The sequence below is a fragment of the Cryobacterium sp. M25 genome, assembly GCF_002929635.1.
Lineage (GTDB): Bacteria > Actinomycetota > Actinomycetes > Actinomycetales > Microbacteriaceae > Cryobacterium > Cryobacterium sandaracinum.
In genome coordinates this window covers 1-57,671 of record NZ_PJJU01000043.1, presented here as the reverse complement: position 1 = coordinate 57,671, position 57,671 = coordinate 1, and the positions used below count along the sequence as shown (strand labels likewise).

Genomic DNA, 57,671 nt, shown 5'->3' with positions numbered 1-57,671 from the left:
CTGAAACCGCCGAAGATGACCGAGTGCACGGCGCCGATGCGGGCCACGGCGAGCATCGAGATGACGGCCTCCGGGATCATCGGCAGGTAGATCGCGACGCGATCCCCGGCATTCACGCCGAGTTTTGTCAGCACATTCGCAGCACGCTTCACTTCGGCAGTGAGCTCGGCATATGTGATGTCGCGGGAGTCTCCCGGCTCACCCTCGAAGTGCAGCGCGACCCGGTCGCCGTTGCCGGCCAGCACGTGCCGGTCGAGGCAGTTCCAGGCCACGTTCAATTCGCCGTCTTCGAACCATTTGGCGAACGGTGGATTGGTCCAGTCCAGTGTTTTTGTGAACGGCTTGTGCCAGTGCAGAAGCTCGCGGGCTTGATCAGCCCAGAATTTCAAACGGTCGTCCGCGGCGTCCTGATAGATCTGCGGCTTCGCGATGGATTGTGCGGCAAATTCCGGTGTCGGCGGGAATCTGCGGGATTCATGGAGAAGGTTATCGATCTTGACGCTCATACGTATGTCGCTCCTTTGCGATGCGCTGCGTGTATCGGGCGCGTTAACCCAGCCCCCTCCTGAACCCTACACGGCGACATGTGTCGCCCAGGTTGCGCGGAATTGCGGTGAGTTCCCACCCCCAATTGTGGTCTCATCAGGCGCCCGGGTTCCGTGTCCTCATTTATGAGGACACGGGGGACTTGCGCATCCGTAATTCCCCTTGTACATTGAATATCGTCTGAACGAAAGTTTTGACCTGCGGTGTGTCTGGTTCCCCCCAATCAGCGCACTGCCGAGGCGGCACCTGTTCCCCCCAATAGGTGCCGCCCCCCCTTTTTTTAACCGGTGGCTTTTCGCGGTGGTGCGTCCCGGTCCTCCCCAGCCGGCGGTCGGCCCGGGTTCTCCTCGATCCGGCGCAGGGGCCGGATGCGCTTCCACCGCCGATCTAACGTCGGGGCATGCCCGAGCCGTTCGTCGCCGTCCCGTCGTATGGCAGGTCCGTGCCTGCCCGCCCTCCCGCCGGCGCTCCCGACCGCCGCACGGATGCCCGGCCGCCCGGTGCGCTCAGCCCCGGTGTGCTCAGCCCCGGTGTGCTTCCGGCGATCCGGCCCCTCGACGTGTCCGTGCTCGGCCCGCTCGCCGAGTTCGCCGCCGACGGCGAAGTCACCGATCTGTTCGTCAACGGCGCCGCCGGGCTGTGGGTGGATGCCGGCCACGGACTGCTGCACGCCCCGCAGTGGAGCTGCCCGGAACCGGCTGTGCGGGAACTGGCGGTGCGCCTGATCGCCCTCGGCGGGCGCCACATCGACGAGGCCAGCCCCTGCGTCGATGTGCGGCTGTCCGACGGCATCCGGGTGCATGCGGTGCTGCCGCCGGCGTCGAGCACGGGCACGCTGCTGTCCATCCGGCTACCTCGCGCCGAGCGGCTGAGCCTCGCCGCGCTCGCCGCCGGGGGTCTGTTCGGGGTGGGGGAGGCATCCGTCGCCGTCGCCGACCGGCTGCGCGCGGCCGTGCACCGGCGCGAGAACCTGCTCATCACGGGAGCCGCCGGCAGCGGCAAGACCACCCTGCTCGCGGCGCTGCTGGGCGAGGCACCGCCTGAGGAACGCATCGTGGCCATCGAGGACGTCGCCGAACTGCGTATCGACCACCCGCATGTCGTGGCGCTCGAGGCCCGGCAGCCGAACCTCGAGGGGGCCGGCCGAATCGGCCTGGAGAGTCTCCTGCGCGAGGCGTTACGGATGCGCCCCGACCGGCTGGTGCTCGGCGAATGCCGCGGTGCCGAGATCCGGGAGCTGCTGGCCGCGCTCAACACCGGCCACGACGGCGGCGCCGGCACCCTGCACGCGAACTCCCTGCGCGACGTTCCGGCCCGACTCGAGGCCCTCGGCGCTCTCGCCGGACTGAGTCCGGAAGCGGTGGCCCGGCAGGCGGTGAGCGCGATCGGGCTGGTGCTGCACCTCGAGCGCCGCGAGGGCCGCCGCCGGCTCGCCCCGCTCGGCCGGTTCGTGCTGGACGCCCGGGATCGCCTGCTGGTGATCGCCGCGACCCCGGGGAACCGCTGGGCTCTGGGGGAGTCCGGACCGCCCAGACCGGTCCGCACACACGGGCGGCGGGCCGCCGCGCCCGCCGAGACTGGAGAGTCGGAATGAGAGTCGGCACGAGACTCGGCAGGAGAGTCGGCAGGAGACTCGGCACGTGGCTCGGCGTGAAACGGCGGCACGGTCCGGCCAGCCCGGCCATCGAGGAGGTGGCGCAGGTGACCCAACGCATCGCGGTTCTCCTCGCCGCCGGCGTCTCCCCGGCATCCGCGTGGGCCTACCTCGAACCCGTCGCTTCGCACCCCGTCGGCGAAAAGTCCCTGTCGCCGACACCGCCCTCTTCGGGGGCACAGATCATCCGGGTGGCGGCCGACGCCGGGCGCCGCGGCGACAACATCGCCGACGCCGTGGCCGCCGAGGCCCGCGCACTTGGCGGCCAGATCGGCGCCGCCTGGCTGGGCCTCGCCGCGGCCTGGCAGGTGGCCACCCAGGCCGGAGCGCCGCTGGCCTCCTGCCTGCGGCAACTGGCGTCATCCTTCCGAGACCTCGGCCAGTTGCACGCCGACCTCGCCGTGGCGCTCGCCGGCCCGAGCGCCACGGCACGGATGGTCGCGTTCCTGCCGGTCGTCGGTGTGCTGTTCGGCAGCCTTCTGGGCTTCAACACGCTGCAGACGCTGTTCCTCACCGCACCCGGCTGGGCCTGCCTCGCCGGCGGCGGCGCCCTCATGCTGGCGGCGGACCTCTGGAACCGGCGGCTCGTGCACTCCGCCCGGGCACGGGACCCGACCCCCGGGCTCGAACTGGACCTCACCGCCATCGCCATGACCGGCGGCGGCTCCGTCGACCGCGCCCGGACCCTGGTCGACGCGGCGGCAGAGCGGTTCGCCCTGCACCGCGCGGACTCGGCGGCCAGCATCGACCGGGTGCTCGCTCTGTCGGTGCGCGCCGGCGTTCCCGCCGCGGAGCTGTTGCGAAGCGAGGCCGACCAGCTGCGTCGGCAGGCCCGCAGCGACGGCCAGCACCGGGCCGCCACCCTCGCGGTCACGCTCATGATCCCGCTCGGGGTGTGCGTGCTGCCCGCATTCATGCTGATCGGAGTTCTGCCGCTGTTGATGACCGTCCTCTCGTCCACAGTGCTCGTTTTCTGAAGTTCTGCACCGAAGCGAGCGGCTGTCGGTGTTCCGCCCTCGCCCGCGCCAGTCTGAGACCACTCGTGCCGCCCACACACCGCGTCGCCCGACGCGAGAAGGAGACGAACGAATGCCCACCATCGAACCGACCACCGGCCTCGGCCTCGGCCTCGGCCACGATTCTCTGCGCAAGGCGGCACCGGCACCCCGGCTTCCGCGCCCCGACCGGTTCCGGCTGCCGCGCGGCCTGCACGCCGAGACGGGTGCAGCCACCGCCGAATACGCCGTCGCCACGATGGCGGCGGTCGGATTCGCCGGCCTGCTGATCGTCATCCTGCGCGGCGACGAGGTGCGCGGCATCCTGACCGATCTGGTGCGCAATGCGCTTTCCGTGGGGTAGCCGCCGGCCGGAAGGGCACTCCGAAGGGCACTCCGACGGGCACTCCGACGACGCCCCGAGCGCCCGAAGCCGCGCCCGGCGCCGCCCCGGCCCCAGGGACCGCCCCCGCGACCGCGGCAGCGTCACCGCCGAGTTCGCGACGGTCGTTCCGGCTGTACTGCTCGTGCTCGCCTGCTGCCTGGGCGCCCTACAGGTGATCGGCCAGCAGGTGCGCCTCACGGATGCCGCGGCCGACGCCGCCCGGTCCCTCTCGCGCGGCGACAGCGTCGACCGGGCCTCTGGGCTGGTGCAGCGGGCGGTGCAGGGGGCCTCGATGACCCCGGAGCGCCGGGGTGAGTTCGTCTGCGTAAACCTGCGCGCACCGAGCTCGTTCGGCGCTTTCGCGGCCTTCGGCCTCACGCTCCGGGCCGGGTCCTGCGCGCTCGGCGGTGGCCGGTGAGGCCCCGCCGGGGGAGGTCCCGGACCCTGACTTCCCGGGCTGTGCGGCGGCGGACCGTGACTCGCCGGGCTCTGCGGCGGCGGCACTGGTCAGCACCCGAGCGCGGCTCGGGCACGGTGCTTGCTGTCGGGGTGCTGGGCGCCGTCATGCTCCTGACGGCGGTGCTGCTGCCGCTGTTCGCCGCGCTGGTGGTCGGCCAGGCGGTGCAGGGGGCAGCGGATGCCGCGGCGCTTGCCGCCGCCGACACCGCCTCGGGCGCCGTGGCCGGCGTTCCCTGCGCGGCGGCGGCCGAAGCCGCGAGGCTGAATGGGGCATCCGTCACCGTCTGCACGGTGGAGGGGCTGATCGCATCGGTGACCGCGGTGCGCGGCTACCTCGGGTTCGAGCTGGGCGCGCAGGCACGGGCCGGGCCGCCCGATTCGCCCGGCGGCCCCGCCGGCTGACCACGTCTCAGCGGGCGCGAAAGCCACGGGCGGCTCAGTCGAAGAGGGCCTCGATGTAGCGGTAGTCCACGGCGGTGGGTCGATCCGGGAATTTGCTGGAGTCGAATTCGAGGCCGGAGCCGCGTAGATAGAGGTAGCGCTTGTTGCCGTCGGCAGGAATCTCGAGTCGCGGCCGCGGATCGCCGGATTCCAGGAACTGGGTGGTGACTGTCTTGCCTTGGAGGGGGCCGTCCGTGAGCTTCGCGGTGTACGTGCCCGTCGCTGAATTCGCCATGCTCCAATTGTCTCCGCCAGCGCAGGCCTGGCAACCCCCAATGGTCTCGCGCGGCGTGGTCGATTAGGCAGGCACCATATTGAAGTGTGTATGGTGTGCCATGGCCCACTTGGACCCGTACCTATAAAGAGGAGTCTGGTGCCAGGCACTAAGAAGCTGGTCATTGTCGAATCGCCGACGAAGATGAAATCGATCGCCGCGTATCTGGGCGACGGCTACGAGGTCTTGTCCTCGGTCGGCCATATTCGCGACTTGATCGAGCCCAAGAACCTGCCACCCGAACTGAAAAAGGGTCCGCTCGGCAAGTTCTCGGTCGACGTGGAAAACGGTTTCGAGCCGTACTACGTCGTGTCCGACGCGAAGAAGAAGACCGTGGCCGAACTCAAACGGGCCATGAAGAACGCCGATGAACTCCTGCTCGCAACTGATGAGGACCGCGAAGGCGAGGCCATCGCCTGGCACCTGCTGCAGGTCCTGCAGCCCAAGGTGCCGGTCAAGCGCATGGTCTTCCACGAAATCACCAAGGAAGCCATCCTTCAGGCGAAGGACAACACCCGCGACCTCGACACCGCCCTCGTCGACGCGCAGGAGACCCGGCGCATCCTCGACCGTATCTACGGCTACGAGATTTCCCCCGTGCTTTGGCGCAAGGTCGGCCCGGGCCTGTCCGCCGGCCGCGTGCAGTCCGCGGCCACCCGCCTCGTCGTCGAACGCGAACGCGAGCGCCTCGCGTTCGTGTCGGCCGGCTACTGGGACCTCATCGCCCAGCTCGCTACCGGCGCGTCCCGGGCGGATTCCGCGTTCCAGTCGAAGCTCGTGCGCTTGGGCGGAGAGCGCATCGCCTCCGGCGGCGACTTCGACGACCTCGGCCGGCTGAAACCCAAGGTGACGGCGGTCACGCTCGACGAGGCATCCGCCCTCGCCCTGGCCACCGCCCTCAAGGAACCATCGGTCGCCCTGACCGTGACGAAGGTGACCGCCAAGCCCTACCGTCGTAGCCCGGCCGCGCCCTTCACCACCTCGACCCTGCAGCAGGAGGCGGCCCGCAAGCTGCGCTTCACCGCCCGCCAGACCATGAGCGTGGCCCAGTCGCTCTACGAAAACGGGTACATCACCTATATGCGAACCGACTCGCCGTCGCTGTCGCAGCAGGCGATCACGGCCGCGCGCACCCAGGCGGCGGCGCTCTACGGCCCCGAAACGGTGCCCGACAAGCCCCGCCTGTACAAGGGCAAGAGCAAGAACGCTCAGGAGGCGCACGAGGCGATCCGTCCGTCCGGCGACACGTTCCGCACCCCTTCGGCGCTCGCATCCACTCTGCGCGGCAACGACTTCAAGCTCTATGACCTGATCTGGAAACGCACCGTCGCCTCGCAGATGGCGGATGCGACCGGCTCGACCGCGTCGGTGACCATCGCGGCCGGGCCGACCGGCACGTCCACGCACCCCGCGACATCCGGGGTGCTTGCGGAATTCGCCGCCAGCGGCACCGTGATCACGTTCCGCGGCTTCATGCTGGCCTACGAGGAATCCCGTGACGAGGAGCGCAACGCACCCACCGACGCCACCGAGTCCAAGCTGCCGCCGCTCGAAGAGGGCCAGAAGCTGACCCTGCTCGACGTGGAAGCCAAGGGCCACGAGACCACCCCGGCCGCCCGCTACACCGAGGCGAGCCTGGTGAAGAAGCTCGAGGAGCTCGGCATCGGCCGCCCTTCGACGTACGCGTCGATCATCTCCACGATCACCGAGCGCGGCTACGTCACCCCCCGCGGTCAGTCGCTGGTGCCCAACTGGATCGCCTTCTCCGTCGTTCGCCTGCTCGAGGAGTACTTCTCCGACCTGGTCGAATACGACTTCACCGCCGAGATGGAAGACGACCTCGACCGCATCGCCGACGGCAAAGCCGACCGGGTGGACTGGCTGACCAGCTTCTACTTCGGTTCCGACAAGCACCGCGGCCTGCGCCAGGTCATCGACAACCTCGGCGAGATCGATGCGCGCTCGATCAACTCGATGCCCATCGGCGACGACATCACCCTGCGCATCGGCAAGTACGGACCCTACCTCGAGGTCATCGACCCGGGCGCGGCACCGGATGCCCCGCCGCGCCGGGTGAACATCCCGCCGAACCTGGCCCCCGACGAGCTGACCCCGGCGAAAGCCCGCGAACTCATCGACGCGCCGGTCATCACCGACCGCGTGATCGGCGAGAACCCGGAGAACGGCAAGCGGATCGTGGCGAAGGACGGCCGGTTCGGCCCCTACGTCACCGAGCTGGAGCCCGAGGTCGAGGTCGTCGAACCCGGCGAGACCATCGACCCGGTCACCGGCGAGGTGACCCTGCTTGCCGATTCGGCCGCCGCCGAGGCTGCCTCCACGACCAAAACGACGGCCGCGGCCGCAAAGCCCAAGCGCAAGCCTTCGGCGAAGAAGGTCGCCGCGATGAAACCGCGCACGGCCTCGTTGTTTAAGACCATGGACCTCGCCACGATCGACCTCGACACGGCCCTGCATTTGCTCGCCCTTCCGCGCGTGGTCGGCCTCGACCCGGAGACGGGCGCGGAGATCACGGCCCAGAACGGCAAGTTCGGCCCGTATCTCAAGAAGGGCGTGGACACCCGGTCACTGACCAGCGAGGACCAGATCTTCGAGATCGATCTGGCCGGTGCGGTCGACCTGTACGCCCAGCCCAAGTACGGCGCCCGGCGGGCGTCGAGCGCGCTCAAGGAGTTCGAGGCTCCCGACCCCGAGAGCGGCAAGGCGGTCAAGATCAAGGACGGCCGGTTCGGCGCCTACGTCACCGACGGCATCACCAACGCCACCATCCCGAAAGCCGAGACGGTGGAGGAGGTCGACTTCGACCGCGCCGTGCAGCTGCTCGCCGACAAGCGCGCCAAGGGCCCGGCCGTCAAGAAGGCGCCGGCGAAGAAGGCCCCGGCCAAGAAGACGGCGGTCAAGAAGGCCCCGGCGAAGAAGGCGGCGGTCAGGAAGGCCCCGGCTCGGAAGTCGGCCGTCAAAAAGCCGACTCCGTCGGGTGCCACCACGACGGTGCGCGCTCTGCGCACCCCGGCTCAGAAGGCCGCGACGGCGGCCAAGGCTGCGGCGACCCGGGCGGCCACTGCGGCCGCGAAGGCCGCGAAGGCCGCGACCCAGGCGTCGTCGCTGTCGTGACCCGAGAAGCTCCGGAAGCCGTGACCGGTCCCGCCGCTGCCGGGCTGTTCATCACCCTCGAGGGTGGTGACGGGTGCGGCAAGACGACCCAGTCGGAGCTTCTCACCGACTGGCTCCGGCAGAGCGGGCGCACCGTGCTGCGCACCCGCGAGCCCGGCGGAACGGATGTCGGCGGCGCCATCCGTGAGATCGTGCTGCACCACCGCGGTGAGATCGCACCGCGGGCCGAGGCGCTCCTCTACGCCGCCGACCGGGCCCAGCACATCGCGACCGCGGTGCGGCCGGCGCTCGCCCGAGGCGAAGTGGTGATCCAGGACCGCTACCTGGACTCATCCGTGGCCTACCAGGGTGCCGGACGGGTGCTCGACGCCACCCCGGTGCGTGATCTGTCGCTCTGGGCGGCGGAGGGACTGTTGCCCGCGCTGACCGTGCTGCTCGACCTCGACGAGACCGTGGCGCGCGGCCGCCTCGACGCTGAGAACAAGCCCTTCGACCGACTCGAGGCGGAGAAGAGCGACTTTCACCGCCGGGTGCGCGCCGCGTTCCTCGCCCTGGCCGACGCCGAGCCGGAGCGGTTTCTGGTCGTGGACGCCGGGCGCCCGGTGGCCGAGATCGCCGCCGTCATCCGCGACCGGGTCGCCGCGCTGCTCTAGGGATGGTGTGAACGGATGTCCGAGGCCGCCGCGGCCCGGCGGCCCGCCGCTGCGGCGGCATCCGTTTCACGCGCGGGCTCGCCGTGCGCCGTGCGCCGTGCGAATTCGACGGAGATTTTGGCCCTGGACCCCGTTTTCGGCCCCAAACCGGCCGTTTTCGGCAAAATCTCCGTCGAATTGGTTCGGCACCAGGCGCGGTGCTGCGCCGGCTGGTCGGAATGCGCCGACTGGACGGGCTCTGCCGGGGGCGCAACCAGCGGACGGCGCTGGCTAAACGAGCTCTAAGCCCTCTGTCACCGACGAAAGGTACTCTGGTCCGATGACTGTGTGGGATGGCCTGACGGGTCAGGCGAGAGCGATCGCGATCTTCCGCGCGGCGGCCGAACGTCCGAGTGGCGGAGACGCCGAGGCGCGCGCCGGGTCGGCCATGACGCACGCCTGGCTGATCACCGGGCCGCCCGGTTCGGGCCGCTCCAACCTTGCGTTCGCCTTCGCGACCGCGCTGCTCAGCCCCGGCACCGAGGCCGGCGACGAGAGCGCCCGCCGCCTGGTTGACGCCCGGACGCATCCCGACCTGACCGTGCTCTCCACCGAGGGCGTCATCATCAAGATGGACTCGGTCAAAGAGGCCGTGAAGCGCTCGCAGTACTCACCGTCGGTGGGCCGCTACCGGGTGGTCGTGGTCGAAGACGCCGATCGCATGGTCGAGCGCACCTCCAACGTTCTGCTCAAGGCTTTGGAAGAGCCGCCGGAGCGCACCGTGTGGATCCTCTGCGCTCCCAGCGAGGCTGACCTGCTGCCCACGATCCGGTCCCGCGTGCGATCGGTGCGGTTGCGGGTGCCGAGCATCGACGACGTCGCCGAGCTGCTCGTGGCCCGGGACGGTGTCGACCGGGCCACCGCGGAACGGGCCGCTCGGGAGGCGCAGAGCCACATCGGCATGGCCCGCCGCCTGGCGACGAACCCCGAGGCGCGAGCGCGACGCGAGGAGACCCTGCGGGCGGCCCTCGGCATCCGCGGCGTGTCGGCGGCGGTGAATGCGGCGGCCCGGCTGCTCGCCATCGCCGGTGACGACGCGAAGGCGATCACGCTCGAGCGCGACGCCGCCGAGCGTGAGGGCGTGTTGCGCTCCCTGGGCGTCGAGCCGGGACAGTCGGTCCCGCCCGGCCTGCGCAGCCAGATCAAGGCCCTCGAAGATGACCAGAAGCGGAGGGCCACCCGCAGCCTCCGCGACGGGATCGACCGCATCCTGGTCGACCTCACCTCGCTGTACCGCGACGTGATCATGGTGCAGCTCGGCCGGGAGATCAGCGTCATCAACCGGGAACTCCTCACGGAGGTGCGGGCGGCGGGAGCCGTCTGTGCGCCCGCCGCCACGCTGTTCACCCTGGACGCGATCGCCCAAGCCCGGCAGCGGATCAAATCGAACGTGGCGCCTGCGCTGGCCCTCGAGGCCATGCTCGTATCGGCAATCCGCCGGTGACCGAGAACACGTCCCAGAAAAGGGGAATCCGTTGACCAGACGAACTCGCGTGCGCACCCTGTCGGCGCGTGCCAGGGCCACCGCCCTGGCACTGGTGCTCGCCATGGGCCTCAGCGGCTGCGTGCCGCTGTTCCTGCCGGAGCAGGCGCCGACCTCCTCGGTCCCGACCGGGGAGAAGGTCGACGCCGACCTCGAACCGTTCTATGACCAGGTGCTGAAGTGGGCGGACTGCGACTCCGGCCTGCAGTGCACCACGGCTTCGGCGCCGCTCGACTGGGCCGACCCGGGCAGCGGCGAGACGGTCGACCTGGCGCTGGTGCGGCATCCGGCCACGGGCACCCGGGTGGGTTCCCTGCTGGTCAATCCCGGAGGCCCCGGCGGCTCCGGTTACGACTTCGTGAAGGATTCCCTCGACTACGCAACGGATGCGAAGCTGCAGGCCGGTTTCGACGTCGTCGGTTTCGACCCGCGCGGGGTGGGCCGCTCCTCGGCGGTGAGCTGTTACGAACCGGCTGAGATGGACGAGTACCTCTACGGCCTGCCCGCCGCGGTGCGGGGGAGCGACGCCTGGATCCAGGAGCTGTCGACGGCCGCCGTCGACTTCGGGGCCGCCTGCCAGGAGAATACCGGCTCCCTGCTCGCACACGTGGACAGCCTCAGCGCAGCCCGCGACCTCGACCTGCTGCGCGCCGCGCTCGGTGACGAGAAGCTCAACTTCCTCGGCTACTCCTACGGCACCTTCCTCGGTGCGACCTACGCGGACCTCTACCCCGAGCGGGTCGGACGCCTCGCCCTCGACGGCGCCCTCGACCCGTCCACCGGCAACGCCGATGTGACCCGGGTGCAGGCCACCGGGTTCGAGAACGCGCTGCGCTCCTACCTGGCCGACTGCCTGGCCGGCGAGGAGTGCCCCTTCGACGGCACCGTCGACGAGGCCATGACTACCATCGGAGCACTGCTCGCCTCGGTCGACGTCAGCCCGATCACGGCCACCGACGGCCGTCGACTCGGCGCGAACACGCTGCTCACCGCCATCATCTACCCGCTCTACCAGGCCACCGCGTGGCCGAACCTGAGCGAGATGTTCGCGAGCGTACTGCAGGGCGACGCCGACATGGCCTTCCAGTTCGCGGACGGCTACAACGGCCGGTCCGCCGACGGCACCTACCGCGACAACGCGACCGAGGCCTTTCTGGCCATCAACTGCGTGGACTACAGCTACAACGACGATCCCGCCTCGATGCGCGCGCAGGCCGCCGAGATCGAACAGGCCGCCCCGACGATCGGCAAGTACATGGCGTTCGGCGACATCGGCTGCGCCAACTGGCCCTACCAGTTTGACGGGGAGCGGTCCGAGATCGCCGCCGAGGGGGCCGACCCGATCCTGGTCATCGGCACCACCAACGACCCGGCCACACCCTATGTGTGGGCCGAGAACCTGTCGGAGCAGCTCGCCAGCGGCCACCTCGTCACCTTCACCGGCGAGGGGCACACCGCCTACAACAAATCGAACGACTGTGTGAACTCGGCCGTCGACGACTACCTGCTGAAGGGCACGGTGCCGGCCGAAGACCCGATGTGCTGAGCATCCGCCTGGCTGCAGATTTGCGCGCTGTGTAAGAATTGAGGCATGTCGCTGCACCACGAGGAACCGGGCCTACGCGAACGTAAGCGGCTCGCAACGCGACGCGCCATCCAGCGCGCCGTGTTGACGCTCTCCTGCGAGCGGGGGCTCGAAAAGGTGACCGTACAGGACATCAGCCGGTTCGCCGACGTGTCGCCGCGCACCTTCTTCAACTACTTCCCCTCGAAGGATGCCGCGCTGGTCGGCGACGAACTCGACCTCGCGTCCGAAGAGCAGATCGAGGCCTTCGTGCACGGCGGCCGCGAGGGGGACATCCTGGCCCAGCTGGCCGCGCTGCTCTCGGTCAGCCTCAGGAACACCGAGGGTGACCGGGAGATCCACCAGCTGCGGCGTCAGGTCATGAAGGAGAATCCCTACCTGTTCGGGATGCGGATGGCCACCCTGCGCAACTTCGAGGGTCGACTGCAGGAGATCGTCACCCGGCGCTTCGTCGTCGACCACCCCGAGCTCGGCGCCGGCTCGGCGCAGCTTGAGCAGCGGGCGCTCCTGTTCACCCTGGTGGCCGTGGCTGCGCTCCGCCACGCCTGGCGGTGCTGGGCCGACTCCGACGCGGCCCGCCCCCTGGCCACGCACGTCGCGGCATCCTTCGCGGACCTGTACGAGATGACCCTGAAGACCAGCTAGACTTTGTAGCTGTGTCCGAGGTTTTCCGAGAGGAATAGTCGTGACGCCGCCTTAGCTCAGTCGGTAGAGCGTCTCACTCGTAATGAGAAGGTCATCAGTTCGATTCTGATAGGCGGCTCCATTTCAACTCAGGCAGCCGTGACTTTCGCTCGCGCCGCGCACACCCCGCACGCGAGTGCGCACCGCGAAGTCACCCGAATCGCGCAAATGGGCGTTGGGCTCGTGGCCGGGACGAAATCGACCGCCTCATCGACCGAAGTCGCCTCACCCGCGTGGTCGCCAACCGCGACCTCGCGGAAAGCCACTTAGTGCAGGCGCGCACGCACGCGGCGCGGCTCATCGAGCTGATACCGCCCTACTGAGCCCGCAACCTGAGGCTGACTGAGCCGACAGGGGCATCCGTCGTCACGTAAACACGGAGATTTTCGGGAAACGCCGGTTCTACGGCCCGGCCGAGCGGCGTGTTGCGAAAATCTCCGGAGTTACCGTGCTGTCCCCACGGATGCCCGGTGCCGGGCATCCGGGCCGGGTCGCCGGGTCGTGACGGGCTCGACCGCCGGCCGCACGCGATCGCTAGGCTGATCCCATGACCGACACAACCCGCACCGACACTATTCGCTGGGGAATCCTGGCCACGGGCGGGATCGCCCACGCATTCACGAACGACCTCCTCCGGAACGGTTTTCAGGTGCAGGCGGTCGGTTCCCGCTCGCAGGCGTCGGCGGATGCCTTCGCGGCCGAGTTCGGCATTCCCACGGCTCATCCGAGCTACGAGGCCCTGGCCGCGGACCCGGATGTCGACATCATCTACATTTCGACCCCGCATCCGTTTCACGCAGAGAACGCCAAGCTCGCCCTGAATGCCGGCAAGCATGTTCTGATCGAGAAGCCGATCACCCTGAACGGCGCCGAGGCCCGCGAGGTCGTCGACCTCGCCGCGACCCTGGGGCTGCTGGTGCTCGAGGGAATGTGGACCCGGTTCCTGCCGCACATGGTGCGCATCCGCGAGATCCTCGCCGAGGGCACCCTCGGCGACGTGCGCACCCTGATCGCCGATCACACCCAGGACCTGCCGGATGACCCGGCGCACCGGCTGAACGCCATGCACCTGGGCGGCGGGGCGCTCCTCGACCTCGGCATCTACCCGCTCACCTTCGCGTCCGAACTGTTCGGACGCCCCGAGACGATCCTCGCGACCGCCACCTTCAAGGCCACCGGCGCCGACGCGCAGATCGCCACGACCTTCCGCTACGCGGGCGGGCAGATCGCCCAGACCCTGTCGGCCAGCAACACCACCGGCCCGAACACGGCCACCATCCTCGGCACGCTGGGCCGCATCGACATCGACCGGGTCTGGTACTCGCCCACGGACTTCCGGGTGCTCAACAGCGCCAACGAGGTCATCGAGACCTTCACCGCCGAGATCAACGGGCGCGGCATGCACTACCAGGCGGCCGAAGCGGAGCAACTGATCCGGGCCGGCAAGATCTCGAGCGACATCCTGCCGGTCGAGGAAGTGGTGGCGATCATGGAGACGCTCGACCTGGTGCGCGCGCAAATCGGCCTGCGGTACCCCGGGGAGTAAGCGGGAGTTAGTGCGCTGTGCTCCGGTCGATAATCTGACCAGTAGAGCGGGAGGGGGGCAGAATGGCGCTGCGTGGATCCCGTGGTGGTGTCACGAACCGGCCTCACCGCCCCCACACGTGGCCGTTGCGGCTCCTCGGCGCGCTGGTCGTGTGCTCCGTCGTCGAGCCGCTCGAGTTCGTTCCGCCCGTCGGATGACACCACCCCCCGTTTTGGGGTGGTCTTACTCGGTGGCGTTGGTCCGTCGGCCCATCACGGCTCGGCTAGCGTGTACGCAACGGGAGCGGGGGATCCGATGCACGTCAACGCGCACGCGGATCGAATCGATGACCGCTCCCTTCGCCATGCGCGGCTCGGCCGCTGGATCCTGTGGCTGATGTGGGTGCTGCTGATCGGTTACGCGATCGGCCTGTTCGCCGCCTTCGGCCCGGTTTTCACCGGCTCGTTCTCGCTAATCACTGCGGGGCTCCCGGCCCTGCTCTGCTGGGCAGCCGCGCTCTGCGCGGAGCGCGGCCGCACGCAGCTGATTCTGGTGTCGGCCGCGATGACGGCCTTTACCCTCGGCAGCACCTACTACATGCTCGCGGGCGCGGCGACGCTCTCGTTTCCGTCTCCGGCCGACATCGGTTACACGCTTTTCTATCCGCTGATCCTGGCCGGACTGGCTGTCCTGGTCCACCGTCAGCGTGGTGAAATACCCCGGTCGGTCCTGGTGGACGGAGCCATCGGGTCGCTTGGCGCGGCATCCGTGCTGGCCGTGTTGCTCAGCCCGGTGATTGCATCCGCGGGTGTCTGGCCGCCCTCCCCGGCCGCCCTGGTGTCCGCCAGCTACCCTCTGCTCGATCTGTTGCTCGTGTCGGTCATCACGGGGATTGCCGCCGCCCGCGGACTCGACGTGGGCCGACGGTGGGCCCTGCTGGTGCTCGGGCTCCTGATCTTCGCGGCAACCGACGCCGTCTACGCCTTCCAGGTTTCCGCCGGAACGTACACCTTCGGGGAGCCGTTGGATGCGGGCTGGGCGCTCGGCCTCACCCTCATTGCGGTCTGGGCGTGGGACTTGGCTCGGCCCGGTGTCACCGCCCGGCGCCCCCTGAGCGGCGTGTGGACCCTCGCGGTGCCCGGGGCAGCCACGATCGCCGGGATGGCGGTGCTCGTCCTCGGCACGCAGGTGAAGATCTCCACAGGCGCAGTGCTCCTTGCAGGCGTGACCCTGGTGCTCGGGACCGTGCGCACCCAGCTCGCCTCCCGGCAGATCGGGCGGATGGCCGACCTTCACCGCCAGGCGAGCACCGACGACCTGACCGGGCTGCCGAACCGGCGCGCCCTCTACGCCGAGGCATCCGCTCACCTCGTGCCCGGGGACGGCCACCGGTGCGCCCTGCTGCTCCTGGATATCGACCGGTTCAAGGAAGTGAACGACAGTCTCGGCCACGACGTCGGCGATCTGCTGCTGGTGCAGGCCGGATCGCGCCTGTTCGATCAGCGACGACCGGGCGATCTTCTCGCCCGGCTCGGCGGCGACGAGTTCGCGCTTCTGATCCAGGACGCCGGCCACGACGAGGCCGTGGCGGCGGCCGTGCGGCTGCGGGCGGTCCTGGCCCGGCCGTTCACGCTGGAGGGCATCGCGATCGAGTCCAACGTCAGCATCGGCATCGCCCTATTCCCCGACCAGGGCGACACCCTCAAGGTGCTGCTGCGCAAAGCCGACATGGCCATGTACAAGGCCAAGACCTCCCGCAGCGGGCACCACGTCTTCGTCTGCTCCGACGACGATCACGGCGACTCCAGGCTGCGGATGATGGAAGACCTGCGCGGCGCCCTCGCCACCGACGAACTCGTGCTGCACTACCAGCCCAAGATCGAGCTGGCCACCGGGCACGTGCACGGTGTGGAGGCGCTGGTGCGCTGGCAGCACCCTAGCCGGGGTCTGCTGCCTCCCGACGCGTTCCTGACCCTGGCCGAAGACGTCGGGCTCATGCGCGACCTGACCCGGATCGTGCTGGGAAAGGCGCTCGACCAGGCCGCGGTCTGGCGTGCGCAGGGAACACCGCTGACCGTTGCGGTCAACATGTCTCCCAGCACCCTGATCGAGTCCGATCTGCCCGCACGCATCGCCGCCATGATCCAGGTGCGGGGGTTGTCGGCCGCCGACCTGATGCTGGAGATCACCGAAGAGTTCCTGATGGAAGACCGGGCCAGGGCCAGGGACATCCTGGTCCGCCTGCGGGAGAGCGGCATCCGCATCGCCGTGGATGATTTCGGCACCGGCTACAGCTCCCTCGCCTACCTCCGGGACCTGCCGATCGACGAGCTCAAACTCGACAAGTCCTTCGTGTTCCCGATGGCCGACGACGCCAGGGCCGCGGCCCTGGTGGCCTCGATCATCGCGCTCGCGCACAGCCTCGGCGTGCGCATGGTGGCGGAGGGCGTCGAGGACGCCGTCGCCTACGCCGAGCTGACCCGGTACGGCTGCGACGAGGCCCAGGGCTTCCACATGTCCCGCCCGCTTCCGGCCGCGGCACTGGATGCCTGGCTCGCCGCCCGGCACGCGCCGGCGGCCACGCGCTAGCCACGCGGGCGCCGTCGCAACGCCGTTGCAACGCCGCAGCAACGCCGCAGTAACGCCGTGGGCACGAGGCACAGGGTGACTCACAAGCCCGGCGGGTAGGGTTCACGGGTGGAAGAATCGAAGCCTCGCAAATGCCTCGCGGCCGTCCTCGTCGCCGTGGCGGTGCTGCTGGGCGCGGGTGCCGTCCTGATCGGGGCGTCGACCCGGGCTCCGGATGCCGCGGCCACCGCCTCCATCGCCGCCGCGAACACCGGTGCGAGCGTGATTGTGCCGGCCGCGGAATCCGTTTCGGAGCGCCCCGTGCCGGCCACCGCCTCCGATGCCAGAAACCTGCGTACGTGTTCGGTCTCAGCGCTGGCCGCCGACCCCCGGCTGGCTGATTTCCAGGCCCAGGTGGTCAACGCCAGCACCGGCGAGGTGCTCTTCGACCGCGGCGGCGATACCTCCTCACGCACGGCGAGCGTGCTCAAGGTGCTGACCAGCGCCGCCGCCCTTGAGGTGCTCGGACCGGACTACCGGGCCACGACCACCGTCGTCACCGGCAGCACACCGGGGTCTGTCGTGCTGGTCGGCGGGGGAGACCTCACCCTCACGCGCCTGCCCACCGGCACGGAATCCGTCTACCCCGGCGCAGCCCACGTCGATGAGCTCGCCCGCCAGACCCTCGCCGCTTGGCGGGCGAACCCGGCGAACCCGCCGATCACCTCCCTCGTGCTGGACGCCTCGTTCTTCGGCGGGCCCGGCTGGGAACCGAGCTGGGATGATCTGGAACGCAACGCCGGTTCCATGCCCGACGTGACCGCCCTGCAGGTCGACGGTGACCGCGACGACCCCTCGCGTCAGAGCTCTTCCCGCAGCGCCGACCCCGTCGGGCGCGCCGGCGCGGCCTTCGCCGCCGCGCTCGGCGGCGGCGTGAGCGTCAGCGTCGGCACCGCGCCGGCTGGGGCCGAACAGCTCGCCGCCGCTCGGTCCCAGCCCGTGTCCGTGCTGATCGGGCAGTCGCTGATCGTGTCGGACAACACCCTCGCCGAGATGCTCGCCCGGCTCGTCGCGGTGGAGTCCGGGGCCGGCAACACCTTCGGCGCCCTGCAGGAGTCCGTCGTCGCGGCGCTCGACGCCTATGGCATCGACACGACCGGCATCATCATCCGGGACGGCTCAGGCCTCAGCGACGACAACGCCGTACCGCCGTCGTATCTCACCCGGCTGTTCGTCAAGATCAACGCGCGCGACGGCGACCTCGGCGTCATCTTCGACGGCCTACCGATCGCCGGTGGACCCACCGGATCGCTGTCCTACAGCGACCGGTTCACGGGCGACAACGCCGTCGCCGACGGCGCCGTCTTCGCCAAGACAGGCTGGATCGACACCGGCTACACGCTCTCCGGCATTATCCGGGCGGCCGACGGCACGCCGCTCACCTTCGCCGTTTACGCGCTCGGGGATGTGAGCGATAATGCGAAGCAGGCGCTCGACACCATCACCGCCGGGTTCTTCCGCTGCGGCGACAACCTGTCGAACTCCTGACTTCAACCGGCGACAGAAGGAGCAATCCGTGACCAGGGCCCTGTTCATCATCGACGTTCAGAACGATTTCACCGAGGGCGGGGCCCTCGCCGTCGAGGGTGGGTCTGCGGTGGCCGCGGGCGTCAGCGCGCTGCTGGTGGAACATCCGGATGCCTATGACGTGATCTTCGCCTCCCGCGACTGGCACGACCCCGACAGCGACAACGGCGGACACTTCGCCCGGGCCGGCGAGCCAGGCTCCACGGACTCCTGGCCCGTGCACTGCGTGGCGGGCACCCCCGGCGCCGAGTACCACCCCTCGCTGCTGTTGCCGGACACGACCATCCACATTCGCAAGGGGCAGGGCCAAGCGGGCTACTCCATTTTCGACGGCATCTCGGTGGGCGGCGAGAAGACGGGCGAGCTGCTCATCGCGAACGGGGTGACCGACATCGACATCGTCGGCCTCGCCACCGACCACTGTGTGCGCGCGTCCGGCCTGGATGCGCGGGGCCACGGCCAGCATGTGCGGGTACTGACCGACCTCGTCGCCGGCGTCGCCCCGGACACGAGTGACGCGGCCCTGGGCGAGCTGGCCTATGCCGGTGCCGTGCTCGTCACCTCCGACGTGGTCGTCTGAGCGTGGGGGTGACCGACCGGGCGAGTCCGGCCGCGGCGGGACCGGCCGCGGCGGGCTCTGCTCCGGCGGGCTCTGCTCCGGCGGGCTCTGCACCGGCCGGCTCTGCACCGGCCGGCTCTGCAGGCGGGGCACTGTTCGCGCGGCGCCTCGACGGCGTGCGGATCGCCTACGACGTCGTGCCCGGCGAGCGCCCGATCCTGCTCGTGCACGGGTTCGCGTCGACATCGCAGGTCACCTGGGTCGGCACCGGCTGGGTGCGAGCCCTGCAGGACGCCGGGCGCGGCGTGATCACCCTCGACCTCCGCGGTCACGGCCGCAGCGACAAGCCGCACCGCAGCATCGACTACCTGCCCCGGCAACTCGCAGCCGACCTCGTGGTCGTGCTCGACGCCCTCGGGCTGGAGCAGGTCGACGTGGTCGCCTATTCGATGGGCTCGCGCGTGGCGGCGGCGCTCGCGCGGCTGGCGCCATCCCGGGTGCGCCGACTGGTGCTCGGCGGAGCCGGGCCGGACGAACTGTTCGAGACGTGGCATTCGGATGCCGTGCGCCGGTTCGTGACCGACGGCACCGCCGGCACCGACCCGTCGATCGCGGCGATACTGGGTGCCGCGATCACCGCCGGCGCCGACCGTGGGGCCCTCGTGGCGTGCGTCGGCGGGGTGGCCGGCTCCTCGCTGGACGTGCCGGCCGAGATTCCCGTGCTCTACGTCGCCGGCGGCGCCGACTCCATCCCGGCCGGGGTCGCCGAACTTGCCCGCGCGCGCGGTGCCGACTACCTCGAACTGGCGGGACGGGACCACGTGAACACGCTCACCTCCCGCGAGTTCAAGCGCGCCGCACTGCAGTTCCTGGCCTGAGCGCCCCGAGTCCGGGCACTCGCTCGCCTCTCACGCCCCTAACGAATTCGACGGAGATTTTGCCCGCATCGCCCTAAACACCTTCAGAAACCCGCACATATCGCAAAATCTCCGTCGAATTCGTTCGGGCTGTGGGGCGGAGCGCGTGGGGGCTGCCCGAACCGCACAAGAGATGCTGCGCATCCGGCTGGCGCTGCTGGGCAACCGGCCGGTGTTGGGGCTAACTCAGGAGATCCGTCCGGGCCGGCCCGGACATCCGCGCTGGTTCCGCACTGATCCGGGGCGGCCGGGCCACCGGGCGACGGATGTCCTGAGTTGGCCACACGCGCGAGCTCGGCTGGCCCTGGCCCTGACGAATTCGACGGAGATTGTGCCCATAACCGCGTCCAACACTCCGAAAACCCGCACATATTGCAAAATCTCCGTCGAATTGGTTCGCCGCCGGCTGAGGGAGTGAGCCCCGGCGCCTCCCCTAGGCTGGGGGTGTGCGGGCCTCGCTGCCGAGGCCGCCGAATGCCGACCGGGGGACCGTCATGACAACCGACATCCAGGATGCGATGGGTTCGGTTTCGACAGGCTCGACCACCGGATCCGGCTCGTTCACCGGCGCCCGGGGCAGGAAGTACTGGCTCGCGCCGGCCGCCGCGATCTTCGCCGTCGCCTGGGGCGGCAACGAATTCACCCCACTGCTGGTGATGTACCGACAGGCGGACGGGTTCTCCAACCAGCTGGCGAACCTGCTGCTCGGGGCCTACGTACTCGGCATCATCCCGGCGCTACTGATCGCCGGCCCGCTGTCGGACCGGTTCGGCCGCCGACCGCTGATGCTGCCCGCGCCCTGGGTCGCGATCGCGGGGAGCGTGCTGCTGGCCCTGTCCGCGGGAAATGTGCCCATGCTGCTGGCCGGCCGCATCCTCTCCGGCGTCGCCCTCGGTCTGGCCATGGCCGTGGGCACCAGCTGGGTGAAGGAACTCTCCGCGAGACCGTTCGACTTCGGGGCCGACCGTTCCTCGGGGGCACGACGGGCGACCATCGCGCTGTCCCTCGGTTTCGCACTCGGCGCGGCGAGCTCCGGAGCGCTGGCCCAGTGGGCGCCGTTCCCCGGCGTGCTGCCGTACGCGGCGCACACCGTCATCGCCGTGCTCTTCGGCCTTCTGCTGTTTTGCACCCCGGAGTCCCAGGGACGGGGCATCGCGGCCGGGGCCCTGCCGGCCGTCCACCCGGCCATCTCCCCGTACCCGCGGTTCCTGCTCCTGATCGTGCCGGTGGCGCCGTGGGTCTTCGGAACGGCCACGACCGCCTACGCCATCCTGCCGGCGCTCGCCGCGACCGAGATCCCGTCCGCGCCGGTGGCATTCGCGGCCCTGCTCTGCGTGGTGGCTCTCGTCGCGGGAGCGTCGCTGCAGCTCTTCAGCCACCGCATCACCGCCGGGCACAATGCCCGAGGAATCATGTTCGCGCTGATGCTGACCGTCGGGTCGCTGCTGCTCGCATCCGTCGCCGTGAGCCCACCCGTGCTCTGGCTGATTTTGCCGGCGGCGGCCCTGCTCGGCGCCGCGTACGGCCTGCTGATGGTGTCGGGGCTGCAGGAGGTGCAGCGGATCGCGCCGCCCGACCACCTCGCCCGGCTGACCGCGATCTACTACGGCATCACCTACCTGGGGTTCTTCGTGCCGTTGGCGCTGTCCCTGCTCGAGCCGTGGCTCGGCTACCCGGCGATGTTCGCGGGCGGGGCCGCGTTCTCGGCCGTGTCGCTGGTGGTGGTGATGCTGGTCTTCCGCCGGGACATCTCCCTGCATCGCGCCGCGGCGAGCCGATGAAATCGCGCGCGACCTACAGCCCGCCAAAAAGTTTTACAGAGATTTCCATGCATGTGCATCCGTTTGGGGACGTGCGAGAGAAGTAGGGGTTAGAGAGGTTTCAAGAATCTCTTCAGAGTGACCCACTCACAGATCCATTACGCAGGAGGAAACGATGCACAAGTCCCTCAAGATCGGAATGACGGCCAGCGCTCTCGGTGCTCTCGTCGCCCTCGGCGGTCTCGCTCCGGCACAGGCAGCCGAAGACGTCGCGAAGCTGTCCGTGTTCCACGGAGTTCCCGGCCTCACCGTCGACGTCTACGTGAACGACAAGCTGACCCTGGACGACTTCAAGCCGGGCGACCTCGCCGGTCCGCTCGACCTCGCACCCGGCACCTACAAGGTGGCCATCACCGCGTCGGACGCAGCTGATGCCAGCGCACCTGCCATCGGCCCGGTCGACCTCCCGCTCGAAGCCGGCAAGAACTACACCGCCGCCGCGCACCTCGACGAGGCCGGCAAGCCCACGGCGTCGCTGTTCACCAACGACATCTCGCAGCTCGCCGCCGGGGAGGGCCGCCTGACGGTTCGCCACGTGGCAGCAGCCCCCGCGGTCGATGTTCTCGCCAACGGAGCCGTCGCGATCACCGCCCTGGTGAACCCGAAGGAATCCGTGCTCACGTTGCCGGCCGGCACCATCTCGGCCGCCGTCGCCGCAACCGGAACGACTGACCCGGTGATCGGCCCGGCAGACGTCAACGTCGCAGAGGGCACGAACACGATCGTCTACGCGTGGGGCAGCCTGACCGACAAGAACCTGGCCCTGGCCGTTCAGACCATCGACGGGCTTCACTCCAACCCGGACAGCATCCCCGCCGGTGAGGCCGGTCTCGTCGCCACCAACCAGGCGGACGACTCCATGGGGCTCATGGTCGGTGGCTTCGCCGCCGTGCTGATGGGTCTGGTCGCCGCCGCCGTCGTCGGTATGCGTCGCCTGTCCGCGGCTCGCCGCTAGTCACGCCAGTCAGAAAGGGAGATCCACAATGAGAGCCACAGTGGGCACTTTCACAGTGCTCGCTGTGGCTCTTGCCCTGCTCACGGGCTGCAGCAGCGCCCCGAGCACATCATCGCCCACGGCCTACGTTCCCCCGACGAACGCAGCGCCGACTCCGACGCCGTCGGCCCCGCTGCCCGTCGCCGAGGTCGACGTGCCGACCGTCAGTTCCTCGCTGGATCAGAATCAGACCCCGCAGGCCCGGCCGCCCCAGACCATCCGAGTCGACTCCCTCGGAATCGACATGGCAATCGAGTCCGTCGGTCTGGCCGACGACGGGGCGATGGAGCTGCCAAAAGACCCCTCGCTCGCCGCCTGGTATCGCTTTGGACCGTCACCGGCCAGCACCACCGGCGCGACCGTGATCGCCGCCCACGTCGACTCCCTGATTTACGACATCGGACCGTTCGCCCAGCTCGCCTCGGCGCGTGCGGGCACCGAGATCGTGGTGACCACCGACGACGGTCAGGAGCGTCGCTATTCCGTGGAATCCGTTCAAACCGTGGCCAAACAGGATGTGCTCTGGGACTCGATCTTCGACCGGTCCGGTCCCAACCGGCTCACCCTTGTGACCTGCGGCGGCGAATTCGACTACGACGCCCGCACCTATCTGTCCAACGTAATCGTCTCGGCGAGTCCAACCGCATGACCCAGGCACCATGACGCAGAGGGGTGGCTATGCTGGTCATCACGGTGGTCGAGGCTTGCTCTCCGGCGGAGTCTGACATGTACGACCTCCCGATGCGCTCACCAACCGGGGGAAACCGATACGACGTGACGGCACTCACCGACGAAGACGACCACGCCCAGCTCGTTCTCGCGTTTCGGGCGGGAGACGAACGTGCGCTCGCCGAGGCCTACGCCCGCTGGTCATCCCTCGTCTACACGATCGCCGTTCGTTCGCTCGGCGATCCCGGCGAAGCCGAAGACGTCACCCAGAAGGTCTTCATCGCCGCCTGGCGCGGGCGGAACGGATTTGATGCGTCGCGGTCGCCTCTGCCGGCCTGGCTCGTCGGGATCACTCGACACACCGTTGCGGATGCCCACGAGGCCCGCTCACGACGGCGGCGGGTCGAGGAGGCTGTCCTCGTTGACACCGCGCTCAGCCAGACCGACGAATCCGCCGACATCGCGGATCGTGTGCTGATGAGCGACGAACTTCGCCGGCTCGGACCCGTTCCGCAGCAGGTGATGCAGCTGGCCTTCTACGACGATCTCACGCACACCCAAATCGCCGATAACCTCGGACTGCCGCTCGGCACCGTTAAGAGTCACATCCGCCGAAGTCTTTCGAGACTGCGCACCAGATTGGAGGCGAACGATGACACACATTGACCGGGAAAACCTCGCTCTCATTGCAATGACAGAGTTCGACCTCACCGAACCCGAACGCCAGCACCTGTCGGAATGCCCCGGGTGCTCCCTGGAACTCATCGCCCTGCAGCACACCGCCAACGTCGGCCGGTCCGCGCGCAGCGTGCAACTCGTGGAGCCCGGCGATCGAGTCTGGGCCGGCATCCACGCCGCCCTCGGCCTGTCCGACGCCGTGGCCGCCACCCCTGGGCGCAGCGGCTACGAGGCAGCGGACCAGCCCATTGCAGCGGACCAGCCCACTGCAGTGGTCGAGCCTGTCGAGACCCCTGCACCGGTGGTCGAGCCTGTCGAGACCCCGTCCGCCACGGTCACCGACATCGGCTCCGCCCTGCGCCCCCGCCCACGACGCCGCAACTGGATGCCGATGGCCGTGGCCGCCGGCATCGCCGGGCTGCTCGGCGGCCTCGGCGGCGGCATCTGGTGGCAGTCCGCACAGCAGCAGGAACCCGCGCCGGTGCTACTCGCCGAGGCCCAGCTGGACCCGTACCCCGGCTGGGACGCCGCCGGCAGCGCCTACGTCGCGAAGACGGCCGACGGCCACCGGGAGGTCGTGCTCGACGTCACCGGGGTGAGCGCCGACACCGATCTGCGCGAGGTGTGGCTGATCAAGGCGGATGCGTCCGGGCTGATCAGCATCGGACTGCTCGACGGTGAGTCCGGGCGCTTCGCCATCCCCGACGGCGTCGACCTGTCGCAGTACCCGCTGGTCGACGTCTCCGCGGAACCCGACGACGGCGACCCGCAGCACTCCGGCGACTCGATCCTGCGCGGGGAACTGCGCACGGCCTGACACCACCCGCACGTGAGTGTCAGAGCGTATTGCCGAGCTTGAAGCCGTGCTCCACGTCGTTCTTGCGGGTGTACGAGAACCCGTCGGCGCCGACCGTGACGGCCATCTCGCTGGACTCGGTGCGGGCCATGACCGGCTGGGGGTTGCCGTCCAGGTCGAGCACCAGTGAGGCATCCGTGTACCAGCTCGGCACGACCGCGTTGCCCCACCAGTCGCGGCGCTGGTTGTCGTGCACGTCCCAGGTGACGACGGGGTTGTCGGGGTCGCCGGTGTAGTAGTCCTGGGTGTAGATCTCGACCCGGTGGCCGTCGGGGTCGCGCAGGTAGAGGTAGAACGCGTTCGAGACGCCGTGGCGGCCGGGGCCGCGCTCGATGACGTCCGACATCCGCAGGGCGCCGAGCTTGTCGCAGATGTAGATGATGTTGTGCTTCTCGTGCGTGGAGAAGGCGATGTGGTGCATCCGCGGGCCGTCGCCGCCGGTCAGGGCGGTGTCGTGCACGGTGTCCTTGCGGCGCATCCAGGCCGCGTAGGTGACGCCGTCTTCGTCCTGGATGTCCTCGGTGACGCGGAAGCCGAGGTCCTCGAGGTAGCCGCGGCCGAGTCCCACGTCGGGGGTGACCTGGTTGAAGTGGTCCAGGCGCACGAGGGCGCCGGGACCCTGCAGGTCGTAGCGCCAGGCCAGGCGTTCGACGTGGTCGACCGAGTAGAAGAACTCGTAGGGGAAGCCGAGCGGGTCTTCGACGCGCACGGAGTCACCGACACCCTTCACGAACCCGTTGATGCGGCGTTCGGTGCGGCAGCCGAGCTCCTGATACCAGGCCTCGGCCAGACCCACGTCTTCGGGGGCGCGCACCCGGAAGGCCATCGCGGCGACTGCGGCGACCGGGCCCTGACGCAGCACCAGGTTGTGGTGGATGAACTCCTCGAAGCTGCGCAGGTAGATCTCGGTGTCGCTCTCCTCGGTCACGACGAGGCCGAGCACGTCGACGTAGAACGCGCGCGAGCGGGCCAGGTCGGTGACGACGATGTCCATGTAGGCGCAGCGCAGGATGTCCGGCGGGGTCGCGGTCGGCGTGGGGATGGGGGTGGTGGTCATGGAATCCTCCTCATTGAGATGTCGCGGTGGTCGAGCGTGTCGGTGGTCGAGCGTGTCGGGACCCGGGACCCGGGATCAGTGGGCGCCGAAGCGGGCGGTGTGCACAGGCCCGAGGGAAACGTGCACGGCCTGCTGTTCGGTGTAGAAGTCGATCGAGCGGTAGCCGCCCTCGTGGCCGAGGCCCGAGGCCTTGACCCCTCCGAACGGGGTGCGCAGGTCCCGCACGTTGTGTGAGTTGAGCCAGACCATGCCCGCCTCGATCGACTGCGCGAAGGTGTGCGCCCGGGTGAGGTTGCTGGTCCAGATGTATGCGGCCAGGCCATACTTGACGCCGTTGGCCAGCTCGAGGGCCTCTTCGTCGGTGTCGAACGGCGTGATCGCCACGACCGGTCCGAAGATCTCCTCCTGGAAGATGCGGGCCGTCGGGGCGACATCCGCGAACACGGTCGGGGACACATAGTTGCCCTCCGGCAGGTTCTGGGGGCGGCCGCCGCCGGCGAGCAGGCGGCCCTCGCTCTTGCCGATCTCGACGTAGCTCATCACCTTGGCGTAGTGCTCGGGGTGCACGAGCGCGCCGACCTCGGTGGCAGGGTCGTGTGGGTCGCCGACCACGATGTTCTGTGCCCGGGCCGCATAGCGGGCGCAGAAGTCGTCGTAGATCGGGCGTTCCACCAGGATGCGGCTGCTGGCGGTGCAGCGCTCGCCGTTGAGCGAGAACACCCCGAACAGGGTCGAGTCGAGCGCGGCCTCGAGGTCGGCGTCGGCGAAGACCACGGCGGGGGACTTGCCGCCGAGCTCCATCGACATGCCCTTGAGGTTCGCGGCGCAGTTGCGGTAGATGGTCTGACCCGTGGTCGTCTCGCCCGTGAACGAGATGAGGGGGACATCCGGATGCTTGACCAGCGCGTCCCCGGCCTCCTCACCCAGCCCGTTGACCAGGTTGAAGACCCCGTCGGGCAGCCCGGCGGAGCGGAAGATCTCCGCCCACAGGCTCGCCGACAGCGGCGTGAACTCGGCCGGCTTGAGCACGACCGTGCAGCCGGCGGCCAGTGCGGGGGCGAGCTTCCAGCTCTCCAGCATGAACGGGGTGTTCCACGGGGTGATCAGCCCGGCCACGCCGACCGGTTTGCGGAAGACGTAGTTGATCTGGCTGCCGGGCACCTGGTAGGTGTCGTCGGTCTGCGCCACGATCAGGTCGGCGAAGAAGCGGAAGTTCTCGGCCGCCCGCTTGGCCTGGCCGAGGGCCTGGGTGATCGGCAGGCCGGTGTCGAACGTCTCGAGTTCGGCGAGGCGGGCATCCTGGGCCTCGACGGCGTCGGCGATCTTGTTCAGGATGCGGGAGCGTTCGCGCGGCTTCATCCTCGGCCACGGCCCGGCCACGAAGGCGTCGGTCGCGGCGGCGACGGCGAGGTCCACGTCTTCCTTCTGGCCGGCCGCGGCGGTGGCGTAGGTCTGGTTCGACACCGGGTCGAGCACGTTGAAGGTCGCGCCGGAGACGCTGTCGACGAACCGGCCGCCGATGAAGTGCTGGATGCGGGTCGGCAGGTTCTCGGGCACATGCTGCGCGCGGGTTCTCGTGGTGGTGGTGTCGGTGGTGGTGGTGTCGGTCACGGCGGTCTCGGTCATGGCTCAGGCTGCTTTCGGGGTGAAGTCGGCGACAGTGAAGCCGTCGACGGGGGAGAGGTACTGCTCGCCGGCGGCCAGGAGCGCCTGCATTTTGGCGATGCCCGCATCCGTCGGCGTGATCAGCGGCGGGCGCACGAAGCCGCTCTCGATCAGGCCGCGCTGCTCGAGCACCCATTTGCCCGGGGCCGGGTTCGTCTCGACGAAAAGCAGGTCGACGAGTGGGTGCAGGCCGTAGTGGATGCGCCGGGCCGTCTCGATGTCGCCGGCCATCCACGCGTTGTACATCTCGACGTGCGCGACCGGGGCGATGTTGCTCGTGGCGCTGATGTATCCCACGCCGCCGAGGGCCAGCAGAGGCAGGCAGAGCAGTTCGATGCCGCTCCAGACCAGCAGTTCGGGGCCGCAGAGCTGCAGCACCCGGGAGAAGTGCTCGAAGTCCTTGGTGGTCTCCTTGACGCCGACGAAGTTGTCGAAATCGCGGTAGAGGCGGGCGATGGTCTCCGGGGCGATGTCCACGGCGGTGCGGCTGGGCACGTTGTAGGCGACGATCGGCAGGTCCGGAAACTCCTCGGCCACGGTCTTGTACCAGACGTAGAGGGCTTCCTGGGTGGGGCGGGCGTAGTAGGGGGTGATGATCAGGGCGGCGTCGACGCCGGCGTCCCGGGCCGCGGCGGTGAGCTCGAGGGTCTCGTCGAGCTTGGCCGAGCCGGTGCCGGGCATGAACGGCACCCGGTCGCCGACCGCGGCGGCCACGGTGCGGATCGCGCTGGCACGCTCGGCGATGGTCTGCGAGCTCGGCTCGCCGGTGGAGCCGCCGAGCGAGATCCCGTGCGTGCCGGAGGCGAGCTGCCAGTTCACGAGGTTGGTGAGGCCGGCGTGGTCGACGGCGCCGTCGGCCGTGAACGGGCTCATCAGGGGCGCGATAGAGCCTGTGATCTGACTCGGGTCGGTGCGGAACTTCATTGTTCTTCCTTTCGAGGGCAACGGATGCGTCCGCGACTGTTGCCGAATCGGACGAATGTTCCCGGTGTGCGGGCAACAGTCGTCCGTTACGGGAACAGTTGCGGGATTGGCTGTTAGGGGGTGGAGGCGGTGGGGGCGGTGTGCTGCTGGGCGAGGAAGGCGTTCAGGGTGCCGAGTCGGTGGTCGCGCGCGGCCAGTTCGATCTGCAGGGGATCGGCGCCGTCCTCGATCAGGTCGAGCAGCGCGGTGTGCTCGGCGACGGACTCGTGCGCCCGACCGGGCACGAAGCTGAACGTGGATTCGCGCAGGGTGCCGAGCCGGCTCCAGCCCCGCTGCACCAGGTCGAGGATGTGCGCATTGCTGCAGGCCTCGAACAGGGCCGAGTGGAACTCGCGGTTCAGGCTGGTGAAACGCACCGGGTCGAAGTGGTGCAGGCACTCGTCCATCTCCGCGTTGATCTCCCGGGCGCGCAGCAGCGTCTCCGGGTCGAGCCGCGGCGCCGACAGGGCGGTGGCGTAGCCCTCGACGAGGGCCAGCGTCTGCATCGTGTGGGTGTACTCGGTGACGTCGAGCATGGCCACCTGGGCGCCGACGTTGCGCTCGAACGTGACCAGACCCTCTGCCTCCAGCAGACGGATGGCCTCCCGCACCGGCACGGTGCTGACACCGATCTCCCGGGCGATCTGCCCGAGCACCAGGCGGTAGCCCGGGCTGAAGCTGCCGTCGGAGATGCGGGCCCGGATCCACCGGTGGGCGAGCTGCGCCTTGCTCAGCGACGCCTCCGCGCCGGTGGTCGAGACGCCGGTGGTCGAGCCAGTCGCGACGCCAGTCGAGCCTGTCGAGCCTGCCGAGCCTGCCGAGCCTGTCGAGCCAGTCGAGCCAGCCGAGACCGAGGCCGTCATGCCTGTTCCTCCAGCCAGACCCGATACCGGGCCTTCCACTCGGCGTTCATCGGGTAGAGCCCGTCGACGCCGTGCCCGGCCGTGACCATGGCGGCGATGAAGGTCTCCTCGCGCTCCTGCACGATGGCTGCGGCGACCACCTCCTCAACCAGGTGCGGCGGGATCACGATCAGTCCGTCGGCGTCCCCGACGATCACGTCGCCGGGCTGCACGGATGCCCCGCCGCAGGCCACGGTCAGGTCCATGTCCCACGGCACGTGCCGGCGTCCGAGCACGGCAGGGTGCGGTCCGGCGTGGTAGGTCGGGATCTCCAGGGCGGTGACGGCCGCGAGATCGCGCACACCGCCATCCGTCACGATGCCGGCCGCGCCGCGCATCTGGGCGCGCAGGGCGAGGATGTCGCCGACCGTGCCCGTGCCGCGCTCGCCGCGGGCCTCGATCACGAGCACGTCGCCCTGTCCGAGCGAGTCGAAGGCGCGCTTCTGGGCGTTGTAGCCGCCGCCGTGCGACTCGAACAGGTCCTCCCGCGCCGGAATGTACCGGAGTGTGCGGGCCCGGCCGACGAGACGGGCGCCCGGCCGGGTCGAGCTGAGGCCGTCGATCGACACTGAGTTGAGCCCGCGCTTGCGCAACTGGGCGCTGAGGGTGGCGGTGCCCACACTGTTGATCCGGGCCTTCAGCTCGGGGGTGAGGGCGAACGGCGGGGGCGTCTGCTCCGCTATGGGTGCGGTGACGGATGCCGGTGCGAGCCCGGCCGCCTCCGCCGAACCCCACGCCTCGGTGCGCTGCAGATCGTCGACCCGCGGTCCGGCCCCGAACGCGCCGAACGGCACCGTGCCCTGCCGAATCGGGCTGACGAGGCGGCCGGTGCGGGGTGCGCCCGGGGCTCCTGGGGCATCCACTTCGACCTCGACGATGTCGCCGGGCACGACGACCGACGAACCGGCCGGCGTGCCGGTGAGGATCAGGTCGCCGGGCTCGAGCGTGAGCAGCTGCGAGAGGTCGGCGACGAGCCGGCCGAACCCGAAGAGCAGGTCGGCGGTCGTGTCCTCCTGTACGAGCGTGCCGTTGACCCAGGTGCGGATGCGCAGCGCTGCCGGGTCGAGGCCGGCCGCCGGCAGCAGTGTCGGCCCGACGGGGGTGAAGCCGTCGGCGCCCTTCGAGCGCAGGTTCGAGCCCTTGTCGGCGTAGCGCAGGTCGTACACGCCGAAGTCGTTGGCGCAGGTCACGTGCGAGACCGCCGCCCAGCCCTCCTCGGGCGAGACGCCGCGGGTGCGGCGCCCGATCACCAGCGCGATCTCGCCCTCGAACACCAGCAGCTCGCATCCGTCGGGCCGTTCCACCGGCGTGCCGCTGGAACTCCGCGACGACGCCGGTTTGAGGAAGTACGACGGCTGCTCCGGCGTGCGGCCGCGCTGGGCGGCCCGGCTCGGGTAGTTGAGGTGCACCGCAATGATCTTGCCCGGTGTGGCGAGATCGGTGGTGGCGGTGACGCTGATACCCGCGCTGTTGCTTGCGCTGACGTCGGCGGCGCCCACGGAGGTCGAGTTCGGCATGTTTTGCGGCTTTCTAGTCGTGCTGGGAAATGCCGAGCGGGACTCCACGGGTTTCCTTCACCACGGAGACCGCGACGAAGGAGATCGTGGCCAGCACCATGATGTAGATGCCGATCGACGGTGACCAGGCGGTCTCGTCCAGCAGCAGCTGCGCGATCAGGGGAGCGAACGCCCCACCGAGGATGGCACCCATGGCGTAGCCGATGGACACGCCCGAGTAGCGTACCTGAGCCGGGAACATCTCCGCGTAGAGCGCCGCCTGTGGACCGTACGAGAAGCCGAGCCCGCTGGCCAGCACGACGAGCGCTACCGTGAACCAGAGGATCTCGCCGGTGTCGATCAGCAGGAACATCGGGATGGCCCAGAGGAACAACCAGGCGTAGCCGAACTGGAACGTGCGGATGCGCCCGATCTTGTCGGACAGGATGCCGCCGATCATCGTCGACGCGAGCCAGAACGCGGCGGCGATGGTGCTGGCCAGCAGCACGGGGGAGCGTTCCATGCCCAGGCCGCCGGCCTCGACCGGCTTGGTGGCGTAGGAGGAGAAGAACGCGATCAACAGGTAGCCGGCGGCGTTGTTGGCGATGAAGATCAGGGCGGTCAGGATGACCTGGCGCCAGTGGCCGCGGAAGAGCTGGCGGAGGGGGGCGGCCGATTCCTTCTTGCGATCCTGCATCTCCTTGAAGACGGGGCTCTCGTCGACCGAGCGGCGAATGATGAAGCCGACCACGATAAGCAGCACCGAGACGAGGAACGGGATGCGCCAGCCCCAGGCGAGGAAGGCCTCCTCGCTCATCGTGCTGGTCACCAGGAGCATGACGCCGGTGGCGAGGATGAGCCCGGTCGGCACGCCGATCTGCGGGTACGCGCCGAAGAATCCGCGCTTGTTGACCGGGGCGTGCTCAACCGACATCAGGGCGGCACCGCCCCATTCCCCGCCAGCCGAGAAGCCCTGCAGGATGCGCAGCACGATCAGCAGGATCGGCGCCCAGACGCCGATCTGCTCGAAGGTCGGCAGGAGGCCGATCAGTGCCGTGGCCGCGCCCATGATGACGAGGGTCAGCACGAGCATGGCCTTGCGGCCGAGGCGGTCACCGAGGTGGCCGGCCACGACCGCGCCCAGCGGGCGGAAGAGGAAGCTGATGCCGAGGGAGGCCCAGGCCACGAGCTGCGCCAGACCGGCGTTGTCGTTGGCGAGCGGGGCGAAGTACAGCCCGGCCAGCACGAGGCCGGCGGCCTGCGCGTAGATGAAGAAGTCGTACCACTCGATGGTGGTGCCCACCATGGTGCCGGCGAGGACCCGGCGTTCCTCGTGTCGTTTCGCGGCGGTCGCTTTCGCGGCGCTCGTTCGGTCGGTCGTCAATGCCATGGAATACCCCTTTGTATTTCCCTGTGTGGTGCTGGAATCGTGCGATCTCGAAACGGTATCACAAATCGTATATTATCTACAGTGGTAGGAACGGGGTCGACCGGGGGGGGCCTGGATGGTGCCGCCGTCTCGTGGTCCGGATGCCGCCGTGCGCCGGGCCGGCTGCCGGCGCCCGGTCGGTGGCGCCCGGTCGGTCGGCGGCGCCCGGTCGAAGCGCCCGCGTCTGGCCCGGTGTGGCGGCAATTAGCGCAGGTCGGCTGCAATTACAGCCGCGGCCGTCACGAGACGCGCGCCGATCGCGGCGTCACTCTGCCCGGTGCCGAGGTAGACGACCGCCAGAGCCGCCGGTGCCTCGCCGGGCACGACCAGCGGCACCGCCACGGAGGCCAGCCCCGGAATGACCTCGTCATGACTGGTGGCGAAGCCGCGTGCGCGCACGTCGGCGGCTTCGTCGCGGCGGGCGCCCTCGCCGAGGTTCACCCACTGGGTCGCCGTGAGCAGGGACTGGATGGCGATCCCGGGTGCACCCCGGCCGAGCGGATGCCGCGTGCCGGGGCGCTGCGCGACCGTGGCGTGCGCCTGTCGCGGTTCCACGCTGACCAGAGTGACGACCTCCGCCCGGTCCAGCACGGTCACGAAGGCTGTCATCCCCAACTCGTTCGCGACGCTCGTCAGCTCGGGCAGCGCCGCGGCCTGCAGACCGCGGGAGACACCGCGGGCGAGCGCGGCCATCCGTGGGCCGAGGCGTACGGCGCCCGCGGCATCCCGGATCACGACCCCATGGTCCTCCAACGTGCGCAATATTCGGTAGGCGATCGAGCGGTGCACGCCGAGGGCGGCGGCCACGTCGGCAATGGTCAGGGCCTCGTCGGCGTCGGCGAGAATCTCGAGCACGCGGATGCCGCGCGACAGGGTCTGCGAATGCGGCGCACCGTTCGGGCCGTTGGCACTGGGCCCGCTGGGCTTGCTCTGCTCGCTCATCCCGTTACCCCGCTCATTGACGTCGACACGGTGCCATTCTCGCATTCGTGGTTTAGGGCCCGCGGTCGCCCCAGGAGCTATGCACTCGGAGTGTGTGTGTGTGTGTGTGTGTGTGTGTGTGTGTGTGTGCGCGTGTGTGTGTGGCCAACTCAGGAGATTCGGGTGGGGCGCGGCATCCGTCGCCCGGACCAGTGCGGGGAGCGGGGGGTGCTGCGGCGCGTCTCCTGAGTTGGCCACATCACCGTGTCGGCGCGCCCGCGCGCGAGGGTTCCCGGTCCTCGGGTCCGAATCCTCCTCGTGCATATCTCCTGCAAATTGTGGGGGGCCGCATCGCGCCCCCGTCCGGGTCTTTCGGCGGCCCGGGCCGGCGCCCCCACCAGAGTGCAGAAGTTATGCCGGGTTCGCGGAGGCTAACTCAGGAGTTCCGGAATCGGGGCGGCCGATTCGGCACGGGCCAGTGCGGACCCGTGCGCCACAGGTGCGGGATGGTGGTTTCGCCGCGGTGAATCTCCTGAGTTAGCCACACGGAACGCTGTCGCCTCGCATCCGTGCGCTGACAGGCAAGACCCACGGGGGAGACCGGCCTATCGTGAGCCGAAATGACCGCGATCTGGGTGTCCGTGTGCCTGGTCGCCGCCGTCGCGGCGTCCGGCCTGGGAGCGGCGTGCGCGCTCGCCGGGCTCCGGGATGCCGGGCCGCGCCCTGGTCGCGGCTCCCACCATGGTCGTCATGATCGTCTCGTGCGCCGACATGGTGCTGCCGGGCGTGCAGCTGCTCGGCTCCTTGGCCTGGGCGGGGCTCCTGGTCGGGGCGGCGCTGCTGGCCCTGCTTGACCGGCGGCACCGCATGCCCGCCGCGCATCACGCCGTATCGCTGTTGCTGACGTCCGTAATGTGGGTCGCGATGCTGCCGGCGGCGTCGACTGAGGCTACGGCGGCTTCGGTCGGCTCGGTCGCGGTGGCCGGCGCTGGCGCCGGAACCAGTGCCACGGCTAGTGCCACGGCTAGTGCCACGGCTGCCGCTGCGCCCGCTGCCGCTGCGCCCGCTGTCGCCGGGACCGCTGTGGGAAACGGCGCCCATGCCGGGCACGAGCGGGCGATCACCGACGGCGGAACGCTGCCGGCCCGGCTTGTGGTACTGCTGGCTGCGGCATCCGTTGCCCTTGCGGCCAGCGCCGTGCGGTCGGCGCGCCGCCCGACCGGGTCGGGGGTCGAGCCGGCCACGCTCCGACTGGAGTCGGCCCAGCACCTGAGTATGGCGCTGGCGATGACGTTGATGGCTGCGGGGATGTTCCTGCCGCTGACCGGTTGCTGACGGATGCCGGGCACCCCCTGGCCGGGAGGAATCCGCAGCCATGATCTCACCATCACACGACCCGGCCGATAGCACAGTGCCGCCAGGACCGATCACACAGGACCGGTCACACGGGACCATGCCGACACGTCGAGCGGTGCGGCTAACTCAGGAGATGCGCCGCCGCATCCGTTGGATCGCCGCACTGGTCCGGGTGCCGGCTGCCGTCCGCCGCCCGGATCTCCTGAGTTAGCCCCAGGGCGCAACCCTTACCGGTACATAACTCCTGCAAATCGTGGCCCGGCCGAAGCCGTTGCCTGTGCTCCGGGGGCCGTGAATCCGCTACCGGCGGGGCCACTCGGGCGCCGGGGCACCCAGGCTGTCCGTGCCCGCCGGGCGGATGAACGGTGCGGCTAACTCTGGAGATGCGCCGCGGCATCCGTGGGATCGCCGCACTGGTCCGGGTGCCGGCTGCCGTCCGCCGCCCAGATCTCCTGAGTTAGCCCCGAGGCGGCCCGCATCCAGCCACCCGCCCCCGCATCCAGCCACCCGCCCCCGCCCCGCGATTAGACTGATCGGGTGCCCGTCATCGAGATCAGCGACCTCAGCGATCCGCGGCTTGCGGACTACGCCCATCTCACCGATGTGGCACTGAAAAAGGCGCGCGGCACCGAACACGGCCTGTATATAGCCGAATCGGCATTGGTTCTCGAGCGGGCCCTGCGCGCCGGACACCGGCCGCGGTCGGTGCTCACACTCGGCAACACCGCCCCGGAGGCCCGCGCCCTCGTCGGCGAGGACGTGCCGGTCTTCGTCGGCCCGGGGGCGCTTCTCGCCGAGCTCACCGGCTACGTGCTGCACCGCGGCGTGATCGCCTCGATGCACCGGCCCGAGCTGCCCGACCCGGAGTCGCTACTCGCCGGCGCCCGCCGCATCGTGATCCTCGAGAATGTGTCCGACCCCACGAACGTCGGCGCGATCTTCCGCTCCGCCGGGGCCATCGGCGCCGACGCGATCCTGGTCACACCGCACTGCTCCGACCCCTTCTACCGTCGCGCCATCCGCGTCTCGATGGGCACCGTGCTGCAGGTGCCCTGGACCCGCGTCGGCGACTGGCCGAGTACCCGCGCGCTGCTCACTCGGCACGGTTTCCACCTCGCCGCGCTCGCCCTGACAACGGATGCCGTGAGCCTGCGCGACTTCCCCGGGCACGAGCACGAGCGGCTGGCGCTGCTGCTCGGCGCGGAGGGTGAGGGGCTCACCCCGGACGCATTGGCGGCCTCCGACACCGTGGTGCAGATCCCGATGAAGCACGGCATCGACTCCCTCAACGTGGCCGCCGCCAGCGCCGTCGCGATGTGGGCGCTCTCGGGCTGACGCCCCGCCTGCCACACCCGAACCTGCACGGCTCACCGCCGCACGCCACACCCGCACGTCCCTGTCCTGCCGTGTTTGTGGCCAACTCAGGAGATACGTCGGCCGCGTTCTGTTAGCCCCCGGACCAGTGCGGCGGAATCCGCCGGACGACGGCTTCCCCACCGGATCTCCTGAGTTAGCCCCACGCGCGGCCCGTACCCCACGCGCAGCCCGCAGCCCACACGCGCTCCCCGCTCCGCGCCGCGGTGGCACCGGAAGCCTAGGCTGAGGTCATGAGCAACGAGGCTGTCATTGTCGATGTCGTGCGCACCGCGTCGGGTCGAGGCAAACCGGGCGGCGCCCTCTCGGGCGTGCACCCCGCGGACCTGCTGGCCGGGGTGCTAAGCGAACTGGTCACCCGCAACGGGCTCGATCCCGCGCTCGTCGACGACGTGATCGGCGGCTGCGTCAGCCAGGTCGGCGAGCAGGGCTACAACGTGACCCGCACCGCCCTGCTCAGCGCGGGTTTTCCCGACTCGGTGCCCGGCGCGACCATCGACCGGCAGTGCGGATCCAGCCAGCAGGCGGCCACGTTCGCCGCGCAGGGCGTGATGGCCGGCAGCTACGACATCGTCATCGCCTGCGGCGTCGAATCGATGAGCCGCGTGCCGCTGGGCTCGTCGCTCGGCACGGCCCAGAGCCCGCAGAACCAGCAAGGCGGGCAGAGCCACCAGAACCAGCAGAGCGGACAGATCCCGAATCCGCACGGCACGCTGATGCGCGACCGCTACCCCGACGGGCTCGTCAACCAGGGCGTCTCGGCCGAGCTGATGAACCAGAAGTGGAAACTGGGCCGCGGCGAACTGGATGCCTTCGCCGCCCGCTCGCACCGACTCGCCGCGGCCGCCGCCGAACGCGGCGATTTCGACGGCGAACTGCGGCCGACGACTCTGCGGGACGGCCGGGTCGTGGCCGCCGACGAGACCATCCGCCCCGGCACCACCCTCGATTCCCTGGCCGCCCTGCCTCCGGCGTTCCGCACCGACGCCCTCGCCGCCCGCTTCCCGAAACTCGACTGGCACATCACCGCCGGCAACTCGTCGCCGCTCACCGACGGCGCCTCCGCGGCTCTGATCATGAGCGCCAAACGCGCCGCCCAGCTCGGCCTCAACCCGCGCGCCCGGTTCCACAGCTTCGCGGTGACCGGAAGCGACCCGCTCTTGATGCTCACGGGCGTGATCCCGGCGACCCGGCGCATCCTGGAGCGCTCCGGTCTCAGCATCGACGACCTCGACGCCTACGAGGTCAACGAGGCGTTTGCCACCGTGCCGCTGGTCTGGCTGCGCGAACTCGGCGCCGACCCGGCCCTGCTCAATCCGCGCGGCGGGGCCATCGCTCTCGGCCACGCGCTCGGCTCCTCGGGCACCCGGCTCCTCGGCACCCTGCTCAACCACCTCGAACTGACCGGCGGCCGCTGGGGCCTGCAGACCATGTGCGAGGGCGGCGGCATGGCCAACGCCACCATCATCGAACGGCTCTGAGATGCGCGTCGACGGATGCTCCGCCCTCGTCACCGGAGCCGCCTCCGGCCTCGGGCTGGCCACCGCCACCGCCCTGGCCCACGCTGGGGCAGCGGTCGTGCTGCTCGACCTGCCCGGCACCAGTGGGGAGCAGGCGGCGGTCGTGATCGGCGGCCGGGCGTGTTTCGTGCCGGGTGACGTCACCCGCACCGAGGACGTGCAGGCCGCCGTCGACGCCGCCGCCGCGATCGCCCCGCTGCGCATCGTGGTCAACTGTGCCGGCATCGCCCCCGGCCAGCGCACCGTCGACCGCACCGGGGCCCCGCTGCCGCTGGACGACTTCGACCGGGTCATTCGCATCAACCTCGTCGGCACGTATAACGTGATCCGGCTGGCCGCGGCCGCCATGCAGGCTACCGACCCGGTCGGTGGCACGGACGGAGCCCCCGGGACGAACGGCACGGACGGCACCCCCGGCACGATCGACCAGACGGCCGGCACCGTCCCGGAGCGCGGTGTGATCGTGAACACGGCATCTGTCGCAGCCTTCGACGGGCAGATCGGTCAGGCGGCCTATGCCGCCTCGAAGGGCGGCGTCGCCGCGATGACCCTGCCGCTCGCCCGCGAATTCGCCCGATCGTTGATCCGGGTGGTGGCGATCGCGCCCGGCATCTTCGACACCCCGCTGCTTCAGGGGCTCCCCGAGAACGTGCGCGAGTCCCTCGCGGCGCAGGTTCCACACCCTTCCCGGCTCGGCAACCCGGCCGCGTTCGCCGCGCTCGTGCGGCACATCGTCGAAAACCCGATGCTCAACGGCGACACCATCCGGCTCGACGGCGCCATCCGGATGCCGCCCCGCTGACCGGGGCCGAGCCTGTGTATTCCCCTGCGGCCCCGACGACGCCAATTTCTTTAGGGTAGGCTTACCTAAAAGCACTGTGGGTCATGCCCGCACGACAGTAGGGACGCAACACGATGATCTTGACACGCCGCTGGGCACTGCTTACCGCTATCGGAACGGCGGCCCTGCTCGGGGTGACCGGGTGCAGCGCACCCGAGGAATCCAGTCCTGGTGCTACCGACGCTTCCACCCCGTCGGGTTCGATCACGGTCTACAACGCCCAGCACGAGGAACTGACCCAGGCCTGGGCCGACGAATTCACCGCGGAGACCGGCGTCACCGTCACGCTCCGCAACGGCGACGACTCGGAACTCGGCAACCAGCTCGTGCAGGAAGGCGCCGCGTCGAAGGCCGACGTGTTCCTCACCGAGAACTCGCCCGCGATCAGCCTCGTCGACAAGGCCGGCCTGTTCGCCCCGGTCGACGACGCCACGCTGGCCCAAGTTCCCAAGCAGTTCCAGCCGTCCACCGGCACCTGGACCGGCATTGCCGCCCGCTCGACCGTGTTCGCCTACAACCCGAGCATGATCAGCGCGGGCGAACTGCCGGCCTCGCTGCTCGACCTCGCCGACCCGGCCTGGGCCGGCCGCTGGGCCGCGTCGCCCTCCGGCGCCGACTTCCAAGCCATCGTCAGTGCGCTCCTCGAGCTCAAGGGCGAAGCCGCAACGAGCGACTGGCTCGCGGCCATGAAGGAGAACGCGGTCGTCTATAAAGGCAACAGCACCGTGATGAAGGCCGTCAACGCGGGTGAGATCCCCGGCGGCGTGATCTACCACTACTACTGGTTCGCAGACCAGGCCGGTACGGGCGAGAACAGCTCCAGCACCCAGATGCACTACTTCAAGAACCAGGATCCCGGTGCGTTCGTCAGCGTCTCCGGCGGCGGAGTGCTGGAGACCAGCGCGAACCCCGTGGCCGCTCAGGCGTTCCTCGCTTTCATCACCGGCAAGGCCGGCCAGGAAATCCTGAAGACCGGCACCTCGTTCGAGTACCCCGTTTCCGACGCGGTCGACGCGAACCCCGCGATGGTGCCGCTTCGCGAACTCGACGCCCCCGTCATCGACCCGTCCAAACTCAACAGCACCAAGGTCACCGATCTGATGACCGAGGCCGGTTTCCTCTAGGCTGAAACTGGTGATACCTGCAGCCCCCTCGACCGCGAAACCGGCGCCCGACCCGTCGGACACCGGTCGCGGAGCCGTCGCCGAAACCGGCGCAACGGGGCTTGCGGGGCGCACGGATGCCGCCGGCCGGGTCGGCAAACGACCGTCACCATTCATCGTGGCGGCCGCCGTCACCGTGTCCGTGCTCGGGCTGCTGCCGCTGGGCTACGTCATCGTCACCGGTATCCTGACCGGTTGGCCGACCCTCTCGGCGCTCGTGTTCCGGCCGCGGGTCGGCGAACTGCTCCTGAACACGATCGGGCTGGTCGTGATCACCGTGCCGCTGACCGCGGCGATCGGGGTGGCCGCCGCCTGGCTGGTCGGCCGCACCTCCCTGCGCGGCCACCGGGTGTTCGCCGTGCTCCTGGCGACGCCGCTCGCGGTGCCGGCCTTCGTCAACAGCTACGGCTGGGTAAGCGCCGTACCCTCCTTGAACGGGCTCTGGTCCGGGGTTCTGATCGCCACCCTGTCGTACTTCCCGTTGGTCTACCTGCCCTGCGTCGCCGCGCTCCGTCGGCTGGACCCCACGGTCGAAGAGGCAGCAGAGTCGCTCGGCAGCGGTGCCTGGGGCGTCTTCTTCCGCGTCATCCTGCCCCAGTTGCGGCTGCCGATCCTCGGGGGCGCCCTGCTGGTAGGGCTGCACCTGCTCTCCGAATACGGCGCGTTCGCGATGATCCGCTTTGACACCTTCACCACCGCCATCGTGGAGCAGTACCGGTCCACGTTCAACGGCCCCGCGGCCAACGCCCTCGCCGGCGTTCTCGTGCTGCTGTGCCTGTTCCTGTTGATCGGGGAGTCCGGTGCCCGCGGACGCTCCCGGTACGCCCGCATCGGCTCGGGTGTGGCCCGGGTCACGCCGCGGCGCTCCCTCCGCGCCTTCACGCCGGTCGGCTACCTGTTCCTCGGTGGGCTGTTCGCACTCGCGATCGGAGTCCCGTTCTGGAGCGTCATCCGCTGGCTCTACCAGGGCGGCGCAATCGTGTGGACCGATGCCGTGCTGGTCCAGGCCCTGCTGCAGACCGTGGGCTACGGCCTCGTCGGCGCCGCGGTCACCTGTGTACTCGCGTTCCCGATCGCGTTCCTCGCGGTGCGCTACCCGAGCCGGCTGTCCCGCGGCCTCGAATCGGTCAACTACCTCACCAGTTCCCTCCCTGGGATCGTCACGGCCCTCGCGTTGGTGACCATCAGCATCCGTTTCGTGCAGCCGCTCTACCAGACCACCGTGCTGGTGATCGTGACGTACTTGCTGATGTTCCTGCCGCGCGCGCTGGTGAACCTCCGGGCCGGGCTCGCACAGGTTCCGGTCGGACTGGAGGAGGCGGCCCGGTCGCTCGGCAAGCATCCGTTCGCCGCGTTCCTCGGTGTCACCACCCGCTTCTTCGCGCCCTCGGCCCTGGCCGCGGGGGCGCTCGTGTTCCTCGGCATCGTCACCGAGCTGACCGCTACGCTGCTGCTGGCCCCGAGCGGCACCCGCACCCTCGCGATCCAGTTCTGGTCGAAGGTGAACGACATCAACTACGTCGGCGCCGCGCCCTACGCCCTGCTGATGATCGTGCTGAGCCTGCCGGTCACCTACCTGCTGTTCGCCCGCTCCCGGCTGACGAGCGTGTCATGACCGCCGCCATCGAACTGTCCGGGGTCAACAAGAGCTTCGGCAGCACCCGTATCCTCGAGGACATCGCCCTCTCGGTGCCGGAGGGTAGCCGCACGGTCGTGGTCGGCTCGTCCGGGTCGGGCAAGACCACCCTGCTGCGCCTGATCAGCGGCTTCGAGCTGCCCGACTCGGGCACCATCAGCGTGCTCGGTCGCACCGTGGCCGCCCCGGGCGCGGCCGTGGCCGCGCATCGGCGCGGGATCGGCTTCGTCGCGCAGGACGGCGCCCTGTTCCCGCACCTCACCGTGGGGCAGAACATCGCGTTCGGCCTCGGCCCGGCGCTCCGCGGCGGCACCCGCAAGCAACGCGCCCGTGCCGTGAGCGAGCTGCTCGAGATGGTGTCGCTGAGGCCCGACTTCGCCGCCCGCCGCCCCGACGAACTGTCCGGCGGCCAGCAGCAGCGCGTGGCCCTGGCGCGGGCCCTCGCCCGCCAGCCGCGGGTGATGCTCCTCGACGAACCGTTCTCCTCCCTCGATGCCGGACTGCGGGCGGCAACCCGCGACATCGTCGCCGAAACGCTGGAGCGCGCCGGCATCACCACGGTGCTCGTCACCCACGACCAGGCGGAGGCGATGAGCTTCGCCCACCAGCTCGCGGTGCTCCGCGACGGCAACCTCTGCCAGGTCGGGCCGCCGCGCGAGGTCTACTGGCGCCCCGTCGACCTGTTCACGGCGCGGTTCCTCGGCGACGCGGTCGTGCTGCCGGCCACCATCTCGGACGGCTTCGCCGCCTGCGCGCTGGGCACAGTCGCCGTCGCCCCCACCAACCTGCGCGGCGACGCCTGCATCATGCTGCGCCCGGAGCAGATCATGGTCGAGCACTGCGAGTCCGGAGGGGCGGATGCCGCCGCCTCCTGTACCGGCCAGGTCGAAGCGGTCGATTTCTACGGGCCCGAGGTGCAGCTGGCGGTGCGCCTGTTCTGCGTGGGCGCCCCGGCGCCCGGTTTCCCCCAGAGCCCCGGAACGCAGAGCCCCGGAACGCAGAGCCCCGGGACGCTGGTGCACGTAAGGCAGCACGGCACGATGGGCACCGTCGTGGGCAGCCGGGTCAGCCTCACCGCCCGTGGCACCGCCACCGCGTTCGCCGCCCGCCCCTGACCCTCGCCCTGCCGCCCGTCGGGCCGCTCCGTCGGGCCCTGGCCCTCGCCGTGCCGCCCGTCGGGCCCTGTCCGCACCGAGCGGGCGCTGTTCATCACAGACGGAGCGCCGTGTCCGGTATCGAACCAATTCGACGAAGACGAAGACGGAAACGAAGACGACTTCGGCGACGGATGACCCGACGACGGTGGGGCGGATGACCCGACGACGTAAGTGGCTCAGCGCCAGGATCCCCACTACTCCGCGGCGTGCGCCTCGAGGAACTCGTAGACCTCGGTGTCGTCGACGCCGGGGAAGGTGCCGCTGGGCAGCGGCGACAGCACGTGCGCGTGCAGCCGGGCGCTCGGCCAGGCCTTGCCGGCCCAGCGCGAGGAGACCTCGGAGGCCGGGCGGCGACAGCAGGACTCGTCCGGGCAGCGGGACACCGCCCGCTGCGTGGTCTCCCGGCCGCGGAACCACTTGGCCTGCACGAAGGGCACGCCGACGCTGATCGAGAACTCGCCGGCATCCGTCGCCCCGGTCTGGGTGGCGCACCAGAAGGTGCCGGCCGGCGTGTCGGTGTACTGGTAGAACTCGGTGGTGCGGTTGGTGTGGGTGAAGGCGCTGCGGGCGCTCCACTGCTTGCAGACGAACTGGCCCTCGATTGAGCCGGTCACGTCGGCCGGCAGGGGAAGGTCGTCGTTCTCGTAGCCCTTCTGCAGGGCGCCGTCGCCGGTGACGCGCAGGAAGTGCAGCGGCATGTCCAGGTGCGAGGTGGCCAGGTTCGTCAGTCGCAGCGCCGCGGCCTCGTGGGTCACCCCGAAGGCGTCGCGGAAGTCCTCGACCGAGAGCTCGCGTTCGCGCTTGGCGTGGGAGAGGAACGCGACGGATGCCGCCTGCGGCATCAGGCAGGCGGCCGCGAAGTAGTTGATCTGCAGCCTCTGCCAGAGGAACTCGGCGTAGCTGCCCGGCCGCTCGTGGCCGAGCAGCCGGTGCCCCATGGCCTGCAGCGCCATCGAGCGCAAGCCGTGACCGCCGGGGATCGACGCCGGCGGCAGGTAGATGCGGTGATTGACCAGGTCGGTGACCGACCGGGTCGAGCCGGGCAGGTCATTGACGTAGATGAGGTTGAAGCCGAGCTGCTCGGCCATCACGCTGACCTCCCGGTGGGTGAGAGCGCCCGACACATGCCCGGATGCCCGCACTCGGTCCTCGGCGAGCTGCTCGATGTCGGGCATGAAATTATCTTGTTCGCGCATCCGTTCGCGCAGTTCCGTGTTCGCGCGGCGGGCCTCTTCCGGCGTGGCGATGGCTTCGCTGGCGCGGCGGGCGAGTTCGCGGTGCAGACCGAGAAGGGACTCGAGCGCCGCCATCGGCATGCCCTTGGTCATCTTCACCCGCGGCAGGCCGAGGGCGCCGTAGAGCGGATTACGCTGCGCGCGCTCCAACTCGATCTCGAGTGCGGCCCGCGTGTTCGGCGCTTCGTTTTTGAGCAGGTCGGTGAGCTCCACGTCGACGGCGGTGGCAATGTCCTGCAACGTCGACAGCTTGGGGGAGCGGCGGCCGTTCTCGATCAGGGAGAGCTGGCTCCCGGCCATGCCGACCTGCTCGCCGAGCTGGTCGAGCGTGAAGCCGCGCTCGGCCCGGAAATGACGGATACGGAGTCCCAGGGTGATCAGATCAGCGGCACGTGTCGACATTCCTTAACGATAACGAAAGATTCGCTGTTCTTAACCTGAGCACTTCCGGCACCGGTGGCATCGGTGGATCATTGTGGAGAGGGAGGGCGTATTTGCGTCCCCCCACGACTGCAGACCACTGGTTCACGCCGGATTGACCACGAAAGGCCAGGAGATGACAATCGCGAATTCCCGACTTGAGACCGGCGGGGGCGAGTCCCGCTATGTCGCCGGCACCACCGACCCCAACCTTCAGGCCTGGGTGGACGAAATTGCCCGGCTGACCCAGCCCGACGCCGTCGTCTGGTGTGACGGATCGTTGCGCGAAGCCGACGTGCTCGCGAAACAGCTCGTCGCCGAGGGCAAGCTCATCCACCTGAACCCGGAGTGGCGCCCCAACAGCTACCTGGCCCGCACGAGCCCGTCGGACGTGGCGCGCGTCGAGGACCGCACCTTCATCTGCTCGGTCGACCCGGGCGATGCCGGCCCCACCAACAACTGGGCCGACCCGGACGCGATGCGGGGCGAGCTGCGGGGAGTCTTCGCCGGCAGCATGCGCGGGCGCACAATGTACATCGTGCCGTTTTCGATGGGACCGCTCGGCGGCCCCATCTCCCAGCTCGGCGTGGAGATCACCGACTCGCCCTACGTGGTGCTGAACATGGGCATCATGACGCGCACGGGCCAGAAGGTGCTGCACATGATCGAGGCCGGAGCCCCCTGGGTGCACACCGTGCACAGCGTGGGCTACCCGCTGGTCGACGCCGAGGGGCGCCGCCGTGGGGACGTCTCCTGGCCGTGTAACGACACCAAATACATTGTGCAGTTCCCGGAGACCCGCGAGGTGTGGTCGTTCGGCTCGGGCTACGGCGGCAACGCGCTGCTCTCGAAGAAGTCGTTCGCGCTGCGGATCGCATCCGTCATGGCCCGCGACGAGGGCTGGCTGGCCGAACACATGCTCCTGATCAAGGTAACCTCCCCGGAGGGCGGCGTGTCGCACCTGGCCGCGGCGTTCCCGTCGGCCTGCGGCAAGACGAACCTGTCGATGCTGCGCCCGACCATCCCCGGGTGGAAGGTCGAGACCATTGGCGACGACATCGCCTGGCTGCGCCCCGGGCCCGACGGCCGGCTGTACGCGATCAACCCGGAGGCCGGCTTCTTCGGTGTGGCCCCCGGAACCGGCGAGGTCACCAACCCGACCGCCGTGGCCACCGTCTGGGGCAACACGATCTTCACGAACGTCGCACTGCGCGACGACGGCGACGTGTGGTGGGAGGGTCTGACCGAGACCACTCCCAGCCACCTGATCGACTGGGAGGGCAAGGATTGGACGCCCGCCTCCGGCCGCCCGGCCGCCCACCCCAACTCCCGCTTCACGGTCGCTGCGGCGCAGTGCCCGTCGATCGCCGACGACTGGGAGGCCTTCGGCGGCGTGCCGATCGACGCCATCCTCTTCGGCGGACGCCGCGCGACGAACGTGCCGCTGGTGGCCCAGGCCCGCAGCTGGAAGCACGGCGTGTTCATGGGCGCGACCATCTCCTCGGAGAAGACCGCGGCCGCCGAGGGCACCGTCGGCGAGTTGCGCCGCGACCCGTTCGCGATGCTCCCCTTTTGCGGCTACAACATGGCGGACTACTGGGCGCACTGGCTCAAGGTCGGCCGTGGTCTCGGCGGCAAGGCGCCGGAGATCTTCCAGGTGAACTGGTTCCGCAAGGGCGCGGACGGAAGCTTCCTCTGGCCCGGTTTCGGCGAGAATTCCCGCGTGATCGAGTGGATCGTGCGCCGCGTCGAAGGTCTCGCGGATGCCGTGGACACCCCGATCGGACACCTCCCGGTCCAGGGTGGCCTCGACCTGAAGGGTCTGGACCTGGCCGACGCGGATGTCGAGCAGCTCTTTGCGATCGACCCGGCCTCCTGGCTGGCCGAGTGCGACCTCACTGAGGATTACTTCGCCAAGTTCGGCGACCGGGTGCCGCCGGCGCTGCTCTCCGAGCTCGCGAGCGTGCGCTACAACCTCCGAAACGCGTAGCGGGGCTCGGCGCCGCTGGTGCGCTGCGGCATCCGTTGCCTGACGAATTCGACGGAGATTGTGCTTCCGTGGGGCTGTTTCGGGTGTGTAATCCGCTTCAGATCCGAAAATCTCCGTCGATTTGGTCACGAGCGCCTGCAGTGGGGGACGTGCGGGGCCGGGGGCAGTCGTACGATGCTGCCAGTCGGGCGGCGGTGCCCGGCGGGAAGTCGCAGGTCCGATGCATGACGACGGCGCACTCGTGGAGAAACGCATCGACCGGTTCGTGCGGGCGCGGCTGCGCCCGGCGGTGCACCGGGCATCCGTGCCGTTGCGGGTCGCGGCCTGGTCGGTGACGGATGCCCCGGTGCCCTTCGACTAGGCCGTGCGCCAGCAATATGCGCCGTCGGCCGGGCGACGGATGCGGCGGGCCGCACCGTCACGACCGTGCAACTGTCGCTGTTGCGCGCCGCGGTGTTCCCTGACCCCACGGCCGACCAGGGCCGGCACGAGCTGCGGGTGTCGCTGCGGGCCGGCGCCGGTATCCCCGAGGCGGTCGCGGAGGGGTACCGGCTGAACCTGCCGCTTTGTTCGGTGACCGGGGTGAGAGCGGCCCGCGTGGATCCGTTGATCTAGGTCGACCACCCGGCCGTCGTGGTCGAGGCGGTCAAGCTGGCCGAGGACCGCAGCGGGGATCTGATCGTGCGGCTCTACGAGGCGCACGGGTCGCGGGTGCGGGCGCGGGTCATCCGTCACTTCGCCGCGACGGATGTCACCGAAACCGACCTGCTGGAACGCCCCCTGGCCGCGCCGCGGGCTCCGTTCGCCGCCGATGGCTCCGCGCTGACGCTCGAGCTGCCCGCGCTGTTACCCGCGCTGTTACCCGCCCTGGTACCCGCTGTCCGCGCGCTGACAGGGTCACATGCGTCTAACGAATTCGACGGAGATTTTGGCTAGATCGGGTGTTCCAGGCCCAAAACTGGCGGTTTAGACTAAAAACTCCGTCGAATTGGTTCGGGCAGCCCAGGCTAAACGAGCAGCTGGTGCTTGGCGAGCTCGCGGTAGAGCGGCGTCGAGGCGACCAGCTCGGAGTGCGTGCCGGTGCCGATGACCTGGCCGTGGTCGAGCACCACGATCTGGTCGGAGTCGACCACGGTCGACAAGCGGTGCGCGATCACGATCAGGGTACGGTCCACGGCGACCGCGTCGATCGCGGCCCGCATCTTCTGCTCGTTGACGCCGTCGAGACTCGAGGTGGACTCGTCCAGCAGCAGGATGGGCGGCGCGGCCAGCAGGGCGCGCGCGATCGCCAGCCGCTGGCGTTCGCCGCCGGAGAGCATCACGCCGGACTCGCCGACCGCCGCGCCCAGCCCGGCCGGGTCGCGCTCGAGCACCTCGGAGAGGTTCACGGCGTGCAGCACGGCGATGCACTCCTCGTCGGTGGCGTCGGGCGTGGACAGGGTCAGGTTGTCCCTCAGCGAACCGGCCAGAACGGGGGCGTCCTGTTCGACGTAGCCGATCTGCGAGCGCAGCGCGGTGCGGTCGAGGCTGCGGATGTCCAGTCCCCCCATGCGCACAACGCCTCCGGTCGGGTCGTAGAAGCGCTCGATCAGGGCCAGGATGGTGCTCTTGCCGGCACCGGACGGGCCGACCAGGGCGGTGCGCTTGCCGCGCGGGGCGTCGAAGGAGACGCCGCGGAGCACCGGGCGGGGCTTGTCGGCGGCGTCGGCGTCGCTGCGCTCGGTCGCCCGTTCGGTCGCCTGCTCGGCAGCACGGTCGGCCGCGGCCGCGGCGGCGCGGTCAGCGGCCGCGAGATCTGCCTCGACGAGGTCGGGTTCGGCCAGCACGGCCTCCATCACGGCCGGAACCACGATGGCGGTCTCGAGCACGAACGGAGCCGCGACGGCGGTCTCGATCATCGCGTTCTCGGCGGCGACGAGCTCGGCGTCGGAAGCCGTGTGAGCGGAAGGCCCGGCACCGGAAAGAGCGGCGGCATCCGCCGACGCGGCCGCAGCAGAGCCGATAGCCCCCGCACCGGCTGCGGCGCCGGCAACACGGCCGACACCGGCAGCACCGGCCTGCGACCCGGCCTGCGACCCGGCCTGCGACCCGGCCTCCGCACCCGCGGCATCCGTCGCTGCCGAGGCGACCAGGTAGCCGAACTGCACGTTCTCGAACGAGATCGCCGGGGCATCCGGCCGCACCGACTCGTTGGCGGCGCCGACCGTGATGGCCAGAGGGGCGATGTCGCGGTCGAACTGGTCCTCGGTGGGCAGGTCGATGATCTCCTGGATGCGGCCGAGGGCGCCGAGCGCGGCGTTCACGGAGGTGATCGCGCCGAACGCCTGGCCGAGCGGCACGATCATCAGAAACAGGAACAGGATGAACGCGATCAGGTCCGCGATCGTGATGGTGCCGCTGGCCACGCGGAAGCCCCCCACGCCCAGCACGACCAGGAACGACACCTGCATGGCGATGCCGGCGATCGGCACGACGAGGGCCGAGATCCTCGCGACCTGGATGCCCATCTGCCAGGCGCCCTTGGCGTCCTCCTCGACGGCGGCGATCTCCCGGTCGGTGGCGTTCGAGGCGCGCACGGTGCGCACCGCGCTGATGGCGCGCTCGACACTGGCGGCGAGGTCGCCGACCTTGGCCTGCGCGGCGAGGCTGGCGGCACGGATGCGCTGCGACAGCAGTGTGACGGTGACCACCGACACGGCGATCACCAGTACCGTCAGGCCGAGCAGCACCGGATCGATCACGAGCATGGCGATGAGCGCGCCGACGAACGTGAGCGAGCCGCCGATCGCTTCGACCAAACCCTGGGTGAGCACGGCCCGCAGCAGCGTGGTGTCCGACCCCACCCGGGAGACCAGGTCGCCGGTGCGGCGGGTGTCGAATTCGCTGATCGGAAGGCGGAGCATCCGCCCGATCAGTTTGCGGCGGCTGGAGAGCACGACGCCCTCACCGGTGCGCTGCAGCAGATAGTGCTGGTAGCCGCTGATCAGGGCGGAGACGACGACGAGTGCGACCAGCGCCCACACCAGGCTGCCGAGCGCGTCACCCTCCTGCACGATGGTGATGACCTGGCTGACCAGGAGCGGCTGGGCGAGGCTGGCGAGGGCGCCGAGGATGCTGAGTACGACGACGAAGCCGAGCACCTTCTTGTGCTCGAGCAGATACGGGACCAACTGGCTGAACGTCGCGCGGGGTCCGCCGGCATCGTCGCGGCGCCCCATCCGGCCGAGGCGACCGCGACCGGCCGTGCGGCCGGCCGTACTGGTGGGCGGGCGGGCGGCGGAACGGGGGTTGCTGGGGGTACTCACTGAATGAGCTTAACCGCATCCCGCTTGGGATGGGCCCGGCGGTCTCCAGTTGGGAACCGTGCCGGAGACCGTCGTCGTGGCCCGGAATCTCGTCACGAGGCACCAGGATTTCGCCGCCGTGGACGGCATCTCCTTCGAGGTGGCGCCCGGCGAATCCTTCGGACTGCTCGGCCTGAACGGGGCCGGCAAGTCCACCACCATGCGCAGGCTGGGCGCCGTCTCGACCCGCACCGGCGAGACCTATGATCCTTCTCGGCCTGGCCTTCACGACCCGGCGCCTGCGCATCCTGTTCCTCGACTGACCCGGGTCTCGACAGGCTCGACCACCGGTGGTCGAGAGCCGGCCGAGAGCCAGGTCTGTGCTCGATGTCGATGTCGCGGGTCTCGCGGCTCAGCAGCAGGGCGACCAGGGTGATCACGGCCATCACCGAGAGGTAGACGCCGACCCAGAACGGGCTGCCCTCGCCGAGGGCCCACAGCCAGATCGCGATGAACGGAGCCACCGCCGCCCCGAGGATCGAGCTCATGTTGTACGCGAAAGCGGAGCCGGTGTAGCGCACGCTGGTCGGGAACAGCTCGGGCAGCAGCGCGCCCATCGGCCCGAAGTTCATGCCCATCAGCGAGAAGCCGAGGATCAGGAAGAACATCACGCCGACGAACCCGGCGCCGAGCAGCGGCACGAAGAGCAGGCCGAATCCGATGATCGCCAGGGTCACGAAGATCAGGGTCTTGCGGCGCCCGTGCCTGTCGGCCTAGGGGCCGGAGGCCAACGTGAATATGCCGAAGACCAGCACGTAAGTGGCCAGCATGATGAAGGTGCCGAGGATCAGCTGGCGCCAGTGCGACCGGAACACGGCCGCGAGCGGCAGCTTCTCCACCCGCTTGGTGGCGACGACCTGTGTGAAGGCGTCGGATTCGACCAGGCGCAGGCGGACCCAGAGGCCGACGACGACCATCACCGCGGAGAAGAGGAACGGGATGCGCCACGCCCACTCGAGGAACGCGTCCGAGGGGCGGGTCGGGTCGTCAGCGGGTCGGGTCGTCACCGGGCAGGGCCAGTGTGATGGCCAGGAACAGGCCGTTGGCGATGATGAAGCCGAGCGGGGCGCCGACCTGCGGGAACGTGCCGTACCAGGCGCGCTTGCCGACCGGGGCGTTCTCGGTCGCGACCAGCGCGGCGCCGGACCACTCCCCGCCGAGTGCGAAGCCCTGGGCGAGGCGCAGGACCACGAGCAGGGCCGGCGCGAGCCAGCCGATCATGGCGTAGGTGGGCAGCAACCCGATCAGGAAGGTCGCGATGCCCATGGTCAGCAGTGCCCCGACGAGAGTGGCCTTGCGGCCCCTCTTGTCGCCGAAGTGGCCGAAGACCAGCGCGCCGATGGGGCGGGCCACCATGGCCACGCCGAAGACGGCGAACGACGCCAGCTGCGCCGTGGTCTCGTTTCCGGTCGAGAGAACAGGTGCGGGAAGTCGAGAAGGGCGGCCGTTTGTGACAGCCGCCCTTGCACCCTACGTCCGGAGTCTTGGCTCCGCTAATCCTCGGCTCACGCTCCGGTAACGATACGGATGCCGCCGCGCACCATGGTCGTTTCTTACTCGCGCAGCTTCTGCAGCAGCTGAGCGGTCGCGATGGCCGCCGCGGCCGCCTCTTCGCCCTTGTCCTCCTTCGATCCGGGCAGGCCCGCCCGGTCCAGGCCCTGCTGCTCGTCGTCGAGGGTGAGCACGCCGAAACCCACCGGCTTGCCGGTGTCCAGCGCCACCCGTGTGAGGCCATCCGTTGCCGCCGACGACACGTACTCGAAGTGCGGGGTGCCGCCACGAATGATCACGCCGAGCGCGACAACCGCGTCGGCGCCGTTGTCGAGGGCCACCTTGCACGCAACCGGCAGCTCGAAGCTGCCGGGAACCCGCACGAGCGAGTAGCGGGCACCGGATGCCTCGAGCACCCGGGTCGCACCGGCGATCAGCCCGTCGGTGATCACGTCATGCCAGCGTCCGGCGACGATCACGATGTCCAGCCCGGTTCCGTCGATCTCGATCTCCGGGGAGCCTGCTCCGCTCATAGTGCGATTCCTTTCAGCATGTCTGCTTCTGTGATGTGGTGGCCCATCCGGTCGCGCTTGACGGCCAGGTAGTCCTGATTGTGCGTGCCGACGCCGACGACGAGCGGCACTCGCTCGGTCACGGTGATGCCGTGCGCCTCGAGCTGGCGCACCTTCTCCGGGTTGTTGGTCAGCAGCCGCACGGCGGACAGGCCCAGGTCGTGCAGGATGGCCGTGGCGGCGCCGTAGTCTCGGGAGTCGGCGGGAAGGCCCAGCGCCACGTTGGCGTCGAAGGTGTCCAGGCCGTCCTCCTGCAGCTTGTAGGCGCGCAGCTTGTTGATCAGCCCGATGCCGCGGCCCTCCTGGCCGCGCAGGTAGACGACGACGCCGCCGAGCTCCTGAATGGTCTCCAGGGCGGCATCCAGTTGAGGCCCGCACTCGCATTTGAGCGAGCCGAACGCCTCACCGGTGAGACACTCGGAGTGCACTCGCACGATCGCGCCGTCGGCGGGGGTGCCGGAGACGATGGCCACGTGGTCGGCGCCGGTCATCCGGTCCCGGTAGGCGCGCACCTGGAAGTAGCCGTGCCGGGTGGGCACCGTGGTCTCCACCTCGAAGTCCACCCGCGGCGATTCGAGGATCGGGCTGACTGTGGGCAGCTCGGTGTCGGTGTGGAACTCCTGCAGGTAGGCGATCAGGTCCTTGATGGTGATCACCAGCACGCCCTCGCGCTCGCCGAGGGCGAGGAGCCCGGGCAGGCGCATCATCTCGCCGTCTTCGGCGACGATCTCGCAAATTCCGGCGACCGGTACGAGGCCGGCCAGTTTCATCAGGTCGACGGCCGCCTCCGTGTGGCCGTCCCGCTCGCGCACACCGCCATCCCTCGCGCGCAGCGGCATGATGTGGCCGGGCCGGTGCAGGCTGGACGGCGTCGAGGCCGGATCGGCCAGCACGCGCAGGGTGTGCGCGCGGTCGGCCGCGCTGATCCCGGTGCTGAGCCGGTCGGCCGCGTCGACCGACACCGTGTAGTTCGTGCCGCGGGGGTCCTCATTGTTCGGCACCATCACCGGCAGATCGAGCTTGTCGGCTAGGTCGTTGGTCATCGGCGCGCAGATGAAGCCGGAGGAGTACCGCACGGTCCAGGCGATCCACTCCTGCGTGGCCATCTGGGCGGAGATGATCACATCGCCCTCATTCTCACGGCCCTCGTCGTCGGCGACGATGACCGGTTTCCCGAGCCGGAGGGCATCCAGCGCGGTAGGAATGTCGGCGAGGCTCATGAGTGGCTCCTTTTCGATCCGGCGTCCGCCAGGGCGAGCATGCGCTCCACGTGGCGGGCCAGGATGTCGGTTTCGATGTTGACGTGATCGCCGATCGTGCGCTGTCCCAGCGTCGTAACGGTGAGGGTTTCGGGGATGAGAGAGACTTCGAACCACTGGTCCGGTTCGCTCGCCGGGCTGATGTTGCTGACGGTCAGCGAGACGCCGTCCACGGCGATGGAGCCCTTGCCCACCACGAGCGGGGCGAGTTCGGCGGAGAGGCTGAACCGCAGCACCCGCCAGGCCTCACCGGGGGTGACGGCCAGCAGGGTGCTGGTGCCGTCGATGTGGCCCTGCACGATGTGGCCGCCCAGGCGGTCGCCGACGAGGGCGGCGCGCTCGAGGTTGACCGGGCTGCCGGCGCGGGCGGCATCGAGGGTGGACATGAGGAGGGTCTGGGCCATCACGTCGGCGGTGAAGGTGTCGCCGGTCTGCTCCACCACGGTGAGGCAGACGCCGTTGACCGCGATCGAGTCGCCGTGGCCGGCGTCGGCTACGACTCTCGGGCCGCGGATGGTGAGGCGGGCGGCATCCGTGGATCGCTCCACCTTCTCGACCTGGCCGAGTTCCTCGATGATTCCGGTGAACATGATTGTCCTATCTCGGCCGGGCGACGACGAGGAGGTCGTCGCCGAGTCGGTCGTAATGGTCGATGGCCAGGCGGCGCTGGTCGGTGATGCCGGCCACCCCGATGTCGCCCAGGGCGAGCCGGGCGCCGCCGAGCAGCGTGGGCGCTAGGTACACGAGGTACTCGTCGACCAGCCCGGCCGCGACGAACGCACTGGCGAGAGTGGGCCCACCCTCGATGAAGGCGTGACGGATGCCGCGCCGGTGCAGGTCGTGCAGCACGGCCAGCAGATCGTCGGTGGCGAAGAAGAGGGGCGGATGCGGGTGGGCGCGGAGGGCGGCGTCGTTGGGGATGCCGCGGGTGCCGATCACGACCGGCACCGGCTGCGTGGGCAGAAGCTTTCCAGCGGCGTCGCGGGCGGTCAGGGCAGGGTCGTCGGCGAGCGCGGTGCCGGTACCGACGAGGATGGCGCCGGCTGCCGCGCGCCGCCGGTGCACGTCCTGCCGGGCCTCCGGTCCGGTGATCCAGCGGCTGGTCCCGTCGTCGGCCGCCGCGCGCCCGTCGAGGCTCGACGCCCACTTGAGCGTCACGAACGGGCGCCCGAGACGGGCGGCGACGAGCCAGTCGGCGAGGAATCGTTCGACCTCGTCGACGAGCAGCCCGCCGGTGACGTCGATTCCGGCGCCGTGGAGCCGGTCGGCCCCGCCGGAGGAGCCGACGCCGGGGTCGGCGACGGCGTAGACGACCCGGCGGACGCCGGCGTCGATCAGGGCGAGCGAGCAGGGGCCGGTGCGGCCGGTGTGGTTGCAGGGTTCGAGGGTGACGACGGCGGTGGCACCGCGGGCGGCGCCGGCGGCGAGTCGGCTCAGGGCGACAACCTCGGCGTGGGGGGTTCCGGCGCCGAGATGCCAGCCTTCGGCCAGGACCTGCCCGGAATCGTCGAGGAGAACACAGCCGACGCGGGGGTTCGGGCCTGTGGCCGGCCCATTCGCGGCCAGCGCGAGCGCACGCCGCATGATGGCCTCGAGCGCCGCTTGTTCCGTCATTCCCGTCCTGTCCGTTGGTGCAACGAACTCCGGGTTTGCGGTGCGGCGAACACCATGTGGGTTGCGAAACCCGCCGACCGACCGGAATGGTCCATCGACTCGTGCGCCTCTCATCCGGACTTTAACCGTCGGTGCTGGAATTTCACCAGCTCAACCGTTCCGCTTTGGGAGCGGCACGGGTCGCGGACTTTCACCGCCGGTTCGGACTTACACCGACCCCGGAGCACGTTTCATATAACTACTACTAGTTATATCCCAACGCGTCGGCCACAGAAAAATTCCCGTTCGAGAGTGCGGCCTGCGATGGGCGCTCACGACTGCGGATGCGCGGCGACGGCCGGTTGGGGGGCCCGCGGCGGCCAGGTGCTGGCGCCGAGTTCCCGGGAGATGTTCCGGGCCGTCTCACGCAATCCGTTCAGCACGCTGGAGTCGGGAGGCCACTCGCTCGACGGTACGACAACGGCGACCGCGGCTATGACATTGCCGCGGGTGTCGACCACGGGCGCCGCGATCGACGACTCGCCCAGCACGGCCTCGTCCTCTTCGGTGGCGATGCCGTTGCTCACGATCGACACGAATTGGATGGCCAGCTGAGCCGGGTCGGTGATCGTGGCGCCGGTGAGACTGCGCAGGGGCATCCCCAGCAGTCCGGAGGCGTATTCCGGACTGTATGCGAGGAGAACCTTGCCCATTGCCGAGGCGTGGGCCGGGATGGACAGGCCCGTTTCGGGCATCTGCTGGCTGCCGTCAGGCCGCTGGTTGTGGTGAATGATGATGACCTCGTCGAACAATTGCACCCCCAGACGTGTGGACAGTCCGGTTCTGCGCGCGAGTTCGAGGGTCCAGCGCATGGCCCGCGCGCGCACGTCGAGCGTGTCGAGGTAGACATTCGAGAGTTTGAGCAGGGCCGGACCGAGCATGTACCGGGTGCCGCCAGGCTCCTGCGCGACAAGACCGTGGCCCTGCAGCGATTTGACGATGCCGTGCACGGTCGAGACCGGCAGCCAGAGTTCGGTGGCGAGTTCGGTGATGCCGAGGTGGCGTGCGCCCTGCAACGTCGACAGCACTTTCGCCGCACGATCGATGGCTTGAATCACAGCTGCACCTCCGGTTGATTCCTTAAGTATGCCGCGTCACCAACGCGTCTTCATGCAACGTGTTGACATCGGCCCACTCTCTGGAGGATATTCGACATTATCGAATTGCGTTCTGTATTTCTTTGAGTCGCGAGGGAAAGTGTCTCGCGGATCCAGCTCGAAAAGTTCAACGGAGAGCAAACATGAAGATAATCCTGGAGGTCTCAACATGAAGAAACTAATCAATTCCCCGGAGACGGTTCTCGCCGATTCCCTCATCGGCGTGGCGGCCGCACACCCGGAACTTCGCGTCGACCACGTCAACCGCATCATCTACCGGACAGACCCGACCAGAGCAGGCAAAGTCGCCCTGCTCTCTGGTGGGGGAACCGGCCATGAGCCGCTCCACGGCGGTTTCGTCGGTGTGGGAATGCTTGACGCGGCCTGCGCCGGGGCGGTCTTCACCTCGCCGACACCCGACCAGATGCTCGAAGCCACGAAAGTCGTGGACAGCGGAGCGGGCGTGCTGCACATCGTCAAGAACTACACGGGCGACGTGATGAACTTCGAAATGGGCGCGGAACTGGCCGCGGCTGAGACCGGGATCGAGGTTGCCGTCGTGGTCGTCAACGACGACGTCGCGGTCGAGGATTCCACCTTCACCGCAGGCCGCCGGGGCGTCGGCACCACTGTCCTGCTCGAGAAGATCGCGGGTGCGGCAGCCGAGGAAGGCCGCGACCTCGCGGCCGTCACCGCGGTGGCCCGCCAGGTCAATGAGTCCGGCCGTTCCATGGGCGTGGCCCTCAGCAGCTGCACGGTTCCCGCGGCCGGGAAACCGACCTTCGAACTTGCCGAAGGCGAGATGGAGATCGGCGTGGGCATTCACGGGGAGCCGGGCCGCCGCCGCGTGCCGCTGGCCGGGGCCGCCGAGGTTGCCCGTCTGCTCGTCGAGCCGATCCTCGCCGACCTGGACTTCACCGGCGCCCCGACGATCGTGATGGTGAATGGGCTGGGCGGAACCCCGTTGATCGAGCTCTATGTCATGTATGCCGAAGTCAGGAAGATCCTCGACGCCGCCGGCATCACGGTTGCCCGCTCCCTCGTGGGCAACTACATCACCGCGCTGGACATGGCGGGCTGCTCCGTCACGATCCTCAAGGCCGACGAGGACCTGCTTCATCTGTGGGATGCGCCGGTGAACACCCCCGGGCTGCGCTGGGGAATCTAGCACCATGACGAATGACACGATCAGCCTTGACCAGCTCACCGGCTGGCTCACCCGTTTTCGCGACTTGGTGACCGAGCAGGTCTCGTACCTCACCGAACTGGATTCGGCCATCGGCGACGCGGACCACGGCTCGAACATGACCCGCGGCATGGGTGCAGTCCTCGAGAAAATCCAGGCCTCACCGGTCGTGGCCGTCGACGAACTGTTCAAGGGCGTGGGCATGACCCTGGTGACGTCCGTGGGTGGTGCCAGCGGCCCCCTGTACGGCACCTTCTTCCTGCGGATCGGTACCTCGGCAGGACCGGTCAGCACCCTGGACGCGCCCGGCCTGGCGGCCGCGCTTCGTGCAGGGCTGGGCGGCGTCGTTGCCCGCGGCAAGGCCGAGGCCGGGGATAAGACCATGTTCGACGTCCTCGCTCCCGCGCTCGACGCGTTCGACGCCGACCTCGTCGTTTTCTCCGATATCTCCTCGGCGGCCCGTGCTGCCTACTCCGCTGCACAAGCGGGGCGGGATGCTACCGCACCCCTGATCGCCCGCAAGGGCAGGGCCAGTTACCTGGGGGAACGCAGCATCGGCCACATCGACCCGGGAGCCGCGTCGACGTCGCTGCTTTTCCAGGCTCTGGCCGAGATCCTCGACAAGGAGTAGATCGTGATCGGAATCGTAGTGGTATCGCACAGCCCCCGGCTCGCGCAGGCAGCAGTGAACCTCGCAGTGGAAATGGTCGGGGTCAACGGCCCGGCCATTGCGATCGCAGCCGGTGCCGGCGCAGGAGTGATCGGAACGGACGCGTCCAAAGTCGCCGAGGCCATCGCCGAGGTTTCCTCTCCCGAGGGCGTGCTCGTGATGATGGATCTGGGATCGGCTGTGATGAGCGCGGAAATGGCGCTGGAGTTCTCGGACGACCCCGACCTGCCCGTCCGGCTCAGCAGCGGTCCCTTCGTAGAGGGCCTGATGGCCGCAGTGGTGCGCGCGGCGGGTGGCGCCACCCTTGACGAAGTGGAACGTGAGGCCCGAGGTGCTCTTCGCGCCAAGCAGATTCACCTGGGCGACGAGGACCCGGCCGGCCTGCCGGTCGACTCCGGCCCGGCGGCGGAACACACGATCGAGGTGACGTTGCTGAACCCCGACGGCCTGCACGCGAGACCGGTCTCGATGCTCGTCACCGCCATCAGCGCCTTTGAGGCGACGGTGACTGTCGCCAACCTCCGCACCGGCCGGCCCCCGGTGCCGGCTAACAGCCCGACTGCCCTGTTGATCGTCGGCGCCCGGAAGGGCGACACGATCTCCGTCGCGGCGGCCGGGCGGCAGGCTGTGGAGGCGCTCGAGGCCGTGAGCGAACTGGTCGGGAAGGGCTTCGGCGAGCTCGCGGCCGCCCACGCTCCCGCGCCCAGGCCGGCATGTTCCGCGTCGCGGCCGCAGGCGCGGCCGCAGGCGCGGCCGCAGGCGCGGCCGCAG

50 protein-coding genes, 1 tRNA gene, 2 pseudogenes and 1 riboswitch (1 of these 54 running past the window's edge) are annotated in these 57,671 nt (G+C 69.5%); of the genes and pseudogenes, 36 read left to right on the top strand and 17 right to left on the bottom strand.

Going from position 1 to position 57,671, the window contains the following annotated elements; translation table 11 throughout:
* On the bottom strand, positions 1-506 hold the beginning of the coding sequence (acs, locus tag CXY81_RS05290; protein ID WP_104170784.1) for an acetate--CoA ligase. Its footprint begins 1,450 nt before the window's first position; only the first 506 of its 1,956 coding nucleotides appear in the window; it begins with the start codon at positions 504-506; its stop codon lies off the left edge, out of view.
* 440 nt (positions 507-946) lie between these two features.
* On the opposite strand from acs, the gene CXY81_RS05285 reads away from it, so the two are divergent.
* The 5 genes from CXY81_RS05285 to CXY81_RS05265 all read left to right on the top strand — a co-directional run bounded on the left by CXY81_RS05285 (position 947) and on the right by CXY81_RS05265 (position 4,441).
* The gene (locus tag CXY81_RS05285) at positions 947-2,140 is read left to right on the top strand and encodes a TadA family conjugal transfer-associated ATPase (RefSeq protein ID WP_104194213.1); all 1,194 of its coding nucleotides are present in this window, start codon (positions 947-949) and stop codon (positions 2,138-2,140) included.
* Between the two features lie 107 nt (positions 2,141-2,247).
* The gene (locus CXY81_RS05280) at positions 2,248-3,177 is read left to right on the top strand and encodes a type II secretion system F family protein (RefSeq protein WP_233194003.1); all 930 of its coding nucleotides are present in this window, start codon (positions 2,248-2,250) and stop codon (positions 3,175-3,177) included.
* Positions 3,178-3,289: 112 nt separating this feature from the next.
* Positions 3,290-3,559, top strand: coding sequence for a DUF4244 domain-containing protein (locus tag CXY81_RS17405; RefSeq protein ID WP_104194212.1), 270 nt, complete (start codon positions 3,290-3,292; stop codon positions 3,557-3,559).
* Complete coding sequence (locus tag CXY81_RS05270) at positions 3,540-3,998, top strand: TadE family protein (protein WP_104194211.1); 459 nt, start codon at positions 3,540-3,542, stop codon at positions 3,996-3,998. The genes CXY81_RS17405 and CXY81_RS05270 overlap by 20 nt, the downstream gene beginning before the upstream one ends.
* A gap of 56 nt (positions 3,999-4,054) precedes the next feature.
* Positions 4,055-4,441, top strand: a complete 387-nt coding sequence (locus tag CXY81_RS05265; protein WP_233194002.1) for an Rv3654c family TadE-like protein — start codon at positions 4,055-4,057, stop codon at positions 4,439-4,441.
* Positions 4,442-4,475: 34 nt separating this feature from the next.
* Here the strand turns inward: CXY81_RS05265 and CXY81_RS05260 are convergent, their stop codons facing one another.
* Entirely contained in the window at positions 4,476-4,715 is a 240-nt protein-coding gene (locus CXY81_RS05260; RefSeq protein ID WP_104170787.1) for a hypothetical protein, read from the bottom strand.
* 138 nt (positions 4,716-4,853) lie between these two features.
* Here CXY81_RS05260 and topA point away from each other — a divergent pair, with 138 nt between their 5' ends.
* From topA to CXY81_RS05175, 16 genes are all read left to right on the top strand, one after another.
* Entirely contained in the window at positions 4,854-7,886 is a 3,033-nt protein-coding gene (gene topA, locus CXY81_RS05255; RefSeq protein WP_104194210.1) for a type I DNA topoisomerase, read from the top strand.
* Entirely contained in the window at positions 7,883-8,539 is a 657-nt protein-coding gene (gene tmk / locus CXY81_RS05250; RefSeq protein WP_233194001.1) for a dTMP kinase, read from the top strand. Before topA ends, tmk begins: the two co-directional genes overlap by 4 nt.
* Before the next feature lie 319 nt (positions 8,540-8,858).
* A complete protein-coding gene (locus CXY81_RS05240; RefSeq protein ID WP_104194207.1) occupies positions 8,859-10,022 on the top strand; it encodes a DNA polymerase III subunit delta' in 1,164 nt (387 codons plus the stop codon).
* A gap of 31 nt (positions 10,023-10,053) precedes the next feature.
* Positions 10,054-11,607 (top strand): alpha/beta hydrolase, encoded by a 1,554-nt coding sequence (locus tag CXY81_RS05235; protein WP_233194000.1) that lies wholly within the window; start codon positions 10,054-10,056, stop codon positions 11,605-11,607.
* A 45-nt stretch (positions 11,608-11,652) separates the two neighbouring features.
* Positions 11,653-12,291, top strand: a complete 639-nt coding sequence (locus CXY81_RS05230; RefSeq protein WP_104194206.1) for a TetR/AcrR family transcriptional regulator — start codon at positions 11,653-11,655, stop codon at positions 12,289-12,291.
* A 45-nt stretch (positions 12,292-12,336) separates the two neighbouring features.
* Positions 12,337-12,412 (top strand) — tRNA-Thr (locus CXY81_RS05225).
* 465 nt (positions 12,413-12,877) lie between these two features.
* Complete coding sequence (locus tag CXY81_RS05220; RefSeq protein ID WP_104194205.1) at positions 12,878-13,876, top strand: Gfo/Idh/MocA family protein; 999 nt, start codon at positions 12,878-12,880, stop codon at positions 13,874-13,876.
* A 294-nt stretch (positions 13,877-14,170) separates the two neighbouring features.
* A complete protein-coding gene (locus tag CXY81_RS05215) occupies positions 14,171-16,444 on the top strand; it encodes a bifunctional diguanylate cyclase/phosphodiesterase (protein ID WP_104194204.1) in 2,274 nt (757 codons plus the stop codon).
* A 108-nt stretch (positions 16,445-16,552) separates the two neighbouring features.
* Positions 16,553-17,971, top strand: coding sequence for a D-alanyl-D-alanine carboxypeptidase/D-alanyl-D-alanine-endopeptidase (locus CXY81_RS05210; RefSeq protein WP_233193999.1), 1,419 nt, complete (start codon positions 16,553-16,555; stop codon positions 17,969-17,971).
* Between the two features lie 28 nt (positions 17,972-17,999).
* The gene (locus CXY81_RS05205) at positions 18,000-18,590 is read left to right on the top strand and encodes an isochorismatase family protein (RefSeq protein ID WP_104194203.1); all 591 of its coding nucleotides are present in this window, start codon (positions 18,000-18,002) and stop codon (positions 18,588-18,590) included.
* 8 nt (positions 18,591-18,598) lie between these two features.
* Positions 18,599-19,447: an alpha/beta fold hydrolase gene (locus CXY81_RS05200; RefSeq protein WP_199182962.1), complete on the top strand. Its 849-nt coding sequence runs from the start codon at positions 18,599-18,601 to the stop codon at positions 19,445-19,447.
* A 533-nt stretch (positions 19,448-19,980) separates the two neighbouring features.
* On the top strand, positions 19,981-21,267 hold the full coding sequence (locus CXY81_RS05195; protein WP_198415673.1) for an MFS transporter: 1,287 nt from the start codon (positions 19,981-19,983) through the stop codon (positions 21,265-21,267).
* A gap of 154 nt (positions 21,268-21,421) precedes the next feature.
* Positions 21,422-22,261 (top strand): DUF4397 domain-containing protein, encoded by an 840-nt coding sequence (locus CXY81_RS05190; RefSeq protein WP_104194202.1) that lies wholly within the window; start codon positions 21,422-21,424, stop codon positions 22,259-22,261.
* Between the two features lie 40 nt (positions 22,262-22,301).
* Complete coding sequence (locus CXY81_RS05185; protein WP_158252004.1) at positions 22,302-22,949, top strand: class F sortase; 648 nt, start codon at positions 22,302-22,304, stop codon at positions 22,947-22,949.
* 29 nt (positions 22,950-22,978) lie between these two features.
* Positions 22,979-23,635: an RNA polymerase sigma factor gene (locus CXY81_RS05180; RefSeq protein ID WP_233193998.1), complete on the top strand. Its 657-nt coding sequence runs from the start codon at positions 22,979-22,981 to the stop codon at positions 23,633-23,635.
* Entirely contained in the window at positions 23,622-24,464 is an 843-nt protein-coding gene (locus CXY81_RS05175) for an anti-sigma factor domain-containing protein (protein ID WP_104194200.1), read from the top strand. Before CXY81_RS05180 ends, CXY81_RS05175 begins: the two co-directional genes overlap by 14 nt.
* A gap of 19 nt (positions 24,465-24,483) precedes the next feature.
* Here the strand turns inward: CXY81_RS05175 and hpaD are convergent, their stop codons facing one another.
* The 7 genes from hpaD to CXY81_RS05140 form a co-directional block, all read right to left on the bottom strand.
* Positions 24,484-25,560 carry a 3,4-dihydroxyphenylacetate 2,3-dioxygenase gene (gene hpaD, locus CXY81_RS05170; protein ID WP_104194199.1) on the bottom strand — a complete coding sequence of 359 codons (1,077 nt, stop codon included), beginning with the start codon at positions 25,558-25,560 and terminating at the stop codon, positions 24,484-24,486.
* A 75-nt stretch (positions 25,561-25,635) separates the two neighbouring features.
* The gene (gene hpaE, locus CXY81_RS05165; RefSeq protein ID WP_104194198.1) at positions 25,636-27,186 is read right to left on the bottom strand and encodes a 5-carboxymethyl-2-hydroxymuconate semialdehyde dehydrogenase; all 1,551 of its coding nucleotides are present in this window, start codon (positions 27,184-27,186) and stop codon (positions 25,636-25,638) included.
* 3 nt (positions 27,187-27,189) lie between these two features.
* Positions 27,190-28,149, bottom strand: a complete 960-nt coding sequence (gene dapA, locus CXY81_RS05160; protein ID WP_104194197.1) for a 4-hydroxy-tetrahydrodipicolinate synthase — start codon at positions 28,147-28,149, stop codon at positions 27,190-27,192.
* Between the two features lie 113 nt (positions 28,150-28,262).
* On the bottom strand, positions 28,263-29,051 hold the full coding sequence (locus CXY81_RS05155) for a GntR family transcriptional regulator (protein ID WP_104194196.1): 789 nt from the start codon (positions 29,049-29,051) through the stop codon (positions 28,263-28,265).
* Positions 29,048-30,607, bottom strand: a complete 1,560-nt coding sequence (locus CXY81_RS05150; protein ID WP_104194195.1) for a fumarylacetoacetate hydrolase family protein — start codon at positions 30,605-30,607, stop codon at positions 29,048-29,050. The genes CXY81_RS05155 and CXY81_RS05150 overlap by 4 nt, the downstream gene beginning before the upstream one ends.
* A gap of 13 nt (positions 30,608-30,620) precedes the next feature.
* Entirely contained in the window at positions 30,621-31,976 is a 1,356-nt protein-coding gene (locus CXY81_RS05145) for an MFS transporter (RefSeq protein ID WP_104170805.1), read from the bottom strand.
* Positions 31,977-32,219: 243 nt separating this feature from the next.
* Positions 32,220-32,957, bottom strand: coding sequence for an IclR family transcriptional regulator (locus tag CXY81_RS05140; protein WP_104170806.1), 738 nt, complete (start codon positions 32,955-32,957; stop codon positions 32,220-32,222).
* A 687-nt stretch (positions 32,958-33,644) separates the two neighbouring features.
* Between CXY81_RS05140 and CXY81_RS05135 the strand changes: the two genes are divergently transcribed.
* From CXY81_RS05135 to CXY81_RS05105, 7 genes are all read left to right on the top strand, one after another.
* Positions 33,645-34,271, top strand: a complete 627-nt coding sequence (locus CXY81_RS05135; RefSeq protein WP_104194194.1) for a hypothetical protein — start codon at positions 33,645-33,647, stop codon at positions 34,269-34,271.
* Between the two features lie 558 nt (positions 34,272-34,829).
* On the top strand, positions 34,830-35,627 hold the full coding sequence (locus tag CXY81_RS05130) for an RNA methyltransferase (protein WP_104194193.1): 798 nt from the start codon (positions 34,830-34,832) through the stop codon (positions 35,625-35,627).
* A 272-nt stretch (positions 35,628-35,899) separates the two neighbouring features.
* Complete coding sequence (locus tag CXY81_RS05125) at positions 35,900-37,147, top strand: thiolase family protein (protein WP_104194192.1); 1,248 nt, start codon at positions 35,900-35,902, stop codon at positions 37,145-37,147.
* 1 nt (position 37,148) lies between these two features.
* Positions 37,149-37,988, top strand: coding sequence for an SDR family NAD(P)-dependent oxidoreductase (locus tag CXY81_RS05120; protein WP_104194191.1), 840 nt, complete (start codon positions 37,149-37,151; stop codon positions 37,986-37,988).
* A gap of 113 nt (positions 37,989-38,101) precedes the next feature.
* On the top strand, positions 38,102-39,151 hold the full coding sequence (locus CXY81_RS05115; RefSeq protein ID WP_104194190.1) for an iron ABC transporter substrate-binding protein: 1,050 nt from the start codon (positions 38,102-38,104) through the stop codon (positions 39,149-39,151).
* 157 nt (positions 39,152-39,308) lie between these two features.
* Positions 39,309-40,805: an ABC transporter permease gene (locus tag CXY81_RS05110; RefSeq protein ID WP_369828342.1), complete on the top strand. Its 1,497-nt coding sequence runs from the start codon at positions 39,309-39,311 to the stop codon at positions 40,803-40,805.
* Positions 40,802-41,941 carry an ABC transporter ATP-binding protein gene (locus CXY81_RS05105; protein WP_104194189.1) on the top strand — a complete coding sequence of 380 codons (1,140 nt, stop codon included), beginning with the start codon at positions 40,802-40,804 and terminating at the stop codon, positions 41,939-41,941. Before CXY81_RS05110 ends, CXY81_RS05105 begins: the two co-directional genes overlap by 4 nt.
* A 236-nt stretch (positions 41,942-42,177) precedes the next feature.
* On the opposite strand, the gene CXY81_RS05100 is transcribed toward CXY81_RS05105, so the two are convergent.
* Entirely contained in the window at positions 42,178-43,620 is a 1,443-nt protein-coding gene (locus CXY81_RS05100) for a helix-turn-helix domain-containing protein (protein ID WP_104194188.1), read from the bottom strand.
* Positions 43,621-43,774: 154 nt separating this feature from the next.
* Between CXY81_RS05100 and CXY81_RS05095 the strand changes: the two genes are divergently transcribed.
* The 4 genes from CXY81_RS05095 (at position 43,775) to CXY81_RS17395 (ending at position 46,564) form a co-directional block, all read left to right on the top strand.
* The gene (locus CXY81_RS05095; RefSeq protein WP_104194187.1) at positions 43,775-45,628 is read left to right on the top strand and encodes a phosphoenolpyruvate carboxykinase (GTP); all 1,854 of its coding nucleotides are present in this window, start codon (positions 43,775-43,777) and stop codon (positions 45,626-45,628) included.
* A 220-nt stretch (positions 45,629-45,848) separates the two neighbouring features.
* The gene (locus tag CXY81_RS16330) at positions 45,849-45,989 is read left to right on the top strand and encodes a hypothetical protein (RefSeq protein WP_158252003.1); all 141 of its coding nucleotides are present in this window, start codon (positions 45,849-45,851) and stop codon (positions 45,987-45,989) included.
* A 65-nt stretch (positions 45,990-46,054) separates the two neighbouring features.
* Complete coding sequence (locus tag CXY81_RS17400; protein WP_104194186.1) at positions 46,055-46,243, top strand: hypothetical protein; 189 nt, start codon at positions 46,055-46,057, stop codon at positions 46,241-46,243.
* Between the two features lie 18 nt (positions 46,244-46,261).
* Positions 46,262-46,564 (top strand): glycosyl hydrolase-related protein, encoded by a 303-nt coding sequence (locus tag CXY81_RS17395; RefSeq protein WP_104194185.1) that lies wholly within the window; start codon positions 46,262-46,264, stop codon positions 46,562-46,564.
* Positions 46,565-46,635: 71 nt separating this feature from the next.
* Here CXY81_RS17395 and CXY81_RS05080 read toward each other — a convergent pair whose 3' ends face one another.
* Entirely contained in the window at positions 46,636-48,846 is a 2,211-nt protein-coding gene (locus CXY81_RS05080) for an ABC transporter ATP-binding protein (RefSeq protein WP_104194184.1), read from the bottom strand.
* A 145-nt stretch (positions 48,847-48,991) separates the two neighbouring features.
* On the opposite strand from CXY81_RS05080, the pseudogene CXY81_RS05075 reads away from it, so the two are divergent.
* Positions 48,992-49,195 (top strand): annotated as a pseudogene (locus CXY81_RS05075) (ATP-binding cassette domain-containing protein); the annotation flags it as partial.
* A gap of 55 nt (positions 49,196-49,250) precedes the next feature.
* Here CXY81_RS05075 and CXY81_RS05070 read toward each other — a convergent pair.
* From CXY81_RS05070 to CXY81_RS05045, 6 genes and pseudogenes are all read right to left on the bottom strand, one after another.
* A pseudogene (locus CXY81_RS05070) lies at positions 49,251-50,441 on the bottom strand (MFS transporter); the annotation flags it as partial.
* A gap of 84 nt (positions 50,442-50,525) precedes the next feature.
* Positions 50,526-50,996: a 6,7-dimethyl-8-ribityllumazine synthase gene (gene ribH / locus CXY81_RS05065; protein ID WP_104100365.1), complete on the bottom strand. Its 471-nt coding sequence runs from the start codon at positions 50,994-50,996 to the stop codon at positions 50,526-50,528.
* Complete coding sequence (gene ribB / locus CXY81_RS05060) at positions 50,993-52,255, bottom strand: 3,4-dihydroxy-2-butanone-4-phosphate synthase (RefSeq protein ID WP_104100364.1); 1,263 nt, start codon at positions 52,253-52,255, stop codon at positions 50,993-50,995. The genes ribH and ribB overlap by 4 nt, the downstream gene beginning before the upstream one ends.
* Positions 52,252-52,884: a riboflavin synthase gene (locus CXY81_RS05055; protein WP_104171357.1), complete on the bottom strand. Its 633-nt coding sequence runs from the start codon at positions 52,882-52,884 to the stop codon at positions 52,252-52,254. Before CXY81_RS05055 ends, ribB begins: the two co-directional genes overlap by 4 nt.
* Positions 52,885-52,891: 7 nt before the next feature.
* Positions 52,892-53,908 carry a bifunctional diaminohydroxyphosphoribosylaminopyrimidine deaminase/5-amino-6-(5-phosphoribosylamino)uracil reductase RibD gene (gene ribD, locus CXY81_RS05050; protein ID WP_104194183.1) on the bottom strand — a complete coding sequence of 339 codons (1,017 nt, stop codon included), beginning with the start codon at positions 53,906-53,908 and terminating at the stop codon, positions 52,892-52,894.
* 98 nt (positions 53,909-54,006) lie between these two features.
* A riboswitch (FMN riboswitch) is annotated at positions 54,007-54,138 on the bottom strand.
* A gap of 81 nt (positions 54,139-54,219) precedes the next feature.
* Positions 54,220-55,005, bottom strand: a complete 786-nt coding sequence (locus tag CXY81_RS05045) for an IclR family transcriptional regulator (RefSeq protein ID WP_104171359.1) — start codon at positions 55,003-55,005, stop codon at positions 54,220-54,222.
* A 208-nt stretch (positions 55,006-55,213) separates the two neighbouring features.
* Here CXY81_RS05045 and dhaK point away from each other — a divergent pair, with 208 nt between their 5' ends.
* The 3 genes from dhaK to dhaM form a co-directional block, all read left to right on the top strand.
* Positions 55,214-56,212, top strand: a complete 999-nt coding sequence (gene dhaK / locus CXY81_RS05040) for a dihydroxyacetone kinase subunit DhaK (protein ID WP_104171360.1) — start codon at positions 55,214-55,216, stop codon at positions 56,210-56,212.
* A gap of 4 nt (positions 56,213-56,216) precedes the next feature.
* On the top strand, positions 56,217-56,861 hold the full coding sequence (gene dhaL / locus CXY81_RS05035) for a dihydroxyacetone kinase subunit DhaL (RefSeq protein ID WP_104171361.1): 645 nt from the start codon (positions 56,217-56,219) through the stop codon (positions 56,859-56,861).
* A 3-nt stretch (positions 56,862-56,864) separates the two neighbouring features.
* Positions 56,865-57,671: dihydroxyacetone kinase phosphoryl donor subunit DhaM (gene dhaM / locus CXY81_RS05030; protein ID WP_146067618.1), on the top strand; the 807-nt coding region annotated here is incomplete at its 3' end.

Coding starts and splice junctions, on each gene's coding strand:
- CXY81_RS05125 (WP_104194192.1), top strand. CDS start 35,900: ATGAGCAACGAGGCTGTCATTGTCGATGTCGTGCGCACCGCGTCGGGT.
- CXY81_RS05100 (WP_104194188.1), bottom strand. CDS start 43,620: ATGTCGACACGTGCCGCTGATCTGATCACCCTGGGACTCCGTATCCGT.
- CXY81_RS05155 (WP_104194196.1), bottom strand. CDS start 29,051: ATGACGGCCTCGGTCTCGGCTGGCTCGACTGGCTCGACAGGCTCGGCA.
- CXY81_RS05145 (WP_104170805.1), bottom strand. CDS start 31,976: ATGGCATTGACGACCGACCGAACGAGCGCCGCGAAAGCGACCGCCGCG.
- CXY81_RS16330 (WP_158252003.1), top strand. CDS start 45,849: ATGCATGACGACGGCGCACTCGTGGAGAAACGCATCGACCGGTTCGTG.
- CXY81_RS05135 (WP_104194194.1), top strand. CDS start 33,645: ATGCCGGGCCGCGCCCTGGTCGCGGCTCCCACCATGGTCGTCATGATC.
- ribH (WP_104100365.1), bottom strand. CDS start 50,996: ATGAGCGGAGCAGGCTCCCCGGAGATCGAGATCGACGGAACCGGGCTG.
- CXY81_RS05095 (WP_104194187.1), top strand. CDS start 43,775: ATGACAATCGCGAATTCCCGACTTGAGACCGGCGGGGGCGAGTCCCGC.
- CXY81_RS05240 (WP_104194207.1), top strand. CDS start 8,859: ATGACTGTGTGGGATGGCCTGACGGGTCAGGCGAGAGCGATCGCGATC.
- CXY81_RS05190 (WP_104194202.1), top strand. CDS start 21,422: ATGCACAAGTCCCTCAAGATCGGAATGACGGCCAGCGCTCTCGGTGCT.
- dhaL (WP_104171361.1), top strand. CDS start 56,217: ATGACGAATGACACGATCAGCCTTGACCAGCTCACCGGCTGGCTCACC.
- CXY81_RS17405 (WP_104194212.1), top strand. CDS start 3,290: ATGCCCACCATCGAACCGACCACCGGCCTCGGCCTCGGCCTCGGCCAC.
- hpaE (WP_104194198.1), bottom strand. CDS start 27,186: ATGACCGAGACCGCCGTGACCGACACCACCACCACCGACACCACCACC.
- CXY81_RS05270 (WP_104194211.1), top strand. CDS start 3,540: ATGCGCTTTCCGTGGGGTAGCCGCCGGCCGGAAGGGCACTCCGAAGGG.
- dapA (WP_104194197.1), bottom strand. CDS start 28,149: ATGAAGTTCCGCACCGACCCGAGTCAGATCACAGGCTCTATCGCGCCC.
- CXY81_RS05175 (WP_104194200.1), top strand. CDS start 23,622: ATGACACACATTGACCGGGAAAACCTCGCTCTCATTGCAATGACAGAG.
- CXY81_RS05195 (WP_198415673.1), top strand. CDS start 19,981: ATGACAACCGACATCCAGGATGCGATGGGTTCGGTTTCGACAGGCTCG.
- ribD (WP_104194183.1), bottom strand. CDS start 53,908: ATGACGGAACAAGCGGCGCTCGAGGCCATCATGCGGCGTGCGCTCGCG.
- CXY81_RS05220 (WP_104194205.1), top strand. CDS start 12,878: ATGACCGACACAACCCGCACCGACACTATTCGCTGGGGAATCCTGGCC.
- hpaD (WP_104194199.1), bottom strand. CDS start 25,560: ATGACCACCACCCCCATCCCCACGCCGACCGCGACCCCGCCGGACATC.
- dhaK (WP_104171360.1), top strand. CDS start 55,214: ATGAAGAAACTAATCAATTCCCCGGAGACGGTTCTCGCCGATTCCCTC.
- CXY81_RS05215 (WP_104194204.1), top strand. CDS start 14,171: ATGCACGTCAACGCGCACGCGGATCGAATCGATGACCGCTCCCTTCGC.
- CXY81_RS05080 (WP_104194184.1), bottom strand. CDS start 48,846: ATGGGGCGCCGCGACGATGCCGGCGGACCCCGCGCGACGTTCAGCCAG.
- CXY81_RS05055 (WP_104171357.1), bottom strand. CDS start 52,884: ATGTTCACCGGAATCATCGAGGAACTCGGCCAGGTCGAGAAGGTGGAG.
- CXY81_RS05115 (WP_104194190.1), top strand. CDS start 38,102: ATGATCTTGACACGCCGCTGGGCACTGCTTACCGCTATCGGAACGGCG.
- CXY81_RS05150 (WP_104194195.1), bottom strand. CDS start 30,607: ATGCCGAACTCGACCTCCGTGGGCGCCGCCGACGTCAGCGCAAGCAAC.
- CXY81_RS05285 (WP_104194213.1), top strand. CDS start 947: ATGCCCGAGCCGTTCGTCGCCGTCCCGTCGTATGGCAGGTCCGTGCCT.
- CXY81_RS05180 (WP_233193998.1), top strand. CDS start 22,979: ATGCTGGTCATCACGGTGGTCGAGGCTTGCTCTCCGGCGGAGTCTGAC.
- CXY81_RS05260 (WP_104170787.1), bottom strand. CDS start 4,715: ATGGCGAATTCAGCGACGGGCACGTACACCGCGAAGCTCACGGACGGC.
- CXY81_RS05230 (WP_104194206.1), top strand. CDS start 11,653: ATGTCGCTGCACCACGAGGAACCGGGCCTACGCGAACGTAAGCGGCTC.
- CXY81_RS05105 (WP_104194189.1), top strand. CDS start 40,802: ATGACCGCCGCCATCGAACTGTCCGGGGTCAACAAGAGCTTCGGCAGC.
- CXY81_RS05120 (WP_104194191.1), top strand. CDS start 37,149: ATGCGCGTCGACGGATGCTCCGCCCTCGTCACCGGAGCCGCCTCCGGC.
- CXY81_RS05140 (WP_104170806.1), bottom strand. CDS start 32,957: ATGAGCGAGCAGAGCAAGCCCAGCGGGCCCAGTGCCAACGGCCCGAAC.
- ribB (WP_104100364.1), bottom strand. CDS start 52,255: ATGAGCCTCGCCGACATTCCTACCGCGCTGGATGCCCTCCGGCTCGGG.